General features: G+C 45.5%; 48 protein-coding genes and 1 tRNA gene (1 of these 49 cut by a window edge). 27 read left to right on the top strand and 22 right to left on the bottom strand.

What is annotated here, in order from left to right; genetic code table 11:
* Positions 1–276: 276 nt before the first annotated feature.
* Genes F8R13_RS10975 through F8R13_RS10965 form a run of 3 tightly spaced genes read right to left on the bottom strand, consistent with a single transcriptional unit; the run spans position 277 to position 5,936 of the window.
* Entirely contained in the window at positions 277–1,728 is a 1,452-nt protein-coding gene (locus F8R13_RS10975; RefSeq protein ID WP_152834508.1) for an efflux transporter outer membrane subunit, read from the bottom strand.
* Positions 1,725–4,871, bottom strand: a complete 3,147-nt coding sequence (locus tag F8R13_RS10970) for an efflux RND transporter permease subunit (protein WP_152834506.1) — start codon at positions 4,869–4,871, stop codon at positions 1,725–1,727. The genes F8R13_RS10975 and F8R13_RS10970 overlap by 4 nt, the downstream gene beginning before the upstream one ends.
* 12 nt (positions 4,872–4,883) lie before the next feature.
* Positions 4,884–5,936 (bottom strand): efflux RND transporter periplasmic adaptor subunit, encoded by a 1,053-nt coding sequence (locus tag F8R13_RS10965; protein ID WP_172967756.1) that lies wholly within the window; start codon positions 5,934–5,936, stop codon positions 4,884–4,886.
* A 234-nt stretch (positions 5,937–6,170) separates the two neighbouring features.
* Between F8R13_RS10965 and F8R13_RS10960 the strand changes: the two genes are divergently transcribed.
* Positions 6,171–6,857, top strand: coding sequence for a TetR/AcrR family transcriptional regulator (locus F8R13_RS10960; RefSeq protein WP_172967755.1), 687 nt, complete (start codon positions 6,171–6,173; stop codon positions 6,855–6,857).
* A 70-nt stretch (positions 6,858–6,927) separates the two neighbouring features.
* Here F8R13_RS10960 and F8R13_RS10955 read toward each other — a convergent pair whose 3' ends face one another.
* The 7 genes from F8R13_RS10955 to rpsU form a co-directional block, all read right to left on the bottom strand.
* A complete protein-coding gene (locus F8R13_RS10955) occupies positions 6,928–7,878 on the bottom strand; it encodes a retron St85 family RNA-directed DNA polymerase (RefSeq protein ID WP_152834500.1) in 951 nt (316 codons plus the stop codon).
* Positions 7,875–8,852: a retron St85 family effector protein gene (locus F8R13_RS10950; protein ID WP_152834498.1), complete on the bottom strand. Its 978-nt coding sequence runs from the start codon at positions 8,850–8,852 to the stop codon at positions 7,875–7,877. The genes F8R13_RS10955 and F8R13_RS10950 overlap by 4 nt, the downstream gene beginning before the upstream one ends.
* A gap of 376 nt (positions 8,853–9,228) precedes the next feature.
* Positions 9,229–9,305 (bottom strand) — tRNA-Ile (locus F8R13_RS10945).
* 80 nt (positions 9,306–9,385) lie between these two features.
* Complete coding sequence (gene rpoD, locus F8R13_RS10940) at positions 9,386–11,170, bottom strand: RNA polymerase sigma factor RpoD (RefSeq protein WP_152834496.1); 1,785 nt, start codon at positions 11,168–11,170, stop codon at positions 9,386–9,388.
* A gap of 180 nt (positions 11,171–11,350) precedes the next feature.
* On the bottom strand, positions 11,351–13,129 hold the full coding sequence (gene dnaG, locus F8R13_RS10935) for a DNA primase (protein WP_152834494.1): 1,779 nt from the start codon (positions 13,127–13,129) through the stop codon (positions 11,351–11,353).
* Positions 13,130–13,509: 380 nt separating this feature from the next.
* Positions 13,510–13,962 (bottom strand): GatB/YqeY domain-containing protein, encoded by a 453-nt coding sequence (locus F8R13_RS10930; protein WP_152834491.1) that lies wholly within the window; start codon positions 13,960–13,962, stop codon positions 13,510–13,512.
* Positions 13,963–13,996: 34 nt separating this feature from the next.
* Complete coding sequence (gene rpsU / locus F8R13_RS10925) at positions 13,997–14,212, bottom strand: 30S ribosomal protein S21 (protein ID WP_152834489.1); 216 nt, start codon at positions 14,210–14,212, stop codon at positions 13,997–13,999.
* Between the two features lie 312 nt (positions 14,213–14,524).
* On the opposite strand from rpsU, the gene tsaD reads away from it, so the two are divergent.
* Positions 14,525–15,559, top strand: coding sequence for a tRNA (adenosine(37)-N6)-threonylcarbamoyltransferase complex transferase subunit TsaD (gene tsaD / locus F8R13_RS10920; RefSeq protein ID WP_152834487.1), 1,035 nt, complete (start codon positions 14,525–14,527; stop codon positions 15,557–15,559).
* Positions 15,560–15,629: 70 nt separating this feature from the next.
* Here the strand turns inward: tsaD and plsY are convergent, their stop codons facing one another.
* Positions 15,630–16,217, bottom strand: coding sequence for a glycerol-3-phosphate 1-O-acyltransferase PlsY (gene plsY, locus F8R13_RS10915; protein WP_152834485.1), 588 nt, complete (start codon positions 16,215–16,217; stop codon positions 15,630–15,632).
* A gap of 120 nt (positions 16,218–16,337) precedes the next feature.
* On the opposite strand from plsY, the gene folB reads away from it, so the two are divergent.
* Positions 16,338–16,706 carry a dihydroneopterin aldolase gene (folB, locus tag F8R13_RS10910; RefSeq protein WP_152834483.1) on the top strand — a complete coding sequence of 123 codons (369 nt, stop codon included), beginning with the start codon at positions 16,338–16,340 and terminating at the stop codon, positions 16,704–16,706.
* Here folB and F8R13_RS10905 read toward each other — a convergent pair.
* Together F8R13_RS10905 and F8R13_RS10900 are read right to left on the bottom strand one after the other, a co-directional pair.
* Positions 16,703–17,155, bottom strand: a complete 453-nt coding sequence (locus F8R13_RS10905) for a FliG C-terminal domain-containing protein (RefSeq protein WP_371414951.1) — start codon at positions 17,153–17,155, stop codon at positions 16,703–16,705. The genes folB and F8R13_RS10905 overlap by 4 nt on opposite strands.
* A gap of 34 nt (positions 17,156–17,189) precedes the next feature.
* Positions 17,190–17,654: a FliG C-terminal domain-containing protein gene (locus F8R13_RS10900; RefSeq protein ID WP_152834481.1), complete on the bottom strand. Its 465-nt coding sequence runs from the start codon at positions 17,652–17,654 to the stop codon at positions 17,190–17,192.
* A gap of 195 nt (positions 17,655–17,849) precedes the next feature.
* Between F8R13_RS10900 and F8R13_RS10895 the strand changes: the two genes are divergently transcribed.
* From F8R13_RS10895 to F8R13_RS10885, 3 genes are read left to right on the top strand one after another with little or no spacing between them, the layout of a single operon-like run.
* Positions 17,850–19,034: a class I SAM-dependent methyltransferase gene (locus F8R13_RS10895; protein ID WP_152834479.1), complete on the top strand. Its 1,185-nt coding sequence runs from the start codon at positions 17,850–17,852 to the stop codon at positions 19,032–19,034.
* Positions 19,035–19,057: 23 nt separating this feature from the next.
* Positions 19,058–19,825: an undecaprenyl-diphosphate phosphatase gene (locus tag F8R13_RS10890; RefSeq protein WP_152834477.1), complete on the top strand. Its 768-nt coding sequence runs from the start codon at positions 19,058–19,060 to the stop codon at positions 19,823–19,825.
* Positions 19,826–19,867: 42 nt separating this feature from the next.
* Positions 19,868–21,334 (top strand): NAD(P)H-hydrate dehydratase, encoded by a 1,467-nt coding sequence (locus tag F8R13_RS10885; protein WP_152834475.1) that lies wholly within the window; start codon positions 19,868–19,870, stop codon positions 21,332–21,334.
* Positions 21,335–21,350: 16 nt separating this feature from the next.
* Here F8R13_RS10885 and F8R13_RS10880 read toward each other — a convergent pair whose 3' ends face one another.
* From F8R13_RS10880 to F8R13_RS10870, 3 genes are all read right to left on the bottom strand, one after another.
* A complete protein-coding gene (locus F8R13_RS10880; protein ID WP_152834473.1) occupies positions 21,351–22,460 on the bottom strand; it encodes a 5-(carboxyamino)imidazole ribonucleotide synthase in 1,110 nt (369 codons plus the stop codon).
* A 160-nt stretch (positions 22,461–22,620) separates the two neighbouring features.
* Positions 22,621–23,148, bottom strand: coding sequence for a 5-(carboxyamino)imidazole ribonucleotide mutase (purE, locus tag F8R13_RS10875; RefSeq protein WP_152834471.1), 528 nt, complete (start codon positions 23,146–23,148; stop codon positions 22,621–22,623).
* 183 nt (positions 23,149–23,331) lie between these two features.
* Positions 23,332–25,119, bottom strand: coding sequence for a bifunctional diguanylate cyclase/phosphodiesterase (locus tag F8R13_RS10870; RefSeq protein WP_152834469.1), 1,788 nt, complete (start codon positions 25,117–25,119; stop codon positions 23,332–23,334).
* A gap of 340 nt (positions 25,120–25,459) precedes the next feature.
* On the opposite strand from F8R13_RS10870, the gene metK reads away from it, so the two are divergent.
* The 11 genes from metK to F8R13_RS10815 all read left to right on the top strand — a co-directional run bounded on the left by metK (position 25,460) and on the right by F8R13_RS10815 (position 35,857).
* Entirely contained in the window at positions 25,460–26,617 is a 1,158-nt protein-coding gene (metK, locus tag F8R13_RS10865; RefSeq protein WP_152834467.1) for a methionine adenosyltransferase, read from the top strand.
* A gap of 81 nt (positions 26,618–26,698) precedes the next feature.
* Positions 26,699–27,556 (top strand): methylenetetrahydrofolate reductase [NAD(P)H], encoded by an 858-nt coding sequence (metF, locus tag F8R13_RS10860; protein WP_152834465.1) that lies wholly within the window; start codon positions 26,699–26,701, stop codon positions 27,554–27,556.
* 22 nt (positions 27,557–27,578) lie between these two features.
* A complete protein-coding gene (locus F8R13_RS10855; protein ID WP_152834463.1) occupies positions 27,579–28,304 on the top strand; it encodes a 16S rRNA (uracil(1498)-N(3))-methyltransferase in 726 nt (241 codons plus the stop codon).
* A 101-nt stretch (positions 28,305–28,405) separates the two neighbouring features.
* Positions 28,406–29,728 carry a glutamate--cysteine ligase gene (gene gshA / locus F8R13_RS10850; protein WP_152834461.1) on the top strand — a complete coding sequence of 441 codons (1,323 nt, stop codon included), beginning with the start codon at positions 28,406–28,408 and terminating at the stop codon, positions 29,726–29,728.
* A gap of 14 nt (positions 29,729–29,742) precedes the next feature.
* Positions 29,743–30,705, top strand: coding sequence for a glutathione synthase (gene gshB, locus F8R13_RS10845; RefSeq protein ID WP_152834459.1), 963 nt, complete (start codon positions 29,743–29,745; stop codon positions 30,703–30,705).
* 1 nt (position 30,706) lies between these two features.
* Positions 30,707–31,735: an FAD:protein FMN transferase gene (locus F8R13_RS10840; protein ID WP_152834457.1), complete on the top strand. Its 1,029-nt coding sequence runs from the start codon at positions 30,707–30,709 to the stop codon at positions 31,733–31,735.
* 63 nt (positions 31,736–31,798) lie between these two features.
* The gene (locus tag F8R13_RS10835) at positions 31,799–32,365 is read left to right on the top strand and encodes a YqgE/AlgH family protein (protein WP_152834455.1); all 567 of its coding nucleotides are present in this window, start codon (positions 31,799–31,801) and stop codon (positions 32,363–32,365) included.
* A 1-nt stretch (position 32,366) separates the two neighbouring features.
* A complete protein-coding gene (gene ruvX / locus F8R13_RS10830) occupies positions 32,367–32,807 on the top strand; it encodes a Holliday junction resolvase RuvX (RefSeq protein ID WP_152834453.1) in 441 nt (146 codons plus the stop codon).
* Between the two features lie 73 nt (positions 32,808–32,880).
* Complete coding sequence (locus tag F8R13_RS10825; RefSeq protein WP_152834451.1) at positions 32,881–33,906, top strand: aspartate carbamoyltransferase catalytic subunit; 1,026 nt, start codon at positions 32,881–32,883, stop codon at positions 33,904–33,906.
* Positions 33,903–35,189 carry a dihydroorotase gene (locus F8R13_RS10820; protein ID WP_152834449.1) on the top strand — a complete coding sequence of 429 codons (1,287 nt, stop codon included), beginning with the start codon at positions 33,903–33,905 and terminating at the stop codon, positions 35,187–35,189. Before F8R13_RS10825 ends, F8R13_RS10820 begins: the two co-directional genes overlap by 4 nt.
* 50 nt (positions 35,190–35,239) lie before the next feature.
* A complete protein-coding gene (locus F8R13_RS10815; RefSeq protein WP_152834447.1) occupies positions 35,240–35,857 on the top strand; it encodes a hypothetical protein in 618 nt (205 codons plus the stop codon).
* 212 nt (positions 35,858–36,069) lie between these two features.
* On the opposite strand, the gene F8R13_RS10810 is transcribed toward F8R13_RS10815, so the two are convergent.
* Positions 36,070–36,336 carry a hypothetical protein gene (locus F8R13_RS10810; protein WP_152834445.1) on the bottom strand — a complete coding sequence of 89 codons (267 nt, stop codon included), beginning with the start codon at positions 36,334–36,336 and terminating at the stop codon, positions 36,070–36,072.
* A 40-nt stretch (positions 36,337–36,376) separates the two neighbouring features.
* A complete protein-coding gene (gene ppk2, locus F8R13_RS10805; RefSeq protein WP_152834532.1) occupies positions 36,377–37,171 on the bottom strand; it encodes a polyphosphate kinase 2 in 795 nt (264 codons plus the stop codon).
* A 101-nt stretch (positions 37,172–37,272) separates the two neighbouring features.
* Here ppk2 and F8R13_RS10800 point away from each other — a divergent pair, with 101 nt between their 5' ends.
* A complete protein-coding gene (locus tag F8R13_RS10800) occupies positions 37,273–37,959 on the top strand; it encodes a YggS family pyridoxal phosphate-dependent enzyme (RefSeq protein ID WP_152834443.1) in 687 nt (228 codons plus the stop codon).
* A 12-nt stretch (positions 37,960–37,971) separates the two neighbouring features.
* Here the strand turns inward: F8R13_RS10800 and F8R13_RS10795 are convergent, their stop codons facing one another.
* A complete protein-coding gene (locus F8R13_RS10795; protein WP_152834441.1) occupies positions 37,972–39,597 on the bottom strand; it encodes an FMN-binding glutamate synthase family protein in 1,626 nt (541 codons plus the stop codon).
* 181 nt (positions 39,598–39,778) lie between these two features.
* Complete coding sequence (locus F8R13_RS10790; RefSeq protein WP_152834439.1) at positions 39,779–40,807, bottom strand: hypothetical protein; 1,029 nt, start codon at positions 40,805–40,807, stop codon at positions 39,779–39,781.
* 320 nt (positions 40,808–41,127) lie between these two features.
* Between F8R13_RS10790 and F8R13_RS10785 the strand changes: the two genes are divergently transcribed.
* The 7 genes from F8R13_RS10785 (at position 41,128) to F8R13_RS10755 (ending at position 48,708) form a co-directional block, all read left to right on the top strand.
* Positions 41,128–43,917 (top strand): methyl-accepting chemotaxis protein, encoded by a 2,790-nt coding sequence (locus tag F8R13_RS10785; RefSeq protein WP_152834437.1) that lies wholly within the window; start codon positions 41,128–41,130, stop codon positions 43,915–43,917.
* Positions 43,918–43,973: 56 nt separating this feature from the next.
* A complete protein-coding gene (proC, locus tag F8R13_RS10780) occupies positions 43,974–44,831 on the top strand; it encodes a pyrroline-5-carboxylate reductase (RefSeq protein WP_152834435.1) in 858 nt (285 codons plus the stop codon).
* Between the two features lie 42 nt (positions 44,832–44,873).
* Positions 44,874–45,443 (top strand): YggT family protein, encoded by a 570-nt coding sequence (locus F8R13_RS10775; RefSeq protein WP_152834433.1) that lies wholly within the window; start codon positions 44,874–44,876, stop codon positions 45,441–45,443.
* Between the two features lie 30 nt (positions 45,444–45,473).
* On the top strand, positions 45,474–46,628 hold the full coding sequence (locus tag F8R13_RS10770; RefSeq protein ID WP_152834431.1) for a homoserine O-acetyltransferase: 1,155 nt from the start codon (positions 45,474–45,476) through the stop codon (positions 46,626–46,628).
* Complete coding sequence (metW, locus tag F8R13_RS10765; RefSeq protein ID WP_152834429.1) at positions 46,621–47,235, top strand: methionine biosynthesis protein MetW; 615 nt, start codon at positions 46,621–46,623, stop codon at positions 47,233–47,235. The genes F8R13_RS10770 and metW overlap by 8 nt, the downstream gene beginning before the upstream one ends.
* Positions 47,236–47,312: 77 nt before the next feature.
* Positions 47,313–48,254, top strand: coding sequence for a PilZ domain-containing protein (locus tag F8R13_RS10760; protein WP_152834427.1), 942 nt, complete (start codon positions 47,313–47,315; stop codon positions 48,252–48,254).
* Between the two features lie 10 nt (positions 48,255–48,264).
* Positions 48,265–48,708, top strand: coding sequence for a hypothetical protein (locus tag F8R13_RS10755; protein ID WP_216642630.1), 444 nt, complete (start codon positions 48,265–48,267; stop codon positions 48,706–48,708).
* An 8-nt stretch (positions 48,709–48,716) separates the two neighbouring features.
* On the opposite strand, the gene F8R13_RS10750 is transcribed toward F8R13_RS10755, so the two are convergent.
* On the bottom strand, positions 48,717–49,649 hold the full coding sequence (locus F8R13_RS10750; RefSeq protein ID WP_152834426.1) for a hypothetical protein: 933 nt from the start codon (positions 49,647–49,649) through the stop codon (positions 48,717–48,719).
* A 139-nt stretch (positions 49,650–49,788) separates the two neighbouring features.
* Complete coding sequence (locus F8R13_RS10745; RefSeq protein ID WP_152834424.1) at positions 49,789–50,484, bottom strand: alpha/beta hydrolase; 696 nt, start codon at positions 50,482–50,484, stop codon at positions 49,789–49,791.
* 92 nt (positions 50,485–50,576) lie between these two features.
* Between F8R13_RS10745 and F8R13_RS11575 the strand changes: the two genes are divergently transcribed.
* Both F8R13_RS11575 and lysA read left to right on the top strand, forming a co-directional pair.
* Positions 50,577–50,810, top strand: a complete 234-nt coding sequence (locus F8R13_RS11575) for a lipoprotein (protein ID WP_152834422.1) — start codon at positions 50,577–50,579, stop codon at positions 50,808–50,810.
* A gap of 10 nt (positions 50,811–50,820) precedes the next feature.
* Positions 50,821–51,531, top strand: partial view of a diaminopimelate decarboxylase gene (gene lysA / locus F8R13_RS10735; RefSeq protein WP_152834420.1) — the 5' portion only. It continues 543 nt past the right edge of the window; only the first 711 of its 1,254 coding nucleotides appear in the window; its start codon is at positions 50,821–50,823; its stop codon lies off the right edge, out of view.

Raw genomic sequence — 51,531 nt, 5'->3', positions numbered from 1 at the left:
TTTTTCGTTTTTTGAAAAATTTTTAACTCGAACTTTTCAAAAAACTTCCGATTCAAACTTCTAAAATCTCAATCGGTTTTTAACTTCTCTCACAGAGCCTGTGAAAGAGATGCGTATTCTAATCACTCTGAAAATCTTTGCAAGCCCTATTCCTAACTTTTTTACACTTTTTTTACACTTTTCATCCCAATAACCAAACTTTCAACAACTTACATTTCTTGGATACGAAAAAACGCCCAAAAGGGCGTTTTTAATAGAGACCCAACCTGGTAGATTTTAACTCTTCAAGATCCAGTTTCCGCCAATAGCTTTATAGATACTGACTAAAGATGAGTAGTGCTCCAACTTGGTATTCACATATGAAAGCTGTGCGTTAAACAAGCTTCTTTGTGCATCAAGAACTTCTAGATAACTGGAGTATCCGGCATCAAAACGTTTTTTTGCCAGATCCAACGAGTTTGCCAAAGCGGTCACTTGTCTTTGTTGCGCTTCCAACTGTAACTGACTTGCATGATATTGCGTCAAGGCATCTAGTGTTTCAGCAAAGCCTTTGCGGACAGTATCTTGATATTGAATCAACATCTCTTTCTCTTCGGCTTGGCTAATTTCAACATCCGCTCTTCTCTTACCATAATCAAATATCGGCGCCGTTAAGCTAGCACCTACATTCCAATTAAACGCATCATCTTTAAACAGGTTAGATAAGGATTCACTTTGAACCCCTAACAAGCCTGTCAGACTGATACTTGGGAATAGTGAAGCACGTGCAACCCCTATATTGGCATTCGCAGCAATCAGGTTCTGCTCTGCAGCGACTACATCAGGTCTTCTTAAAAGAAGGTCCGAAGGTACCCCCATTGGTACAGACAAAACTTGATGATCTTTGAACTTTTTACCATCAGGTTTTTCGCTATCTTGCAAAATCTTCTCTGGCGATTCACCCAATAACAAAGACAATGCATGGCGCTGCAAATCTCTTTGCTCTCTTAATTTATATAGAGACACTTGAACCGAAGCCAATTCAGCTTCTGCCTGTTGAACAGATAAAGGCGTAATACTTCCAAGCTGCAACTGTTTCTTTCTTAAATCAAGCGCTTCTTTACGAGAAGTCACCGTATCTTCTGCAAGAATGACAGAGTGATCAAGTGCTCGTAAATTAAGATATGCATTGGCGATTGCTGCCGTGACACTCAAGTCGACAGCATCTTTGTTGGCTTCAGTTGCTTTTAGGCTTGCCTCAGCTGAAGCTTTCATGGAAGAGACTCTCCCCCAAATATCAACTTCATAGCTCAACAACCCACCTAAAGAATAACTATTGTATTCCGCGCCTTGGCCAACAGGATAAGTTTGATCACTAGACTTAGTACGAGAGGCTCCAGCCGTGGCATCAAGTTCTGGATAACTTCCAGCCTGGGCTTGAGTCAGGTAAGACCTTTCCTGCTTGAGACGTAGAACAGCAATTTGAATATCTTTGTTCTGCGCTCGCCCTTTTTCAATCAATTGATACAAAACTTTGTCACCGGACAAACTATCCCACCACTGTTCTTCTGTCATCTGAGCTTTTTGCACAGATGTTGGCAATGACTCTGCCCAAACTTTTGGCATATCTACTTTAGGCTTTTCATAAACAGGCATTTGACTACATGCCGCCAACAGCAATGGAGTCATCACCATTAAGTGCTTGGGTGAAAATATTTTCATGGTTTTTTTAAACTTGAAATTACTCATAATGACTCTTCTTTAGGTAAATGTTTTTCCGAAATCTTTTCTTTGGATACGTATTCTGAGAAAGCCGCAACCCATCTAAAGAACATCGGTATAAACAAAGGCGCCAAGAAAGTTGCAGCAACCATACCACCAACAACCCCTGTCCCTACAGCATGACGCGCTGCAGCACCGGCACCTTCACTCAACATAAGTGGCACCGCACCAATGGTGAATGCCAAAGACGTCATAACAATCGGTCTAAATCTTAATTTAGCTGCTTCAGTTGCTGCTTGAGCCAGATCCATACCCGCCTTACGCTTCTGCATCGCAAACTCGACAATCAAGATGGCATTCTTAGCAGAAAGCCCTATCAGCGTCAGCAAACCAAGCTCGAAATAAATATCGTTACTCAGCCCTGCCAAATGCACTGCGACCGATGCGCCAAGTACTGCGAACGGTACCGCCACAATAACGGCTACAGGAATCGTCCAACGCTCATATTGCGCAGCAAGAATCAGGAATACAAACAATAACCCGAACATAAAGGCTTGCGCACCAGCACCAGAAGCTTGCTTCTCTTGGAAAGCTTCACCAACCCAACCAAGCGTATAACCTTCAGGTAAAACCTGATTAGCCACTTCTTCAAATGCTTTTAACGCTTGACCGGAAGTATAACCCGGTGCTGGCTCACCCATCAGCTTAGCCGCAGGGAACAAGTTGAATCGATCAACAATGTCCGCACCCGTTACACGCTTAAATGAGACCAGCGAACTTAACGGTACCATCTTCCCTGTGGTAGAGCGCACAAACACCTGCGACATATCTCTAGGTCCTTCACGATATTTCGCTTCTGACTGAAGATTTACCTTATAAGTACGTCCATAAAGGTTGAAGTCGTTGACATACAAGCTACCAAAAGTCGCCTGCATCGCCGCAAACACTTGGTTAACAGGCACCTGCATGGCATTGGCTTTTTCACGGTCTAGCACTGCGCGATACTGCGGTACTTTTGTCGAGAAAGTCGTTCTTACCTGTTTCAACTCAGGTCGCTGACTTGCTTTTTTCACCAACTCATCGGTAATCTTACTCAATTCAAGCGATCCAGTACCATTACGGTTCTGCAGGTAAACTTCAAAACCACCCGTCATACTCAAGCCCATAATGGTAGGCATACCGATTGGGATTGAGAACGCATCCGGCACACGCATCAACTGCCCGAACAAAGAACCGACAATAGCCTGCTCTGATAGATTTGGGGCTTTACGCTCGTCCCAAGGTTTCAGTTTCACAAAAGAAACCCCTGAATCCGTTTTTTCCGCAAATGTCTGTAAATCAAACCCTGCAAAACTGATCGCATGCTCAACACCTGGGTGCTTACGTACCATTTCCGAAACTTGATCTCTTACCTTTTCGGTTCTCGACAAAGAACTGGCTGGGGGCAAGTATGACAAAACAAACATCGTTCCTTTATCTTCCTGCGGAATCAAACTTTTTGGAATTGTTGTTAATTGCTGATACGTTAAAGCACCCAAACCAATAAACAAAATAAGACTCAACAAGCTATAACGCATGATCTTGCTTACACCCGCGCCAAACTTATCGGTTAACCACCCAAAACCAGCATTGAATTTATCGAAAAACTTACCTGTAACCTGATGTTCCGGTTTAATTAGGTTCGCACAAAGTGCCGGCGTCAGTGTCAATGCCACAATCCCGGAAATCGTCACCGATACCACAATGGTGATCGCAAACTGCTTATACATCTCCCCCGTCAAACCTTGAATAAAGGCAACCGGGATAAATACCGCGGAAAGCACCAGCACGATTGCGATAACCGGCGCGGTTACTTCATGCATCGCCTTTATCGTCGCCTCTCTAGGGCTCAACCCTTCGGAAGACATGATCCTCTCTACGTTTTCAATAACGATAATGGCGTCATCCACCACGATACCTATCGCAAGAATCATCCCGAACAGCGTCAGCTGGTTTATCGAAAAGCCTAATAAATAAAGCCCGGCAAAAGTACCGACAATCGACACCGGAATCGCCAACACCGGAATAATCGTCGCACGCCAGTTCTGCAAGAACAAAAACACCACCAGTACCACCAGCAACAAGGCTTCAAACAGTGTTTGCACAACTTTTTCAATGGAGATTTTCACAAACTCTGTCGTATCGTATGGAATGGCATACTTCAAACCGACAGGAAATTTCTCTGACATACGATGCATTTCCTGGTCAACCAATTTGGACACTTCCAAGGCGTTTGCACCCGGCTGCAAGAAAATCCCCAGAGGAACCGTTGGCTTGCCATCATAAGTCGCATTAAAGTTATAGGCTTGCGCCCCCAACTCCACACGCGCCACATCTTTTAGTCTTAAGCGGCTACCATCCTTATTTGCTCTAAGAATAATATTCTGAAACTCTTTTACATCACTGAAACGACCTTCCGTCGTGACCGTATAAGTAAACGCCTGAGGCTTATCCATCGGCTCTTGACCAAAACGACCCGCTGCAAACTGAGAGTTTTGCCCACGAATAGCCGTCGCGATATCGCTTGGCGTTAAACCGTATTTCGCCATTTTGTTCGGGTTAAGCCAAATTCGCATCGAGTAGTTCTTACTACCGAATTGGCGAACTTCTCCGACACCCGGAATACGCTTCAAGTCATCTAAAACGTTAATCAAACCATAGTTGGCAATAAAGACTGTATCCAAACTAGAGTCTGGTGAATACAACGCAATAACCTTAAGAATACTGTTTGAACGCTTGTTCACCTGCACCCCTAAGCGCTGAACCTCTTCCGGCAACTGACTCAAGGCACTCTGCACCTTATTGTTAACATCAATCGTTGCCTTGTCCGCATCCGTGCCAATCTTAAAGGTAACGGTTAAGTTCAATGTCCCTGCCGACGACGTGGTACTGTTAATATAAATCATATTATCAACACCGTTAATCGCCTGCTCTAAAGGCGCCGCAACCGTACTAGAAATGGTTTCAGCATTAGCTCCCGGATAGCTTGCCGTTACATTTACCTGCGGCGGAACAATCTGAGGATACTCAGCAATCGGCAGTGCTTTCATACCGATATAACCGGCAATCACAATAATTGCAGAAAAAACCGTCGCCATAACCGGACGGTCAATGAAAAACTTTGAAATCATGAAGACGTCCTTTTATTTATTCGCTTGTGCTTTTGGTACTGCGCCTGGAACAATAGGGGAAACCGGCGTATTCGGACGCAACTTAATCAGGTTTGCTGTAACCACCTGATCACCTTCTTTAAGCCCGCCATTCACCAAGAACTTATCGCCACTTGTTGTCGCAATCTGTATCGGCATCAAATTCGCCACGCCATTTTTCACAACATAAACAAACGCCTGCTGTCCAACTTGCAACACCGCTTTTTGAGGAATCGTAAACACACCTAGTCGCTTCGCTCCTGACAAACGTATCCGAACAAATTCACCCGGTAGCAAAACGTGATTAGCATTCGCGAAAGTTGCTCTTGCCATCACACTCCCCGTGCTCGTATCGATTTTACTGTCTGTAAAATCCAACACACCTTTGCCAATGACCTTTTGATCCTGTCCGATCATCTCAGCATCAAACTTTCTATCTGCAGGCATTACCAGTTGACCTGACGCAACCAAACTACGTTGCTCACTCATGTCATTATCTGGAATCGAAAAGTTCGCATAAATCGTGTCTAAATTCGTAATAGTCGTCAGCGTGCTATTAGCAGCAGACGTGCCTACCAAACTACCAACATCTTGTTGTTTCTGACTTGTAAAACCTGAAATCTCAGCTTTCACTTTCGTATAACCCAAATCAATTTGTGCATCACTCAAAGAAGCTTTTGCACCTTCAAGACCGGCTTGAGCCAACTCAAAACTGGACAATGCATTGTCCACTTCCTGCTCACTTACCGCCTTGTTCTTATACAAACCTTTAACACGCTTATATTCACGCTCGGCTTGCTTCACCTTCGCTTCTTCAACATCCACTTGCGCTTTTGCTTGAGTTACTTTTGCTTGATAACGTCTTGGATCAATCAAGTACAAATCCTGCCCTGCCTTGACCTTATCACCGTCCTGGTAATACTTCTTCTCCAAAATACCCGACACCTGAGCAACTACTTGTACCTGTTGCGCAGCTTCCGTTCTAGCAGGATATTCATAAATTACAGGTACATCCGTTTTTTTCACAACAACAACCGGGGCAGGCATTGGAGGTCTCTTTTGTTCAGCAACAGCCGATGCACTAAATAGAGCAGCAACCAATGAAACGACAGTCATTTTTCTTGTCACAACAAAGTTAAAGCCATACATATATCAACATCCCATTAAATAAAAAAATTAAATTTGAACAATAGTGTAGCATACATTACACTTCGTTTGTCTATAGGGAATAATGATTATTTTCTAAAATGAATGATAAAATACCACGCCATGGAAGATATATTGAAAACTCAAAACACAGATTGCCAGCAAACAGACAACTCGGAAGCCTCATTTACCAAAGGCGTTGATTGTATTTGCACCACCAAACGAGGCATTGCTCGACACCAAAAACTTCTCGAAGTTGCCACCGCCGCATTCCTTAAAAATGGATACGATGGTGCGAGTGTCAACGAAATTGTAAAAGAAGCAGGCGGCTCTCTAGGCACACTCTATAGACTATTCGGCAATAAACTTGGTTTATTTGAAGCCGTGCTAAAAATCAAAACCAGTGAACTCTTTGATGACTTTGAATCAGAAGACGTCTGGACAGACGACATCAAAACAAGTCTCCTGAACTTTGGTCGACGACTCCAAAGTCTCGCACACAAACCAGACGGACTTTCCCTGTATAAAATCGTTGTTGCCGAAAACAGCATCGACAAACAAGAAATTCAAAGAATCTTCTATACACACGGCCCACAAAGAGCCAATCGCATCCTTTCTTCCTACCTGAAAAAACAAGTCAACTGCAACAAAATGCGCATTCAGAACTGCGACATGGCTGCCAATCAATTACTTGAAATGATCAAAGCCCCTCTAATGAAATGCTTACTCGGCATTGTCACCACACAAGAAGAACTTGATACAGCCCTCTACCAAGGTGTAGACATTTTCTTAAGAGGCACGCTCGTTAATAGAGAAGACTAAAAGTTTCCTTTAACTTAGGATTCCATCAATAACTGTACTTAGAACTCTGCTGACTCATATTCAAGCGGATTCATAATTCAGGTGTATTTTCGAAATTAAACCTTAATAGAGATTCAACAACATCGCGTCCATATTTTCTAATTAGAAAAGCTTTAAAAGAAGGCTCAATAAAAATTGCAAAACTAATTTCACCTGATAACTTTGCCGCCAATTCTGCCTCTAATTGATTTAAAGAATATCTATGCACTTTTGATGATAACAAACGCTTTTTATCCCTTCCAATTGATAGCTTATTATCATTTGTTATAGTGACCCCGGTTATATGTCGATTATGTGCTTTAGAGGAGAATACTGTTTTATCTTTATTTATGCGAATTAAGCCAAAATAATCTTTATCCAAAACTCCTTCAACTAACTTTGGTAGATCAAACAAAGCTCCGTCTATTTTAGAGGAAAAGACAAGATCATCCGCATAACGACTATAGGTTATATTTCTTTTCTGACACAACTCATCAATCTGTTTATCAAACTCAAACATCACAGCATTTGATATTAAAGGAGAACTAGGAGCTCCAATACTTAATATAAATGGAGATTTCCTTGTTTTTTTCATAAAAAATACTTTTTGAAGCAAAGCGTAATCTTGCTTAGAAAAATGAATATCTTGCTTTAATAGTGCATCAAAAAAGAGTTCTGGAACTATACTCGGGAAAAAATCTTTAAAATCCATTTTCAGAAGATATGGATTAGCTTTATGTAGCAGCGCGTTATCTTTGATACTAAGCCCTTTACGATAGGCTAAAGCCTTATGATGAATGATTACTACTTCTTCTAAATGCTCGACTAAGATTTTTTGGATAAACTTTAACTCTTTAGAAGGCTGTGAAATAATCCTAAACCCATTTCCAGATCTTTTTGGAATTGGATAATGTTTATACCGATGGGGTGCTGTTGAAATAAACTTTTTCAACTCAGAAGAATGAAACATAAGGTTGTCACTTAAAAATGCAAGCAAGCTCATTGCTCATCGCTCTTTTGTAAATCATGAATCATTTTAGCAACAGTTTTTCTTTTTCTCGCTTGTGAACTCTTGTCTTCAATTAAAATCTTCATCATTTTAAGTTTGAGCTTAGTGGTTTCTATACGCTGCTCTCCAAGCTTATAACCAAGCTTAACCATCTGCACACTTGGTTTTTGCGGGTAATAGTAAACATTTCCACCATATTCGTATTTTTCGATAAGACGTAATTTTTGGAGCAGATATAAATGACGCTTTAAACCTAACTCAATTTCTTGAAAATTCATTCCCAAACCTAACGTGAGAACGTGCTCAATATCATTTATTAGCATAGGGTATGACATTCTTATAATTTCATAGACCAGAAGTGCCATGTCCCCAGAATTATTTTGATAGAATTTTTTAGATTTTATCTGTGATGTAATTTTCTCATTTAGCTGCTCGCAAAGGTCTATTAAATTGTCTTTAGAAAAACTTGTGGCTTCTCCTTTAGGCCATGGATAAATAAGAACGGAATCATTTTCTTTTGATCTTATAAATTCAAGAGGACCTAAGTAAATAAAGGAATCGGCATCCTTAGTTTCCTCACGAGGAGCAACAATAACCAATTTTTCAAACACACTGGGTTTGCTACAAAAAATTCCAAGTTCAACCAATGAACCAGGGCTTTCGAGAAAGATAAGTACTAATGATGAAATATTGGCTATTTCATCTTCAAAAACAAGAAGATCGGTGTAAGTATTTTGATGAAAGTAATCTTTAAAATCTTCAGCTTGAACAATTGCATCATGAATTACAGGATAATCTGAAGCTGTATACCCAACAAATTGATCTCTGAAACTTTTATAGGGTGGTGACTGAATATCCACAACTCCACCACAAGTAAAAATATGATGTTCAGATCTTTCAATAGCAACCTTCTGCAGATCAACTTTATTGAATTCCCTTTCTAAAAGTTCTTCTATTGATTTACACACTAAGAAAAATCACATCTGTATTACATAAGAAATTAGATGGCTCTTTACACTAATGGGGCGAAAAATTAATTTCTTGAGTGACTTTAGGCACGAAAGAAATTAATTCTTTCGCCCACCAAAAACACTCAATAAGTTAGGGTCCGTCGAATCGACAGACATAGCAAAATTAAGTAAGCTACAACGCTAAAGAGCCATTTTTTGATTTTACATGAAAACGATGCATGTAGTCTACAACGCACTCAAGTTACATAACAAACAACACGATATGATCAGGTTAAACTTGCTAGAGATACGCCACCAAAATATAAAGTTAAATGAAAACCGCAAAAGCTAAACAGACAAATTCCTTTATGGAAATGATTTATATGAAAATAAATGGTGCCTCCTCTGTGACTTGAACACAGGACCTACCGATTATGAGTCGGGTGCTCTAACCAACTGAGCTAAGGAGGCGAGATAAGAAGTGAACCCTAGAACGGGTTTTGAACGGTGCCTATTATATTCATATATAAAGACACCGTAAGACTTTTTGGTTAGTCTAAGAAGCTTTTCAAACGTTCCGCGCGGCTTGGGTGACGAAGTTTACGCAAAGCTTTTGCTTCAATCTGACGAATACGCTCACGTGTTACATCAAACTGCTTACCAACCTCTTCCAACGTGTGATCTGTATTCATACCTAACCCGAAACGCATTCTCAAAACTTTCGCTTCGCGAGGCGTTAAGGTACTTAACATTTCACGAACGGTTTCACCCATACCTTCCAAGTCTGCAGAATCTTGTGGAGAAAGGATGTTTGAATCCTCGATAAAGTCTCCCAAAGAAGAATCTTCATCATCCCCAACAGGCGTTTCCATAGAGATAGGTTCTTTAGCGATTTTCATCACTTTGCGAACCTTATCTTCTGGCATTTCCATTTCTTCTGCCAGCTCTTCTGGCGTAGGCTCTCTACCCATTTTTTGCAATAACTGTCTTTGAATACGGTTCAACTTGTTGATTGTTTCAATCATGTGAACCGGAATACGGATAGTTCTTGCTTGGTCAGCGATAGAACGCGTGATTGCCTGACGAATCCACCAAGTCGCATAAGTCGAGAACTTGTAACCACGACGGTATTCAAACTTCTCAACCGCTTTCATCAAACCGATATTCCCTTCCTGAATCAAATCCAGGAACTGCAAACCACGGTTGGTGTATTTTTTCGCGATAGAGATTACCAAACGAAGGTTAGCTTCAATCATCTCACGTTTTGCAACGCGAGCCTGGCTTTCAAATTTACTTAGATTTTTGTATGTTTCTTTGAACAGGTTGACTGGCATCTTTTCAGATTTTTCAATCATCGCCAGTCTTTTTTGTGCACGCTTAATGTCTGCACGAGAAGCTTCAAGCTTTTCTGCTTTTTCTGGGAAAGCTTCGATCAAACGATCAACAATCGTATAGTCAGTTTCCGAACCAACAAAGACTTCCAAGAATTTAGGGCGAGGCACACCGATTTCGCGCATAACCAAGTTAACGATATTGCGCTCTTGCTCACGAATAGAGGAAATACGGGATTTAATGGATTTAATAATACGGTTTACGAAAACTGGAGACAGCTTAACAGATGCCATCATATCAACCAGCTCGGCACGCTTGGCAACAGATTTCTTGTCGTTGTAGCCGTTTTTCTCTTCAAGCTTCAAGACTTCTTCATTCAGCTTGCCAAGATTCGCCAAAAACGCATCCAACTCTTCTTGGTCGATCCCGTCTTCTTTTGGCTCACCGGAATCATTGTCCGGAGACAGCTCTTCAACAGGAATATCAACCAAATCCGCAGGACGGACAAACCCTTGAATCAAGTCGGCGATTTTACCTTCACCATCGTCGATCTTACCGAAAGAATCTAGCAGGTCTGTTGCCATTGCTGGGTAAAGCGCCATAGATGCCAACATATCACGAATACCGTTTTCGATACGTTTAGCAATCTCAACTTCGCCTTGGCGAGTCAGCAACTCAACTGATCCCATTTCACGCATATACATACGAACCGGGTCAGTGGTACGGCCAAACTCGGCATCTACTTCCGCCAATGCCAAAATCGCTGCCTCAGCCGCTGCATCGTCGAAGGTTTCACCTTCTTTTGTTAACAACTCATCAGCATCTGGCGCAGAATCGAATAATTGGATCCCGAAATCACGCAGGATGGTTAGGACTTGACCTAATTGGTCTTCTTCAATATCATCAGGCAAAACATCGTTTACATCAGAAAAGGTCAAGTACCCTAATTCTTTTGCTCTTTCAATCAGATCGATTAATTGCTGCTTTCTTTCTACTCTAGTCATGTTTGCCCCAATTTATTGCGCCAAAGCCCCGCTATCCGGAAACTACCCGAAAAAAACAAGACCGCAAATTATACTAAAATTTTTTAGATAAATTTAAACTTTTGTACCAATAAGACCTTAATTTTTATAGATTTGTCGTCTCCTTATGTAGGGACGACAAACGCATTATTCAAGTTAAACTTATTTTTTTATGGATTTTTGCAACTCAAACCATGTACTCAAAGCATCCATATCCCCGGCATTTTCGGGCGTGGTTTTTTTCAGAGCACTCTCGGTTGTTAGCTCGTTGGTGATTTGCATTGCTATCTGCTCATACAGAGAGCTTAAAAACTCATCATCGTCATTCAGCGGTATTGCTCTAATCTGCTCTAGAACTTTGACTCGCTTAGCGTCTGAAAACCACTGCTCCCAAGACTCCAGCAAATACCCATTTTCCTTCAGCACGGACAAGGCTCGTGCAAAAAAACGAAACTCGGCGTTTTCCGACCCTGTTAACAATGCCATAAAGTCATCATCAAACACCTTGCCCCAGCTTGGTCTCTTGAATAGCACAGCAAACATTTGTAGCACAATGCTCTTGGCCTTTAGCTTTGTGATTTCAACCGGTTTTTTGTCTCGATGTTTTTGGGTAGAAGCTATACGCAACCCCATGATTTGCCCCAAGCGCCACACAGGCAAATCCACCCGTTCTGACAACACTTTGGTCAGTAAATCTGGCATGGCCGCCTGCGCTTGTGCTATATAGGGTTTTGACAGTGAAATCAGTTGCTGCTGTCCTTCAATAGTGGATATCGGCATGGAAAGCTTCGCCTCAAGCCCATTAAATAAGAAGGTAGAAATCGACATGGCCTGAGCAACGCGTTTTTGAAAACCTTCAACCCCCTCTTTCCTAACGGTTGAATCAGGATCTTCTCCCTGATCCAAAAACAGGAACTTCACGGTTCGGGTTTCCGTCAGCAGTGGTAATGCAAGCTCCAATGCTTTCCAAGCAGCTTTTTTACCGGCTTCATCACCATCAAAACAGAAGACAACATCGTCCACTTGACGGAAAAGAATATCCAAATGCTCAGCGGTGATTGCCGTACCTAATGTTGCCACCGCATTACGAATACCAAACTGTGCCAAGGCAACCACATCCATATACCCTTCAACCACCAAAACATGATTAAACGCCTGGCGTGACTGACGCATTTCATATAAACCGTAAAGCGTATAGGTTTTGTGGAAAATCGAGGTTTCAGGAGAGTTTAAGTATTTAGGTTGATCTTCAGGGTTAATGATCCTGCCACCAAAGGCAATCACGCGACCGCGCCCATCACGAATCGGAAACATGATTCGGTTACGAAAGCGATCATACGCACGGCCATTATCTTTTTTGACCAGCATACCCGTCTCAACCAATTGTGCTTTCATGGCTTCATCGGCGTGCAGCCCGGAAACCAAGTTGTCCCATCCGTCTGGTGCGTAGCCAATGACAAATTCTTTCGCGATTTCGGAAGTCAGCCCGCGAGACTTAAGATAAGCCTTTGCCTGATCGGACATAGAATGCGAACGAAGTTGAGCGCGATAATATTTGGCAACCGCAAAGGTCACATCGTACAAATCTTTGGTTTTTTGCTGCTGCTCTTGTTGCTTAGGGGTAAGCTTTTCTCTCGGCACTTCCATCCCAGTCATTGCCGCAAGCTGCTCAACCGCCTCAACAAAGCTGAGGCCATCATACTCCATCAAAAATTTCAGGGAATCACCGCTCGCACCGCAACCGAAGCAATGGTAAAACTGTTTTTGTGGATTAACGTTAAATGACGGCGTTTTTTCGCTATGAAATGGACAACAGGCCTTATAGGTCGTTCCTGCCTTTTTTAAAGGCACACGCTGATTGATCACCTGCACAATATCACTGCGCGCAAGCAAATCTTCGATAAACGAACGTGGGATACTTCCTTTATTTGATTGAGCCATCAGCCATCTCGTTCACACCTTATCCACAGAAAAATACACACGGTCATATCAATTAACTCTTAGTGAGATTCTGCGGAACTTAAAGACCACTTTTTCTAGGCGTGGCTCGCGGTCCTCAGTCTTTCTAAGGTCAAGAGGCACAACAACGAAAAAGAGGCCTTTAAGCTCCGCCCGAAGGGGCTTAGCTAAATTCGCCAACTCTGCGTTATGAAGCCTTGCAAGGTCTAGACATTACATTAGCTTCACGCCTTGATTTGACAAATTTAGCGTTGCCAGAATCCACTAGGGGTTAATCGATATGACCCACCTAAAACGCAAAAAACCCGACAGTTTTCACTATCGGGTTTTTCGAGATGAAATCAATTTCAGTCTGTCAGCGATTAGGCGAGTTTTGCTTTAATCAACTTACTCACTTCTGCCATGTCTGCACGGCCTTGCATCTTAGGTTTCAACAACCCCATGACTTTACCCATGTCCTGCATCGAAGCGGCACCGGTTTGTGCTACTGCTTCGTCAATCAACCCTGAAATTTCATCTTCAGTCAAAGGGCTCGGCAGGAAGGATTGAATAACAGTCATCTCAAAAGCTTCTTGCTCTGCAAGCTCAGGACGTCCAGCGTCCACATATTGCTGTTGAGAATCACGACGTTGCTTAAGCATTTTGTCTAGGATCGGCAAAATTTCCGCATCATCGTCTACTGTAGTCTGATTATCTACTTCAACCTGCTTGATTGCAGCAAGCATGGAACGGATAACCGTAAGACGCTCTTTTTCTTTAGCCTTCATCGCTGCCTTCATTTCTGAAGTCAGATTGGCTTTGATTTCACTCGACATTAATTAACTTACCAAATCTACTGGGCAAATCAAATTAATATAAACGTGTTGTACGACGGTTTTCGCGAGACAAACGTTTTGCTAGACGCTTAACTGCAGCCGCTTTCATACGCTTACGAGCCCAAGTTGGCTTTTCGTAGAATTCGCGTTTACGTGACTCAGTCAAAACACCTGCTTTTTCGCAAGCACGCTTAAAACGACGTAGTGCAACGTCAAATGGTTCTGTATCTCTAACTTTTACGCTTGGCATAATAATCTCTTGCTTAAAAAATTCTTTGTTGGACTTCTCGTTGGGCTTAATTTATCTAATTTAAACAATAGATAACCCAGCCGAAAGTCGGGGAAACGCGAATTATAAAATTATGAAACACTTTTTGCAAATGAATTTCATGAAAAAACTTTTATAGAAACCAAAGGAATTTCAAGCAAATATCTAAATTCGCGCCTTGTCGGATTCGCATTTGGTAAAATTCGTTTTTATTTTAATGGTGTAGCGGGTTCGATTGCTACCTAAAATCGCTTAATTACCACTTAATTTCAGTTAATTTTCTATCGGCAGACTATGCAAACTTCTCTTACTCTTGGCATCGAAAGCTCGTGCGACGAAACAGGTGTCGCTCTATATCATTCCGAAAAAGGTTTACTGGCGCATACACTCTATAGCCAAGTCAAACTTCACGCTGAATATGGCGGAGTCGTCCCCGAGTTGGCTTCTCGCGACCATATTCGTAAACTTCTGCCGTTAATTCACCAAACCATCGAAGCTGCACAAATCGACGCCAAAGAAATTACCGGCATCGGCTATACCGCTGGCCCTGGCTTGATGGGCGCCCTTCTATCCGGTGCCGCGGTAGCGCGCAGCTTGGCTTATGCATGGAAAATTCCTGCGGTTGGCGTTCACCATATGGAAGGCCATTTGCTCGCGCCTATGCTGGAAGAAAACAAACCTGAATTTCCTTTTATCTGCCTGTTGATTTCCGGCGGCCACAGTATGATTATCCGCGTGGACGGCATAGGACAATACAAACTACTTGGCGACACCTTGGATGATGCCGCAGGGGAAGCTTTTGACAAAACGGCAAAAATGCTTGGCTTAGGCTATCCCGGTGGACCGGAAGTATCCAAACTTGCCACACAAGGGGAAACGGGGCGTTATATTTTCCCCAGACCCATGGTGGACAGACCTGGGTTGGACATGAGTTTCAGTGGCTTGAAAACCTTCACTTTGAATACTTGGCTTGCCGCGCAAAAGCAAGGCGATGATAGCGACCAAACCAAAGCGGATATTTGCCGGGCGTTTGAAATCTCCGTAGCGGAAACCCTGGCGATAAAATGTAAGCGCGCTCTTGAACAGGAAGGTTTGAACCGTTTGGTGGTTTCCGGTGGCGTGAGCGCCAACCGTGAGATTCGTGCAAAGTTGGATGTGCTAATGGCGAAACGCAAAGGGGAAATATTCTATCCTCGACTGGAGTTTTGTACCGACAACGGCGCGATGATTGCCTATGCCGCCGCCAAACGACTGGATGTAGGAGAACACAATGACTTGAACTTTGCCTGTCGTCCGCGATGGCATTTGGAAGAGTTGTCTGCGATCTAAATCTCTCGCCCCCCCCAACCTGGCAGATTTAACGCTTAAAATCTGCCAGGTTGGGGTATAACGAATAATATTACTTCTCTTCGCCGCGAACCAACCGCATGATATTGGAGCGATGGCGCCAATACAGAATCAACGTCATAATCATGGTGACAGCAACCCACGAAGGTTCACCGGAAATAAAGTGAATATAAAGCGGAGCCAATAACGTTGCCACCAACGCCGAAATAGAAGAAATCTTCAACACCTTGGCAACAAACAGCCACGTTCCGGCAACGGCCAGACCAATCAATGGTGACAACCCGAACATCACGCCCAACATGGTTGCGACACCTTTCCCACCTTTAAAACCGAAAAACACCGGATAAAGATGTCCGATAAATGCTGCAAACCCAACGGTCACAACCAATGCCGGCGGCATCCCCATCATGTTGACAACCGCAACCGGAATCAGACCCTTCAACAGATCGCCCGCTAGCGTAATGGCAGCAGGCTTGGTGCCGTAAAGGCGCTTGACGTTGGTCGCCCCCGGATTACCGGAACCGCTCTTTCGAGGATCTTCCAACCCCATCAGTCGACAAACGATAATCGCCGATGACAACGAACCGATCAGATACGCGCCGGTCAAAATAGCGATATTTAAAAGTGATAACTCATTCATAATACTGTCCGTCATTAGATTGGCGAACATTTTAATCGGTTTATAAAGCAATTGTTAGCGTTATAATTATCGGCACTTATAGTTATATCTTACAAACAACCAATATTGAGAGTCGGCAACATGCATCATGACACTATCTTTATTAAAGGGCTTGCCGTTGATGCGGTGATCGGAGTTTTCGATTGGGAAAAGGAAATCAAACAGCCTTTGGTGTTTGATATCGAGCTTTACACAGACTTGAAAAAAGCCAGCTTGTCGGATGATCTGCAAGATACGGTTTGCTATAAGACGGTCAGTGACGAGGTAATTGCACTTACCGAAGCTTCGCGTTTTGATTTGATTGAGTCACTTGCCGAGCAAATTTGTGAGCACATACTAAAAAGCCAACCGGCCGTTTCGGCGGTAAAACTTACACTGCACAAGCCGGACGCCGTGCCTGCGGCTCAATCGGTTGGCTTAAGCATTTATAGACAAAGAATCGCGTCTTAAGAAATCGATTTTTGTTGTTGTGCCGCCTTACGAATGAGTGGCACGACCTTTTCCATATTGACGCAAGCCTGTTGCTCGGTAATTTTCGTCAACTCTTGATAGTCTTCTTGAAACTGTTTGCCGTTTTGACGAGACATATTACGCATGATCTTATGAAACAAACGCTCTCCTTCCGCAAGCTTTGCCACCGTCACCAACTGCTCCGGCGACATTTGCAACGCCACCTGCTGGATAATACGATCATCGGTAGACACCAACTTGTTCGCCAAATCGCGATAGACCTTCAGTTTTTTCTGCAACGCTTGCTGATCGACATCTGAACCTTGCCCCAAGCGTTTGCTGATAATCTGCTGCAATCCGGAAACCGCTTCTCGCGGCAGCTCAATCGTGACATATCCGATCTCCAACAGATATTCACCCGTTTCCGTTCTTTTTGCTGAAATCTCCACGATCTTTCCTCTAAATCCCTAAGGCACCAGACGGTTAAATATAGCGTTCTTCGCCGGCTTGAACTTGAATAATACCATCACCGTCAAACTCGTACATTTTCTCAATCACTCTGCGGATCGCAGCTTTGGCAATGTCATGATTTGGCATAGGCGTTCTCTCTAAATCCGCTTGTAATTGCTTGGCTAGAATACCGCCCGTGTTCGACAGTATTTTTTCGTTCAAATTCGGGTTATTTGCCGTCAGCAGTAAAATCAGTACATCTTCGTTGGCAATCGCTCGCAGCAAAGTTTGCATATCCGACGGGCTTAACATCATCAAATGATCCGCCAAATGCACATAGCTTTTCAGCACGGAATGCACTTGCCCCGACTCCAAAGCCTGCAAATGCTCTAATGCGATATTCAACAGCTCCAACGAAAAACGATCCATACGAATCATGGCATGGCCAATATGCACCTGCCATTCGTTTTCATGAAGCTTTTTTATCCCTAATTTCATGCTATGCCTTTAAACACTAAATTATCTGGTTACATTTTTTACGAACGACTGTCTATACAACCACTTTGCAGCATCCGAAACCAACTCTATATTTCAAAGCAAATTGACTGCCAAAAAACGTCTTTTCACGCCAAGATGGCACTATAATAAGCCAAAATTCCATTTTTTTACCATCTAAGCACAAAGATTTTACCTATGAAGCCAAAACATTCGCTCCCCACTCCCAGTACCGATGCGCAGCTTCATAGTGAAAAACTCACCCAGCGCATCAAACAGCAACTCAACCGGCAAGGTCATTTATCTTTCGCGCAATTCATGCAAATGGCACTTTATACGCCAGGACTCGGCTATTACGCCAACAGCCTGCCAAAAATCGGCGCGCAGGGAGATTTCATCACCGCACCAGAAGTCTCGCCGTTGTTTTCACAGTGCATTGCCAGACAAGCCGCACAAGTACTGAAAACCTTGGAACACCCCAACCTGGTAGAATTTGGCGCTGGCCGCGGCACCATGGCAAAAAACATCCTGCTGGAACTGGATGCGCAAGAACAGCCTATAGAACACTACTACATCCTTGAACTGAGTGCGGATTTAAGACTCGTGCAACAGGAAACCCTGCAAGCTTTGCCGGCTCACCTGTTTGAAAAGGTGATTTGGTTGAATTCTTTGCCGGAAACACCGATTGAAGGCGTGTTTGTTGCCAATGAGGTGTTGGACGCCATGCCGATTGAACGCCTCAAGCTTGAACCACACCAAACCTCACAGGCGATGGTGGTTTTCAACGAGACCAAACAACAGTTCGAGTGGGATTACCTACCGATTACCGACCGTTTATTGCAACGTTTCAGCAACGGCATTTTGCATTTTATAGGCGACCCGAGCCCGGATGGTTATGAAACCGAAATCAACCTCAACATCCGTCCTTGGTTAAAATCCGTCTTTGAAGCCATGGAAAAAGGGTTATTACTGTTGATCGACTACGGCTATACCCGCCGGGAATATTACCAACCTGCTAGAGTGATGGGAACACTTCGCTGCCACTACCAGCATTTGGCGCACAACAATCCGTTTTTCTATCCTGGCTTACAGGACATCACCGCGCACGTTGATTTCACCGCAGTGGCAGAGTCAGCGTTTGACGTTGGCTTTAAAATCGCTGGCTTCTCGACCCAAGCACACTTCCTGATGAGTAGCGGCCTACTTGAATTGTCCGCAACGTCTACGGATGACATTACCGAATCGTTGAAAATCGCCCAACAAATCAAAACCCTGACCTTACCGGATGAAATGGGAGAAACCTTCAAGGTCATCGCCCTCACTAAAAAAACGGATATGTCATTAATGGGCTTCCAACTTCGAGATTTAAGACACCAACTCTAACTTACAAGCGAAAAGGATAACGTATGGATCTACTTCAAGCTGCCATACTCGGTATTATCGAAGGATTAACCGAGTTCTTGCCGATTTCCTCCACCGGACACCTGATTGTCGTCAGTGACTGGCTAGGACTGCAACAGACAGACCAAAACAAAGCCTTTGAAGTCATTATCCAATTTGCCGCCATTTTAGCCGTCATCTCGCATTACAAAGAGAAGTTTACTGCCGGACATTCAAGACTCTGGGGCAATGTCATTATCGCCTTTATTCCCATAGGCATCATCGGCCTGCTGTTCCACCACCAAATCAAAGAAATTTTTACGATTCAGATCGTGGCTTGGATGTTCATTATCGGTGGGATAATCTTCTTGATTCTGGAACGTCTTTACACTGAAGGCACGCACCGCACCAAAGATATTGAAGACCTATCGATCCGCCAGGCTTTTTGGATTGGTATCGCACAGGTTTTCGCGCTGATTCCCGGCACCAGCCGCGCCGGCGCATCGATTGTCGGGGGAATGATTGTCGGACTTGACCGCAAGGCATCGGCAGAGTTTTCATTCCTGCTGGCATTGCCGGTACTTGCCGCCGCTTCGGGGTTGGATTTTGTCAGACACTATTCCGAATTTGCCAATACCAGTTGGATGCCGCTGATTGTCGGTTTTGTGGTGGCCTATGTTGTCGCCTACCTCACTATGACCGTTTTCATCCGTTTCTTGGAACGCTTCACCTTTAATGCCTTTGGTATTTACCGTATCCTATTTGGTATCATTCTATTGATTGCTTTCTCATAATGTAGCAACACCCTACATAGACATGCACCCAAGGAGTACGCCATGAAGCTTTTCAGTGCCGAACAGTGCCAGCAACTTGATCGCACGGCAATTGAGTCCTGGAAGACTCCGGGGCTACTCCTGATGAAACGCGCCGCTTTCGGCGCATTCCACACACTTCAAGCCCACTGGCCGAATGCGCAAAAAGTCACCCTTCTCTGCGGCACAGGCAACAATGGTGGCGATGGTTTGGCGCTGGCACAATATGCCTTGCTTGCAGGCATGGATGTGACCGTCACAATCATCGGTAATCCCCAAAACTTCAAACCCGATGCACGACAAGTCTACGAGGAACTGATTCAACTCGGTGTCACACCGGTTGATTTTTCTAAAGAGGTTCTCGACACAAACGTAATTGTCGACGCGCTGCTGGGTATCGGCATCAATAAACCCATCTCCGGAGAATTGGCGGACATCATCCAAGCGGTCAATCAAAGCGAAGCGCCCGTTTTGGCATTAGACATTCCAACCGGTGTAGATGCCACCACCGGAAGCATGCATGGTTGCGCCATCCAAGCGGATGTCACCATCAGTTTTATTGCCCACAAGTTGGGGCTTTATACCGGTGTGGGCGCTGACCATATCGGCGAGATTGTCATTGATGACCTGAAACTGCCGGTGGCACTTTTTGACACCACCCCCAACCTGGCAGATTTTCATGATCTGACTTTCTGGAAAGAACGCTTGCCTGCTCGTGCAACATCCGCTCACAAAGGGTCTTCGGGCACGGCCTTGTTGATTGGCGGCAACTACGCCATGGCAGGCGCTATCCAACTATCGGCAACGGCTGCGCTACGGGCAGGTGCTGGCTTGGTAAAGGTCGTCACCCAAAATGAACACACCGGCATGCTCACCGAGCAACAACCTGAGTTGATGTGTTACCCAACAACACAACTGGATGAGCTACTACCGCAAGCCAATGCCATCGCTATTGGTCCGGGATTGGGCTTGGATGACTGGGCGCATGATCTCTTACAACAATCCCTGCTTTACCTGCAGCAACATCAAACACCTGCCGTGTTGGATGCAGACGCCCTAAAACTATTGGCAAAAAATCCAACGTTCCACCTCCAAAACCCTCATTGGGTGCTAACCCCGCACCCCGGTGAAGCCGCCGACATGCTAGGGTGCAGCACGCAAGATATCCAAAATGACCGCATCAGCGCCATCTACAAACTCCACGAGTTATATGGTGGGGTGGTGTTACTGAAAGGTAATGGCACGCTGATTTTTGATGGGAAACATTTGGAACTTTGTCCATTAGGCAACCCCGGTATGGCGGTTGGCGGTATGGGAGATGTTTTGACGGGAATGATTACCAGCTATCTGGCACAGGGCTCAAGGCAAGGTTTGTCATTGATGGATGCGGCTTGTCTTGGCGCTTACCAACATGCTGCCATAGCCGATCAGGTGGTGGAGACGCGTAATCTCACGAGTTTGATTCCGTCCGACATTATTGCCGGACTCTAATCTTTTCGCCTGTGCCTTACTTAGGCATAAACCCGGACAAGGCTTTCAAATCTTCAAACAAGGCTTCCGGTGAATCTGACACCAGATTGATATGCCCAAGCTTACGCCCGGCTCTCTCAGCCTTATCATAAAGATGTAAATAGGCATTCGGCATCTTCAACACGGTTTCGACAGGCCCTGTTTCACCGATGATATTCACCATGGCGGCAATCGGCTGACGCGGAGCGGTACTCCCCAATGGCAATCCGGTAATGGCTCGCACATGGTTTTCAAACTGGCTGGTTTCCGCGCCTTCAATGGTCCAGTGCCCTGAGTTATGAACGCGAGGCGCCATTTCATTTGCCACCAAACCGTCCAAGGTTTCAAACAATTCAAGCGTCAATACACCAACGTGATCCAACTCATCCAATAACTTTTGCATGTAGCTTTCTGCTTGTTGTTGAATCGTTTCGGAAATCTGCTGAGCAGGTGCGATGGTGTAACGTAAAATGCCGTCTTGGTGAATATTCTGTACCAACGGATAGTAAACATGCTCATTGGCAGCGTTGCGCACCGCGATAATCGACAACTCACGACTGAACTCGATAAACCCTTCCAGAATCAACTCGCGGTTACCGATAGCTTGCCACGCCTGCTCGATTTGATCGGCCTCTTTAATGACAAATTGACCTTTACCATCATAGCCTTCAGTAGTGGTTTTCAGCACCGCCGGCAAACCGATTTCTTCAACGGCGATTCTCAGATTTTCCAGCGAATCTATTACTTGATAAGGCGCACAAGGAATACCAAGCTGATCGAACATCCCCTTTTCACGACCGCGATGTTGTGAAACGAACAGTGACTTTTCACCGGGGTACACCGGCGTATGTTTAGCGATTTCACGCACTTGCTCAACTGAGGTGTTTTCACTTTCGTAGGTAATGACATCGGCAAATTTCGCCAGCGCATCAACAGAAGTAACATCATCTGAAGAATGGAAAAACATATGACCCAAAAGCGCAGAAGGTTCTTCACCATTCATGCCATAAAAACCGAATTTCTGCCCGAGCGGATAACCGGCGATTGCCAACATTCTGCCAAGCTGACCAGCTCCTAACACTCCGATTTTCTTTGTAATGGGGGTCATTGCGTCTCCTTAAACAACACCTTAAACACCAAAAGGCATAACAACGTTATAAAAACAAAAAAGCCACTTAATAAGAGCGGTATTTTACTCTATAAAGTGGCTTTTTGCGCTATTTTGCGACCAGATACGATCGATGAAAATCGAGACAGTTCCGTCGATTCTAGTGATCAATTCTTGGGTCGGGGTTATCCAAAACGGTTTGTGTTTGCGTGTTACGGAAAGTACGGATGGCTTCACGAACCGCAGGCAATTCATTGGCAACGATTTGGGATGCCAAAATACCTGCGTTTTTCGCACCGGCCTCACCAATCGCCAAGGTGCCTACTGGAACACCGCCCGGCATTTGCACGATAGACAACAAAGAGTCTTGCCCACTCAACGCACGTGATTGAACCGGAACCCCCAAGACAGGCACTAAGGTTTTCGCCGCAACCATTCCAGGCAAATGTGCCGCACCGCCCGCACCCGCGATAATTGCTTTCAATCCGCGCGCTTCGGCTTGCTCGGCGTAATCAAACATCAAGTCAGGCGTACGATGTGCAGAAACGACTTTCACTTCATAAGGCACACCGAAAGATTCCAACATTTCAACAGCGTGCTGCATGGTCGGCCAGTCTGACTTTGACCCCATGATAACGCCGACCAATGGGCTGGCTGATGCATTTTTTTCAATTTGATTGGACGACATTTCTCGACCCTTCCTAAAATGATTTTCGGAAAAAGGGAGCTATTCTACAGACCTAAAACAAAAATGCAAGCACATCGAACTTAAGTCATTGACTCTATTCAAAAATACGGCATTTCCATTCGAAATTGGGCTATGGATTTTCATCACTTCCTGCGCCAGTTTTGCACTGAAAAATGGCGCGCGCTACGCGTCGATATGATCCCGTGAGTCGATAACAAAGAACTGATTCCCCCCCGCGGACTTCGCACCTTTTTTCGCTTTGGTTGCGACCGAAGACAACTTTTGTGTATGCACGAAAATATCGGGATACGCCAACAACACCCCTACCGACAAAGTCATCATTGGAAAAAATTGCGGTTTGCCATCACGGCTGTAAGACTGTATCCCACCTCTGTCGCGGTCTTCTTCCGTGTAAAAGCTTTGAGAGACCAAGCGAAAGTCGCTTAAAACGCTATTGGAGATGGCTTCATAATCTTCTTCGGTAACGATCACAAAGTCGTCTCCCCCGATATGCCCCACGAAACCTTCCTTACCAGCCATGACGGACTCCAATACATTGGCGATGGCAGCAATCACCTGATCTCCCTGCTCAAAGCTGTAGCAATCGTTATAAGCTTTGAAATGATCGACATCGACATAAATCACGCTAAACGGCATGTTGCTATCAAGATATTGCTGAATCTTATTTTGGATTGGCACATTCCCCGGTAACCCCGACAAAGGGTTGGCGTATTTCGCACTGCGCACTTTCAGATCCGTCATCACTTTCAAAAGATCCATGAAACTGCCGCAACCGACATATTTTCCGTGCTCGGTGATGATAAATGCCGATTTCTCCTGCGCGCCCATTTCGGTGATGTCGTTACTCACGTCAACTAAAGGCGTTTTGATATTGTAGACAAGCGGTTCATCCATAAACTTTTTGATTGACTTGCGCGAATGAAGATTACGACCATACTGCGTCGCCAACACATTCATCAACGCATGGCGCCAAACCATGCCGGTTGGAATCCCTTTATCCACCACAGGTACAAACACCACATCAGGGTTATTCAATAAATATTCTGCCACTTCAAACACGGTTTCATTCGGATTGACCCACTTATAATGCTTATTGACGACTTTAACGGTTTCATTATCGGTCACGGTAATTTGTCGTCTGTCCGGCCATTTGAATGACAAGGACAACGCAGGTACAGCGGAAGGTCTTTTCAATAAAAAGCCTTGAACCAAATCAACGCCCAACTTCTCTAGAATGTACAATTCCTGCTCAGTTTCCACCCCTTCGGCAATGATTTTCGTCCCCAGTCCTTTCGCCAAAATAACAATCGTTTCCATGAAACGGTATTTGTCGGCTTGCGAGTCGATATTAGAAATAAAATGCTTGTCGATTTTGACATAGTCAGGCTTAACCGCTGACCAAAGCTTCAGGCCGTTGTAGCCGGAACCCAAATCATCAATCGCCACTTTAAAGCCCATTGAACGATAATGATTCAGCGCCTTCAAAAAGATATCGCAATCTTCGATAGGTTGTAATTCGGTGATTTCAATCACAACCTGACTCAGGTCCAACTGACTCTGCGCCAAAAGCTGTAGCGTTTTGCCGGAACGATGATTTTTGTCCAGCAACGAACTAACGGTGACGTTAATGAATAACTTGGCTTGATTTTGATGAAAGCTGCTTGCAGATACAAAATTACGGATCGCAACGTTCCGAGCCAGGACATCCATCTGCAACAGGCACCCCATATCGTCCGCCAAACCAAACAAATTAATAGGAGAGTAAAGTGGCGTATTTTCCGGGCCGCGAGTTAGGCATTCGAATGCATAGATACTACGCTTTTTCAAATTAACAATCGGCTGAAAAAGAGTCGTTATATTTTCATGTTGAAAAATCGCCAAAAGCTCTCTTCCCAGAGAAGTATCGGCCAACCTAGCCCGCGTTTCTTTACACAATAACGAATCCGGCATTTAGCGCTCCGTAGCCTTTTTATCCACAAGCGAGGTATCTTAATATTTCAAAAATATCGTCTATATGACGAACACATGAAAGTTTTGTTTCTCGGTAAGTATCTCTACGCAAAATATTGACAATCCCCTACCCAAACACAATTCAATATTTCCAAATACACTTTTAAAAAAATTTGCATAATCATTTCATTTTCAAGACAATACGCACCATAGCGCCGATTTGACTAATCAGCTTGCGGGCGCATAAAAAGTACGGCTAAAGCGAGGAAACCTCTTTTATTCCTTCCGCCTTGATTTCCGTACCTCACTTTTTGTATTCATAGAATGAGGAACATTTATCATGACAACAACAGTATTTACTTCCGAATCCGTATCCGAAGGCCACCCAGACAAAATCGCCGACCAAATTTCCGATGCGATGCTGGACGCCATCCTGAAACAAGATCCACGTGCACGTGTTGCCTGCGAAACGTTTGTTAAAACCGGCATGGTGATCTTGGGGGGTGAAATCACTACCGAAGCCTGGGTTGACCAGGAAGAATTGGTGCGTAAAGTCGTCAACGACATCGGTTACAATCACGGCGATCTTGGTTTCGACGGCTCGACTTGTGCGGTATTGAGCTCTATCGGCAAACAATCCCCTGAAATTGCAATGGGGGTTGACGAATCATCGGAACACGAACAAGGCGCGGGCGACCAAGGCTTGATGTTCGGTTATGCATCAAACGAAACGGATGTGTTGATGCCTGCGCCGATTTTCTACGCACACCGCTTGATGGAAAAACAAGCTGAGCTGAGAAAGAACGGCGTATTGAGCTGGCTGCGTCCAGATGCAAAAAGCCAAGTCACTTTGCGTTATGAAAACGGTCAACCGGTTGCGATTGATGCCGTTGTCTTATCTACTCAACACAGCCCAGACATCACAAACAAAGACTTGCACGAAGCGGTGATGGAAGAAATCATCAAGCCGGTATTGCCATCAGAATGGCTTCACTCAGGCACGCAATACCACATCAACCCAACTGGCCGTTTCGTTATCGGTGGCCCAGTCGGTGATGCTGGTTTGACAGGCCGTAAAATCATCGTTGATACTTATGGCGGCATGGCGCGTCACGGTGGCGGTGCTTTCTCAGGAAAAGATCCATCAAAAGTAGACCGTTCTGCGGCTTATGCAGGCCGCTATGTTGCTAAAAACATTGTTGCAGCTGGTCTGGCTGATAAGTGTGAAATTCAGGTTTCCTATGCCATCGGTGTTGCAGAACCGACGTCTATCAGTATCGAAACATTTGGAACGGAAAAAGTTGCGGTTTCACTGATTGAGAAACTGGTGCGCGAACACTTCGATTTAAGACCAAAAGGCTTAATCTCCATGTTGGATCTTTATCGTCCGATCTATCAAAAAACCGCCAGCTATGGTCACTTTGGTCGCGAACTTCCTGAATTTACTTGGGAAAAAACCGATAAAGCTGAAGCACTAAGAGCCGATGCTGGCCTATAATTTAAAACGTCGAATCCACTAAAAATCTGCCAGGTTGGGGTGATACAGCCCCAACCTGGTAGATTTTTGGGAGAAAAAGAAATGAATTCACAAAAGAAATATCCGCAAAAACTGAGTCTGGAATTTTTTCCACCACGCACGCCAGCGGGCGTAGACAAACTAAAAACGGTCATCACTGAATTGGGTGGTATGGCACCGGAATATATGTCTGTCACTTATGGCGCGGGTGGTACCACTCAAGAAAAAACGTTGGAGACTGTGAGTTACATTCAGCAACACACGCCTTTCGACGCGGCGCCACATCTTACCTGCATCGGCGCCACTCACGAAAGCGTGTTGGAACTGCTGAACACCTATGAAGCCCTGGGGATTAAACGCATTGTCGCATTACGAGGCGATTTGCCTTCAGGCATGATGGACCCGGGCGAGTTCAAGTACGCAAGTGACTTGATTGCTTTCATCAAACAGGAAAAAGGCGATACTTTCCATCTTGAAGTGGCCGCTTATCCCGAGACCCACCCACAGGCACGCAACTGTGAAGTCGGTATCAAATGGTTCAAGCATAAAGTCGAGCAAGGTGCGGACTCCGCCATCACCCAATACTTCTACAACGTGGACAGCTATCTTTACTTTATTGATAACTGCGAGCGCCATGGCATAGATCTCCCGATTATTCCTGGTGTCATGCCGATTACCAACTATGAAAACCTAGTACGCTTTTCGGCAGGTTGCGGTGCGGAGGTACCTCGCTGGCTGAAATGTCGCCTGGAAAGCTTTGAAGATGATAAAGAAAGCCTATTGGCCTTCGGTCAGGATGTCGTCACCGAAATGTGTCAACGCCTGTTGGATGCCGGCGCACCGGGGATCCACTTCTACAGCATGAACCAATCACAGCCGACTTTGGACATCGCCAAGTCGCTGACATTCAAAAACGCTTAATCAACGCAAAGCGGACGTCTCCATGAGAATTTCACGGTTTTATTTTCCCGCCGAATTTCAAACTGGAGACACCCTCACGCTCACCAAAGAGCAAGCACACTACGCTTTGACGGTGCTTCGCCTCAAACATGAGCGTCCCGTTGAACTGTTTGACGGCAAAGGCAAGCAAGCCCTCGCCACCCTGATTCACACCAGTCGTCGTACTGCCGATGTCGTGATTAACAGTGTTTCCACCCCGGAAAATGAATCGCCAATCCAGACGATTTTACTGCAAGGTATCTCCAAAGGTGACCGCATGGACTTCACCATCCAAAAATGTGTGGAGTTGGGTATTACTGCGATACAACCTTTATGGACAGCACATTGTGATGTCAAAAACGACAAAATCGATAAAAAATTGCAGCACTGGCAGGAAATCGCCATCAATGCCTGCGAGCAATCCAATCGCAATGTCGTACCAGACATTCTGTCCCCCGTCGAGATTGGCGAATGGTTTGCCCTGCAAACCTCGGTAAAAGGCTTAGTGCTTGACCCTTATGCCTCACAAAACCTAAAAACCATAGAAAACTTTGACGAGGGCGCCATTCACCTGTTGGTCGGCCCCGAAGGCGGGTTAACCGAAACAGAAGTCTCGCTGGCACAAACCAAAGGCATGACCCCCGTTACACTTGGCCCCCGCATTCTCCGTACCGAAACGGCAGGCATGGCTGTACTGGCTATTCTGCAAGCTAAATTCGGAGATTTCTGACAATCCTCCATGGTTTGTTCGAGGTTTATCCTCCCTGCCCTCTATCTGTCTTCTCGCCGATTGCTTATAATAACCTCCTAATTTCACACGCAGAGAAACGAATGAACTCACAAGTCCCTCATTTACAGACTGCTCTAAGCGGTCCACTACACAAGTTGGAATCCCTTTTATTGAGTCACCAAGCGGATATTGAATGTTGGTTCAGAAAGCAGTTCAAAAAAACGCCTGCGCCTTTCTATGCATCTGTCGATTTACGAAATGCTGGCTACAAGCTTGCGCCAGTGGACACCAATCTGTTTCCTGCCGGATTTAATAACCTGCACCCTGACTTGAAACCTTTGGCGATTCAAGCCGCACAAAGTGCTGTGACTCAAGCCTGCCCAATTACCGATGGTGTACTCATCATTCCGGAAAATCATACGCGTAACACTTTCTATCTGGAAAACCTTTGCACCTTGCAGGAGATTGTGACGCTAGCCGGTTATGAAGTGCACATCGGCACTATCAATCCGGAAATCACCGAAACCACGAAAATCGAATTACCTTCCGGTAAAGTGCTGACGATCAAGCCTATCAAACGCCAAGGTGAACGTGTGGGTGTGGATGACTTCTTCCCGTGTGCGGTGTTGCTGAACAATGATTTGTCCGCAGGTCGCCCTGAAATTTTGGAAAACATCGACCAAACCTTGTTACCACCACTGGATTTGGGCTGGGCAAATCGTTACAAAACGCACCACTTCACCCATTATCAAAACGTGGCGGAAGAGTTTGCCGAATTGATTGAGATTGACCCTTGGTTGATTAGCCCACTTTCTTTGCAATGTGGTCCTATCAACTTCAAAGAGCGTACTGGCTTGGAAAATCTTGCCCAAGCCGTCAACAACGTGCTTGAGACCACTCAAAAACACTACGAACAGCATGATATCAGCTGTAAACCGTTTGCCATCGTCAAGTCCGATAGTGGTACTTACGGCATGGCGATTATGTCGGTAAAAGACCCGGAAGACATCCTCAACCTCAACCGCAAGCAACGCAACAAAATGGCGTCTGCTAAAGAAGGCTTGGTATCGGAACAAATGCTGGTTCAAGAAGGCGTCTACACCCATGAGACCTGGGAAGGCGCAGTCGCCGAGCCGGTGGTTTACATGATTCACAACCAAGTGGTCGGCGGGTTCTATCGCGTTCACACCGGTAAAACTGCAACCGATAACCTGAATTCTCCAGGCATGCATTTCGAGCCACTTTCATTTGAAGGGTCTCTGGTGTCACCAGACCAATCGAAAGATTGTGATGCCACCCCGAATCGCTTCTATGCCTACGGCGTGGTCGCACGATTGGCATTGATTGCGGCAGCTAGAGAGATTGCCGACGCTAAACAGAATAGCGGACAAACCCGTATTGAAGACACTTCTCTAGAAGCGTAAGAAAGGAACGCCTCATGCAAATCAAACTCGGCATTGTCATGGATCCTATCGATGGGATCAAACCCTATAAAGACAGCTCGTTTGCCATGTTACTTGAAGCGCAGCGTCGAGGCTATGCTCTGTTTTATATGGAACCGCAGGATATTTATCTGAAAAACGGCAAACCTTTCGCCACCACTTCCGAGTTGAAAGTTTGGGACAGGCCTAAGTCCGACACAACATCACAGTATTTTGGCTTCGGCGCTTCTGCTGAAACTGCCTTGAGTGATTTGAACATCATCCTGATTCGCCAAGACCCGCCGTTCAACAATGACTATCTTTATAGCACCCACATGCTAGAGCTCGCGGAGGCCGAAGGGGTATTGGTCGTCAATAAGCCGCAATCACTGCGTGATGCCAATGAAAAACTCTTCGCCAGCTGGTTCCCGGAATGTATTCCACCAACCATTGTTTCTGCCAATGCGGACAAAATTAAAGCTTTCATCCAAGACCATCAGGACACCATCCTAAAACCTTTGGATGCCATGGGCGGCGCCTCCATTTTCCGTGTCAAAAAAGATGATCCGAACATCAACGTCATTATCGAAAACATGACCGGACACGGCAAACACCATATTATGGCGCAAATTTATTTGCCCGAAATTTCCGAGGGCGACAAGCGCATTCTGCTCGTCAATGGCGAACCCGTGCCTTATGCGCTTGCACGCATCCCAGCACAAGGCGAAACCCGAGGCAATATTGCTGCTGGCGGCACAGGAGTAGGCATTGCGCTTTCCGAACGCGACTATTGGTTGTGTGAACAAATTCGCCCGACCCTGCAAGCCAAAGAGCTTCACTTTGTCGGTCTAGATGTGATTGGTGATTACATTACCGAAATCAACGTCACCAGCCCGACTTGCATCCGTGAACTCGATGAACAATATCGTCTCAATATCGCCGGCACGCTATTCGATCACCTAGAAGGCTTACTCAACTAAGATGTTTCGCCTTTTTCGCTTACCACTGCTGTTGCTGCTGACGTTCTGGCTAACCGCCTGTGGCACGTCTTCAGTACAGGATGTGGTGCGCCAGACATTCTATGTGTTCGGCACTGCCGTGCATATCGAAATCGTCAACACCCCAAAAGATAAAGCCATGGCGGCGATCCATGCCATTGAAGTCGATTTCAATCACTTCAACCGCGAATGGCATGCTTGGGAAAAAGGCGGTCTGCTCAGTAAGGTCAATGATGCCATTGCCAACCATCAATCCATTGTTGTACCGGAAAGTGTCAAAGCTTTCATCGTCAAATCCCAACGCCTCTCCAAAGAATCCGACTATTTGTTTGATCCGGGCATTGGCAACCTGTTGAAACTCTGGGGATTTGAATCCGAAGACTGGCATGGGCCGCCACCGCCACAAGACAAAATCAACGCCTGGCTGAAAAGCCGCCCTTCGATTGCCGATATTCATTTCGATGGCGACAAACTGTCCAGCACCAACGCAAATGTCAAACTCGATTTTGGTGGTAACGCCAAAGGCCTAGCACTCGATAGAGCCATCAACACCCTGAAATCGGCAGGCATTGAAAACGCCATTGTCAACATAGGCGGTGACATGCGCATTATCGGTACTAAAGACGGTCATGCCTGGAGAATCGGCGTGCAAGACCCTAAAAATCCGAAAAACGTTATGGGTATGGTCAAACTTTCGGGTGATGAAAGCATAGTGACCTCCGGCACCTATGAACGTTACTTCACATGGAAGGGCAAAACCTATGCGCATATTCTTGACCCGACTACCGGTTATCCTGAAGAACACTTTTTGTCTGTCACGGTCATCGACAAGGACGCCACCACGGCTGACACAGCTTCAACAGCCTTAATGGTTGCCGGCCCTAAACGTTGGGAAAAAATCGCCAAACAAATGGGCATTACCAAAGCCTATCTGGTCGACGACAAGGGGAATGAAATTATCACAGATGCCATGAAACCCTATCTGACCTTGATGGAAAACAAGGCGCAATAGCAGAGCTTAACCTCGGAATCGCTTTTCCGAGGAGAATGAAAACAAAATTGTTATAATGCCGTTATGACTTCTCTCACTTCTTTCCAACACCAAATTCTCATAGCCATGCCTTCTTTGGAGAACACCTGGTTCGAGAGAACGGTCATTTACATGGTCGAAGATAACCAGCATGGTTCGATGGGACTGGTTATCAACCTACCGCATAAGCTGACCACCGCCCAGCTGTTGGAACACTTCAAACTGGAAATCCAAAAAGACTCACCGATGCTTGAAGAGCCGGTTTTAATCGGTGGTCCTGTGGATGTTGAGCATGGTTTTATCCTTCACAAGAGCGAAGACTGCTGGCAAAAATCCATGGCATTGCAAGATGGGTTGTCCATGACCGTTTCCGAAGATCTCTTAAAAGCCATTGCCGACGGAACCGGCCCGGAAAAATTTCTGACATGCCTCGGGTTTGCCGGTTGGGAAAAAGGCCAGTTGCAACAGGAAATTCAAGACAATAGCTGGCTGACCATTCCCTACAACGAATCCTTGTTATTCGATGTTCCGGTTGAATCCCGCTGGGAAGTCGCGATGGGAACACTTGGCGTTTCACCGGAAAACCTCAGCAGCGACGCGGGGCACGACTGACATGACCTCACCTGCCTCCAAACCTATCGAAGGACAGGTTCTCGGGTTCGACTTCGGTCTTAGACGCATTGGCGTTGCTGTCGGACAAACCATTACCGCCACTGCCAGCCCGCTCACTATCGTCAACAGCCAAGATGGTAAACCGGACTGGGAGGCGATTACCCAAATTTTTGAGCAATGGAAACCCGTTGCCATCGTCGTCGGATTACCGATGCGCTTGAATGGCGAAGAGCAAGCCTTGACACAGCCCGCGCGCAAGTTCGGTCAACGCTTAAGCGGACGTTATAACACCCCGGTATTTTTTATCGAAGAGCAACTCAGCTCTGTCGAAGCGGAAAAACGTCGCAAACATGCCAAACAGAATATCGACGACCATGCCGCACAAATTATTTTGGAAAATTGGCTGGAGTCAGTCAAAAATCACGCTGACCTCAGCGAATAAAAGACGTACAATAAGCACAATTTTACACCCCAACCTGGCAGATTTTTGGTAGACATCGTTTAGAGGAGCTTCCATGAGACTTTCTACGCCCAACATTCAGCTTAATGAAAAAGGGAAACTGCGTCATTTCCTGACGCTGGAAGGACTTAAACATCATCATCTAACCGAAATCCTCGATGTTGCCGAAAGCTTCATTGACCCGCTGACCGGCGAAATCAACAAGCTCGACACGCTTCATGGTAAAGCAATCATGAACCTGTTTTTCGAGCCAAGCACCCGCACCCTGACCACTTTCGAAATTGCCGAAAAACGTCTGTCTGCCGATGTCGTCAACCTCAACATCGAAACCTCGTCCACCAAAAAAGGCGAAACACTGCTGGATACCTTATGGAATCTGGAAGCCATGTTGGCGGATATGTTCGTAGTCAGACACAGCGAGAGCGGTGCCGCGCACTTTATTGCCAAGCATGTCGCCCCTCATGTGCATGTTGTGAACGCCGGCGACGGACAACACGCTCACCCGACCCAAGCGATGTTGGATGTCTTTACCATCCGCAAACACAAAGGCGACATTTTCGACCTGAAAGTGGCGATTATCGGCGATGTACAGCACTCTCGCGTGGTACGCTCACAAATCCAGGCGCTCAGTATTCTTGAGGCACGTGAAATACGTGTAATCGGACCAAAAACCCTGCTGCCGTCTCACCCAGAAGCGCTTGGCATCCATGTTTATGACAATGTCGAAGAAGGACTGGAAGGGGTTGATGTCGTCATCAACGTTCGCCTGCAAAATGAGCGCATGAAAAGCGCCTTACTGCCAAGTGAAAAAGAATTCTTCAACCTCTATGGCCTTACCAAAGAACGCTTGGCCTACGCCAAACCTGATGCCATCGTCATGCACCCGGGGCCAATCAACCGTGGTGTAGAAATAGACTCGGAAGTTGCCGACGGCGAACAGTCCGTTATCCTTGAACAAGTCACCTACGGTATTGCGGTACGAATGGCGGTGATGTCCATCATCTTCCGCAATGCACAGGAACTTCAAGAAGAAAAGCGACAAGCCCTGTTAGACCTCAACATGATGGAGACTTCAGAATGAGATTGATGGTTGAAAATATTCGAATCTTAGACCCACAACAGGATATCGACCAAGTCACCAATCTATATGTGGCGAGAGGTCGCATCCTTGGCATTGGTAAAGACGCGCCTGAAGGCTTTGAAGCTGATCGCATTATCAACGGTACCGGAAAATGGCTTTTCCCCGGTTTGGTGGATTTACAAGCACGTCTTGCAGAGCCGGGCAGTCACTACGAAGGCACCATCGCTTCTGAAACAAAAGCGGCGGTTTCCGGTGGTATCACCACTATCTGCTGCCCGCCAGACACCATGCCGGTCAACGACTCGCAAGCTGTCACCGAACTTATTCAACGCCGTGCACGCCAAGCAGCAACCGCATTTGTCTTACCTATCGGTGCCATCACCAAAGAACTTGGCGGACAGTATCTATCAAACATGGCGGCGCTGAAAAATGCCGGCTGTATTGCCTTAAGCCAAGCCAACTCACCGATTCAAAACTCGCTGACGCTGAAAAATGCCATGGCTTATGCCGCCAGTAACGACATCTTACTGATGCTGCGTTCGGAAAATAAAAACCTGAAAAATAACGGGGTTGCGCATAGTGGTGTTGTCAGCTCGCGTTTAGGCCTGACCGAAATCCCTGCTTCAGCAGAAACCGCAGCGCTGGCTAGAGACTTGATTTTGGTTGAAGAAACTGGCGTTCGTGCGCACTTCTCACTTATCTCTACCGCTCGCTCTGTCGAGATGATTGCCGATGCAAAGAAACGTGGCTTGCCGGTAACCTGTGATGTCGCCGCCCACCAACTGCATTTGACTGAATATGATGTCATGGACTTTGACTCGCTGTTCCACGTCACCCCTCCACTACGGAGCCATGACGACAAAGCGGCACTGCGTGTCGGTCTAAAGATGGGTGTCATCGATGCCATCGTCAGTGATCATACGCCGCTGGATCGTGATGACAAGCTACTGCCTTTCGGCGAAAGTGCACCCGGTATCAGCAGCTTGGAAACCCTGCTTGCCTTGACCTTAAAACTGGTTGATGAAGGCGTATTGGATTTGAATCAAGCTTTGGCGAAAGTCACCAATCACCCTGCCAATATCATAGGGTTGCATCACGGTAGCTTGGAAACCGGAAACTCGGCTGACTTCTGCATCTTTGACCCGGAAGCCAACTGGACGCTGGATCGCAAAGAAATGATCAGTAGAGGGGATAATTCACCTTTCCAAGGCTGGGAATTCAACGGGCAAATTGAAGCGACCTACTTCCAAGGCCGCCCGGTTTATCAGAATAACCCGGTGTAAACGCTTTCAAGCGTTTCACCGGTTTTAAGTCTAAGAGCTCCGATAAGGTCATGCGTTTTCTTAACCAAACCGAACAAACTGGCGGCTATTGGCTTACCCGCGTCGGGTTGGATGATGCAACGCCGCTTCCCTTCGGGTTTCAACTCAATATTAACGGCAATACTCTGGCACTTTTTCGCCAACAAGGTAGTGAAGCGCAATTTCTGTCGACATCTGCCATTGATATTGAAAGTAACGGCACGATTCAATCCAACATCGACACCCCAACCTGGCAGATTTTTCAGGAATGCTTGGCAACCGAGCCAACGCAAGACCCAACGCTTTTATTAGCATCTGATATTAATATTGCCAACCTGCTGCACTTTGCGCAAACCGCCACGCCGGACAATAAGTTTATTGCGCTACTGGAAGCGACTGAAAGTTTTCCATTCACCGTCAAACCCGCCAAGTTTTTATTTGAAGATTTCCCGCCGGAAGCGATTGGCGCTTGCCCTCTGTTAGAGGATTGGAAAATTCCCAACCGACTTTGTTCTGAAAATGGATTACCGGGATGTTTTGACGGCAAAATCGACACAGCATTATCGGAATGGCAAACAACGATTTCATGGCAAGAGCGTTGGCAGATTATTGACTTCAGAACCCTTAACGAATCCATAACGAATTCTTGATAAACCCTGACAATACGGGGTTTTCGGCTATATTCGGCTTTTGGTACTGCGAAATGCTAAACACTTGTCGCTGTTGGATAAGAACTCACTAATATAATTGCGTTATGATAAACCCATGACAAGGTTGAGGCTTTGTCTAAACATGTATTTTCATGTTTACACCTCCTTAGTTTAGCCCTCCCGCATATTGAGGGCTTTTTTTTGCCTGTTTTTCAGTCGTCCTTCAGAATACCGGTCAAATCCATATCCTCAAGATAATGGGTATCGACATGTTCGGCTTCATGCTTCAAACCTTTTGCCAGCAACGCGACCTTTTGCGCAATCTCATGCTTGCATTGAGAATCCACTACGCCGAGGGCTGCGGCAATTAAGGTTTCCAGTTCTTCGAAATGTTCTTCCGAAATACTGTCAACCTGTTCCGGCTCCAACATTCTTTTAAAGCGTCCGACGACTTCTTTCGCATGTCTTTTGTAATGCATCTCTACACCTCATTCCTTTGTAAGCGTGTTGCAATCCACCTCAATCATCGGTAAAAATTGCTTCGCCGCTGGTGACGATAAGGGGATCTACTTCACCGACAACTTTTGAATCTTTCTCAGCATAATCAAAATGATTCAACACATAACGCATGGCTTCCAGGCGTGCGCGTTTCTTATCATTTGATTTGATGACGGTCCAAGGGGCATCGGCGGTATTGGTATGAAAAAACATGTCTTCTTTCGCTTGGGTGTAATCATCCCATCTGTCCAAAGACGCCAAATCAATCGGGCTTAGCTTCCACTGTTTCAAAGGATCGTGTTTACGCTCCTTGAAACGTTTCAACTGTTCTTTCTGCCCGACCGAAAACCAAAGTTTGATGAGCACAATGCCATCTTCGACAAGCAAGCGCTCAAATTCAGGCGCTTGATGCATGAAACGGGTGAATTCCAATGGCGTACAAAAACCCATCACGCGTTCTACACCAGCACGGTTGTACCAGGAGCGGTCAAAAAACACCATCTCACCGGCGGTTGGAAAATGTTCAATGTATCGCTGAAAATACCACTGACCTTCTTCGGTCTCCGTTGGTTTTTCCAATGCCACAACTCGGGCGCCACGAGGATTCAAATGCTCCATAAAGCGCTTGATGGTTCCCCCTTTCCCGGCGGCATCTCGACCTTCAAACAACACAATGAGACGTTTACCTTCTTGTCTCATCCAGTGCTGCAACTTCAAAAGCTCTATTTGAAGGCTTTGTTTGATCTTCTCGTACTCCTCACGCTCAATCTTTTCTTCGTAAGGGTAACTAATATCACTCGACTGTATTTTTTTCATATGCATATGCTCTCGCCATCTTGATTTTCATCTGTGACACCCTCATTCTAACCCTTGTATAATGTCCAAATAATGAATTTTAATGTTAAAGAGTCGTTTCCATGTCGAACCCTGAACTGATACAACGTTATCAACAAGTACTGGATAGAATCCGTCAGCATGACCCGGATCACCATGTTTCGTTGCTGACCGTAAGCAAAACCAAACCGATAGAAGACATCATCACTCTAGCGGCAGCCGGACAAACTTGCTTTGGTGAAAACTACCTTCAGGAAGCATTGGAAAAAATCGAGGTTCGTCCAGATTTGGAGTGGCACTTTATTGGCCCGATTCAATCCAACAAGACGCGCCCTATTGCTGAGAACTTCAGCATGGTACACAGTGTGGATCGTTTAAAAATCGCACAACGTCTCAGTGCACAGAGACCAGCGGATTTACCACCGTTAAAGCTTCTGCTTGAAGTCAATATTGATGATGAAGCAACCAAATCCGGCTTCTCGCCGACAGAACTACTGACAGTCGCAAAAGAAGTTGCCCAATTGCCGAACATTGCGTTACGTGGTTTGATGGCGATTCCGTCTCCCCGAACTGGGTTGGAAGAACAGCGCAAGCCCTTTAAGAAAATGAAAGAACTGCTAGAAACCCTACAGCAACAATTACCAGATCAAACGCTGGATACTTTATCCATGGGTATGTCCGGCGACTTGGAAGCCGCAATCCTTGAAGGCGCCACCATAGTGCGCATCGGTACTGATATATTTGGTGCTCGAGACTACAAACCCCAGTAGAACACCACCAACTCACTCCGCCATTTCTTCTTCAACGACTTGGCTATGGTAATCTGACCAGAAATGAGGATTGGCTTTATCCCAAAAACCTTTCCAGTCTTCTGGAATGGTTTCGACATCCAGCAATGCGCCCGCAGGCATCACCGGGTAAATTTCCGCCAAGGTCTTCACTTGTGTTTCACTGACGCGACGGTAAATATCACTTGCGCTGATTTCTGCTGTAGACTTCAAACCAGCCGCCGCCAGCATTTGCTTAAAATGGTGAATAACGGAACTTTGATAGTTGGCAACCCGTTGCGCTTTGCTCGGCACATCAAGTGCCTTAGAGCGTCTAGGGTTTTGAGTGGCAATCCCGGTTGGACACTTGTCTGTATTGCAATGCAATGACTGAACACAACCGAGCGCAAACAACATTCCTCTCGCGGAATTCACCGTATCCGCTCCCATCGCCAACGCACGAAACAAATGGAACGCCGACAATATCTTACCGGATGCGATAATACGAATCTGATCCCGCAAACCACAACCGACCAAACCGTTATGCACAATATGCAACGCTTCTTTTAGCGGTGTACCCATTGAGTTGGAAAATTCAATAGGAGCCGCGCCTGTTCCACCTTCACCACCGTCAACCGTAATAAAATCCGGTACGATTTTAGTCACCAGCATCGCCTTACACAGTGCAAGAAATTCCTCAGTACGCCCCACTGCCAACTTGAAGCCTACCGGCTTTCCTGAAATCTCCCTCAATTCTTCGATAAACTTCAATAGCCCCGTTGGTGAATCAAATGCGCTGTGCATCGGCGGTGAAACCACATCTTTCCCGATTTCAACGCCTCTTATCTCGGCAATTTCTTCCGTCACCTTTGCTCCCGGTAACAGACCACCATGCCCTGGCTTGGCACCTTGAGACAGCTTGATTTCAATCATTTTGACTTGCTCATGCTTTGCTGCCTGTGTGAATTTATGGCGGTCAAATTGCCCTTCACGCGTCCGGTAACCAAAATACCCGGTACCGATTTGCATAATCAAATCACCGCCATTCGCCAGATGATAAGGGCTGAGTCCACCTTCACCCGTGTTGTGCGCAAAGTTACCGAACTTGGCACCTAGATTCAGCGCACGAATCGCATTTTGACTCAGCGCACCATAGCTCATGGCGGAAACATTGATCAGCGCAGCACAATAAGGATGTCGACAGCGTCCTTCACCGAAAACCACTCTTGGATCTTCTACCATGGTTTCAACGGGAAAAAGCGAGTGATTCGTCCACTCGTAACCTACTCTGGTTACATCAAACTGGGTGCCAAACGGAATGGTATCCCTTTCACCTTTTGCGCGTTGATAAACCAAGGAACGGAACTCACGGCTGATAGGCTTACCATTGGTATCATCCTCAACGAAATACTGCTGTATCTCAGGACGAATAGATTCGAATAAATAACGGATATGTCCCAAAACTGGGTAGAGCCTGAGAATGGTGTGATGGGTTTGCAGGATGTCATACACCCCCAATAATAATAACGGTAGCCATATGACGAATGTCCACCAGATTGGGTGCCAGAAAAACCCTAAAACCGTGATTAAGAGTGTAAAAACAACCGAAAAAATGACAAATGCATCCTGCATCGTTCTCATAAGCGCGTCACCATTTATTATTTTTTATCACTCATAGTAAATGGGCTAAGCAAAATAGACTAGTTTTTTTACCGAAAAAATCTGGCTAGCCGCTTTAAAGAAATGCGGGAAAGGTTGTGGCTGGGAGCAGTGCACCCCCAACCTGGCAGTTTTTTGATTGCTTAGAGGACATATCGACCTATCAGGCGACAGAAGAATCCTGATGGTTTGTCGGCGTTGTGTTTGCGGCATCCGTTGTAGGCGTCACACTCTCTTGTGCAGCTTCCTTATCAGGGTTGACAACCACTCCGCTTGGCTTCAAGGTGGTTTCACTCAAGGGCACCCTGTTGATAAGCGCATCATGCAAACTTTGCAGTCTTTGCAAAATGATGGACTGCGTTCCTTCTTCCGGGAAACGTGATGCAACCACATCGGAAAGCATTTTTTCAGCGACTTGACGTGCATTGTCAAACTGCTGACTCAAGGTATCGACCACGTTTTGCATTTTTTGCAAATACGCAGGCAATGCAGCAATAGAAGCACCAGGAGTAGCGCCGTTCGCACTGGTAGCATCACTGTTGCCTTGTTGCTGATAGGCTGCTGCTTGTTGGTAACTCGCCGCATAGGTTTGTGTTTGCTGTAAATTGACACTTACACTTTGCAACTGACCGAAATCAACATTCAAGTCTACCGCTTTTTGGAAGGCTTTCTCAATATCGCCTTTAAAGAAGTGGTTTGCCAAATTATCTACTTGCTGAAAGACATCGAAAATCGCTTTCATTTCATCGTCATTCAAATCACCTTTTACCGAAAATCCGAAACGTTCTTCAAAGGCAGTAGATTCCAATGCCTGCGTGCTTTCAAAATAACGGGCGCCGCTTGGTCCTGATTCAACACTTTGCTGTGATTGATAGGATTTGTATTCGGCATAAAGCTGACGAAAATCAATGCTGACCTGATCCCCTTCTTTCGTGGTGAGGTTTAAGGTCATGGTATTGCTGTAAGCATATTGTGTTTGTGCGCTGGAAGCGTATGATGCTTGCTGCAATGCCTTGGAAGGCGAAAAGCTATCCAATAATGGTGAAACCGGAGAACCGGGCTTATTTTTATTGCTGGTGTCTTCGTGATCCTGACGGTTTTTCAATAATTCTGACAAAACCGTAGCGGCCCGACCACTTTGGCCGAGTAAATCTGAAACACTTTCGCTTGATGGCATAATTAAATTTGACACTGGTCTACACCTCACTTTTAACCTTAAGCACTGCCCATTCATGGCCAAATCGAGTTATCGACCGCCTGAACGTCACATCCTATTGAGTGCTTAAACATCCGTGTGAGCGGATTTTATTATTCTGTTTAACTCTTTATCGACCGTTTTTTTAGAACTTTAATAAAATTCAATAAGTTAAGTTCATAGCCCCCAAAAAAGTTTTATCAACTTCTAAGCAAAAACGCTAAAAAAAGTAGGTTTATTACTTTAATATGACATCGTTATATAAATAAATAATTATTTTTTAATACAACCATTTCAACTACGCGAAGTACGAGCATATGAGAAACAATCAACCTGTAATCAACGAAGAATACCTGGTTCCAAAAAACATTCATCTCGTCTCAAAAACCGATTTAGTAGGAAACATTATCGAATGCAACGATGCATTTGAAGCTGCAAGTGGATTTACTCGTAGCGAACTAATCGGACAACCCCACAATATCATTCGACACCCAGATGTTCCCCCTGTGGTATTTGAAGATATGTGGAAAACGCTGAAACAAGGACTTACTTGGTGCCAGCTTGTTAAAAATCGTCGAAAAAACGGGGAGTTCTACTGGGTTCTGGCGCAAGCCACCCCGATTTTTGCCAATGGCAAACCCATTGGGTACATATCGGTTAGATCATCCATTGATGAAGAGCAGAAAAAAGCTGCAACCCAAGCCTATCAAGATATCGCTTCTGGCAAAGCTCGTATTTACTATGGGCAAATTTATTACGGATTCAACTGGCAAAAGTTCAATATTTTCGCGGGCACAAAACTGACCATTCTCCTCCCCATCATTGCTTTTATTGGCCTACTGCCAATCATTGCATCCAAATTCTTAGGCGCCCATGTTGCCCTCGAATATGTGGGATTGGCACTTTTATTTTTCTCGCTGGTTTGGGTAGGACTGAAACAAGAGCGAAACTATGCAAAGTTCACAAAGCAACTGTTGCATCTTGCTAATGGCGACATTCTAAATTCTAAAAACGTTAACCCAAGATCGTCATCTGGCAAACTCATCAAAAGCATGGAATCCATTTCATTGGCTTACTTGGCCAGCTGCGAAGAGACTGCATCACAGTTGGATAAAGCTCATCAAATACAGACTGTTCTCGACAAAACCAACAGTAATGTGATGATGGCAGACAAAAACTATAACATCACCTATATGAATGAACGGCTAAAGGAGCTTTTCGAAAAAAATGCCGAGCAGTTCAAATCAGAGTTTCCTGGTTTTGACACCAGAACACTGGTTGGCTCGAACCTAGACATTTTCCATAAAAATCCTGCACATGATCGTGCCTTGTTTGACCAAGTGTCTGATGAAATGAAAACAAATATATCCGTCAGCGACTTACAATTCGAATTGAATGTTATGGCGGTGAAAGACCGTACAGGCTCTCGTATAGGCACTATTGTAGAGTGGATTGACCATACACAAGACCTCACCATTCTTAAAGAAGTCAAACACACCATAGATTTGATTAAGTTCGGCATATTGGATCAACGCATAGACACCTCGAAAATCAGCGGCGTGACTTTTGAGGTAAGCCAATCCATCAACGAATTGCTTGACACCTTGGAAGCACCGATTAATGAAGCCATTCAACTTGCCATGTCTATGTCCGAAGGCAACCTGACACAGCATATTCACAGCAAGGCGCATGGTCGATTCGCTTTACTACAAGACGCCCTGAACGTTGCAGTGGACAACCTTGGTTCTTTGATTGGCCAAACCAAAAATGCTATCCACAGTGTAAAAGGAAGTTCTCAGGAAATCAGCCAATCCAGCATGGAGCTCAATGACCGCACACAAGAACAAGCCGCATCCATTGAAGAAACGGCTGCCAGCATGGAGCAAATGACATCTACAGTAAAACAGAACGCCGACAATGCCATCGAAGCCAGCAACGTTACTAAACAAAGCGCCCAACAGGCAGCTAATGGCGTTACCGTCATGGAAAATGCCATTGCTTCCATGGAACAAATCCATGAATCCAGCCAAAAAATTAACGACATCATCAGCTTGATTGACAACATCGCCTTCCAGACAAATCTGCTAGCACTCAACGCAGCAGTCGAAGCGGCCCGTGCCGGAGAACATGGTCGCGGCTTTGCCGTGGTTGCCGGAGAGGTTAGAAATCTCGCCGGGAAATCGGCGGATGCGGCGAAAGATATTCGCAAACTGATTGAAGACACGGTACAAAAAGTTTCCGAAGGAACACAGCATGTCAAAAACTCTGGTGACGCGTTGAATGGTATCGCTGACTCCATCAACAAGGTTAATCACATTATTGAAGAAATCGCGGCTTCCAGCCATGAGCAATCAGAAGGTGTTGGACAGGTTAACTTAGCCATCACCAGCATTGACGGCGCCGTGCAACAAAACGCCGCTTTAGTGGAAGAATCGACTGCGACCGCAGAGCAGCTTGGCAATATGGCTGAGGCAATGGATCACACGGTATCTGCTTTCACAATCAATGAATTCATGTCTCATATCTATACCCCTGCGGAGACAATGGGATTCGACTTCTCTAGCGCACGTCGTGCACACAGACAGTGGCGCGTCAAGGTTAGGGCCTATATCAACCATGTCGAGATTGATTTTGACCGAAACACGGCTTCCGATGGCTCCCAATGCGCTCTTGGGAAGTGGATTTACGGCCCAGGTAAGGTGGTTAGTCATCTATCCACTTATGCTGTACTTGAGCAAGCTCATGCGAACTTGCATGCTTTTATCGGTTCGGTACTAGATTTAGTAGATGTCGGTGACATCGAAAAGGCCACGGAGGAAACGGATAAACTGGAAGCCATGAGCCTAGATGTCATTGATAAAATCACCGCGCTTGAAAAAGACATTGCCATGGGCGGTGCGGAAACCAGCCACACTTCTCAACCAAAACCTGTTACAAAGACTGTTTCAGCGACGTCAAATTCGGTAAAATCATCCACTGACAAGCCAAAAATAGCGGCAGCACGTGAACTGGCTTCTGATAGCAATCTTCATAGCGATGCGGACACGCAAACACCGCCACCTTCCACACCAAAAATGGAAAGCGGCGATGAATGGGGAGAGTTTTAGAAGCCACTCAGTTGCATTGTGTTAGCCGCTAATACCAACAGGGAGTGGTTAACACAATGAACTCTAACATCAAAATCAGTTTTATCGGTTCGGGCAATATGGCGATTAGCTTGATCAAAGGGCTTTTAGCGAGCGGTTTTCCCGCAGCCAATATCATTGCCACCGATCCAACCGAATCCAAAAGACAATCCATTTCCCAGACTCTAGGCATCGCCTGCCTGGAAGATAATGCTTCTGCGGTAGCCCAATCCGACATCATCGTTTTAGCCATAAAACCTCAAGTTTTGCAGAACGTTTGCACCGAAGTCTGTGATGCCACCCAACAGAAAAACCCTCTTATTATTTCTGTCGCTGCGGGTGTTCGCGCTACCGATATTGTGCGCTGGCTTGGCGGCAAGATTGCCGTTGTGCGCTGCATGCCAAACACACCGGCAATGATTCAAAGTGGCGCCACCGGACTTTACGCAAACGAGTTCGTTTCCGAAGAACAAAAAAGTCAGGCTGAAAACATTCTTAGAGCGGTTGGCATCACCGTATGGGTCAATACTGAAGCAGACTTGGATACCGTTACCGCTGTATCCGGTTCTGGGCCTGCATACTATTTTCTATTTATGGAGGCCATGCAAAAAGCCGCTCAAGGTATGGGGCTAAGCGAACAAGCCGCTAGAATCCTCACCATTCAAACCGCATTTGGTGCTGCAAAAATGGCACTAGAGAGTTCCGATGACTGTTCACAATTACGCAAAAACGTAACCTCACCGAACGGCACCACTGAAAAGGCAATTCAATCTTTTGAAAACAATCGCCTAGAGGACATTGTTGCAGAAGCAATGATGTGTGCTAAACTTCGTGCGGAAACGCTGGCAGATGAACTTTCCGACTGCCCGCCACCGAAAAAATTGGAACAGCATTAAACACTTGATCAGTCGTATCAAAACACACAAACGGAGAAGATTATGTCACCAGTAGGTCAAGGCGGATTGTTCTTAATCCAGTTTATTGCCGGATTAATCGTATTCTCGCTGATTCTAAGATTCTTACTTAGAGCAGCTTATGTTGATTGGCGCCACCCCATTGTCACTTTTATCGCAAAAATCACCAATCCACTTTGCGTGCCGTTCAATAAAGTACTTGCGCTAAGAGGACGTTGGGACTGGAGTGCCCTACTCACTGCATTGGTAATTGAAGGTATTTCCGCCTACCTGATTGGCTGGTTAGGGGGTCGTGACTACAGTATCCTGCTGATTGTCATCTATTCCATTACCGAACTGTTAAATCAAATATTGGACATGATGTTCTGGATTATCATCATTCAAGCCATTTTGAGCTGGGTGGTTCAGGGCTATAACCCGAATGTGGCGATCTTCTATCAACTTGCAGAACCGATATTGCGTCCATTTCAGCGTGTCGTTCCTACGATTAGCGGATTGGATTTATCGCCTCTGGTTGCGATTCTTGTCATCAAACTTATTCAAATCGTTGTAGTCGGTTCCATTGCACAAATCGGCCAAGGATTAGTTTCTTAATCCCCTATAGAATCGAGTAAAATAACGCCCATGAAATCGGTCGGTATCGTCAGTTCCCAAACATTGCATGTCTCCACACCTTTAAACATGGTGTGCGGTTCCGTATTGTCTGAATACGACATTGCTTATGAAACTTATGGCTCCCTTAACGCGGAGAAATCAAATGCTATTCTGATATGCCATGCCTTGAGCGGTCATCAGCATGTCGCGGGCTTTCATGAAGGGGATAAAAACCCTGGTTGGTGGGATGACTATATCGGCCCAGGAAAGGTCATTGATACTGACCAATTCTTTGTCGTTTGCTCCAACAATCTAGGGGGCTGTCATGGCTCTTCTGGCCCTGCTAGCACTAACCCTGCAACCGGTCGTGTCTATGGTCCTGATTTCCCGATTGTGACCTGTAAGGATTGGGTGAACAGCCAGAACGAATTACGCCAGCACTTGGGAATTGATGCATGGTCAGCAGTGATTGGTGGATCGATGGGCGGTATGCAGGTCATGCAATGGGCAATCGATTTCCCGGATAAAATCAAACATGCCATTGTCATTGCATCGGCACCAAAACTTTCGGCACAGAATATCGCTTTTAACGAGGTAGCTCGCCGCGCAATCATGACTGACCCTGAGTTTCATGATGGACGCTTCATTGAAGCCGGAACCACGCCAAAACGTGGCTTGGCTCTGGCTCGAATGCTCGGTCACCTAACCTATTTATCCGATGATTTGATGGGAACAAAATTCGGTCGTGAATTGCGTGAAGGCAAACTGAACTACAACTTTGAAGTCGAGTTCCAAGTAGAAAGTTACCTACGCTACCAAGGGGAAAAGTTCGCCACCAAACAGAATTTTGATGCCAACACCTATTTGTTGATGACAAAAGCACTAGACTATTTCGACCCGGCTTCGGAGTATGGCGACGACTTAACGAAAGCTTTATCCCATACGACAGCAAAATTTCTGGTCATCGCCTTCACCACCGACTGGCGCTTTTCACCGGAACGCTCACATGAAATCGTCAAAGCACTACTCGACAATGATGCGGATGTCAGTTATGCCGAAATCGAGTCCCGCCATGGCCATGATGCCTTCTTATTGCCAAATGAGCATTATGAAGAGGTCTTCCGTACCTATTTGACTCAAATTGCGCAAAAAGATTTAACGGCAAAAGGAGAGCAAGATGTCTGAAACAACGCTTTCTCCAGAGTTTAAACTGATTTCAAAATGGATTCGAGACGAGTCGCGTGTATTGGATCTTGGCTGCGGTGACGGTCAATTGCTGAGCTATCTGAAAACAACTCGCAACACCACCGGCTATGGTATGGAAATCGATCCGAAAAAGAATATCCAAGCCATCGCAGCCGGAATCAATGTCATCCAAAGCAATTTGAACAGCCATGACATCTATGACTATTTCGATGAAGACTCTTTTGACTATGTCATTATGACTCAAGCACTGCAAGTGGTCAGACGCCCTGATATTCTGCTCGATCAAATGCTGACGATCGGCAAGGAAAGCATTATCACTTTCCCTAATTTCGGGCATTGGCGCAACCGTGCGCAACTGTTATTGGACGGACGTATGCCTCAAAATGATGCATTACCGGACACTTGGTACGACACAGCAAACATTCACCTCTGTACTTTCAAGGACTTTGAAGACCTGTGTGCTGAAAAACACATCCAAGTCGTTGATAGAGCGGTGGTCAATCGTTATCATGAATCCAGTATTTTGATGAAATTGATCCCAAACCTACTGGGTGAAGTCGCTATTTACCGCGTAAAAAGAAAATAAAGCAGGTAAAAAACCCTAATTTGCACGGTTATTGCTTTAGTTAAGCAATCGTTTATATTTAAGAGTCAATTTATCGCATGAAAACCTGGTTTCTAAAACAGAACTCCCGTCGATATTTCCGTATCGACATGCCTGTCAGGGTTTTTATTGCGCCAAGTTCTCCTATCAAAGACCGTGAAATCTTCGCAACGGGAATCGACTATTTCCCACCGACAATCAAAAACCTGATTGCACAACAAAAACGTGACACCCTATATTGGCTGGATCGCGTTCAAGACCAAAAAGTTCTGATCACCGAACTCTTTACCGAAGTCATTGCCTGCATTGAGTTTTTTGGACAAGGTGCCGAGAAAATTTCTCGAGGCATCAACCCTCGTCTAGACCCTGCCTATTGGCTTTCGGTGAATCAACAAAAGCAAGGCTTCACTAAGGTTAATGCCCTGAAGGACTCATCCCCTAAAACCTATACTTACTTCAAGCATATAGAAGAAAAGTATCTGAGATTTTTGAGCGCGATGGTCAACAGTATCGACAAGTCGTCCGATCAACATTTCGAAGCTGACCCGAACTTGCCTTATGCGTTTAAAATTGACGAAATACTGGATCACTTCCAGAAAGAACAGTTTGAAAAAATCCCGCTGGTCCAAGCGATTGTTGCGCTATGTGGTTTGATGGACACCTATATGGAAGCTTACCGCCAAATCAACGACGACAACATCATGCGGCTTTTCCCAGATCAATGGCGAGCCGTGAAAGGCAATGTCAGTGCTTGCGGGTTAGCCATGTTGTTCACCAAACGTTTCAAGGAGTTTGAACGCGTCGATATCTTTTTCTTTTTCCCTGAAGAAAAACGTGTTTTGCAGTTTGATGGAACAGTCGTCGACATTCGCAGTATCAACGACCAATTCAAAGAACGAATCGCGGTGAATTTTGATTTTCCGAACGGTCGTGACCAAGATTTTTTACAGCATAAGATTCAAGAGTTTGAACTTGATGAATGCCTTAATTACGAGTTTTAGAGGACGCTAGATGCCGGGTACGAATCATAGTATGGAAACAGGGTTTCTCGACCCGTTACCGAATCTGCTCAGACCAGCAGCGGCGGACCTGCTTCAGTACTATCGCCTGAAGCAACTGATCGAGATGCGTAAAGAAGGCCCATACCCAGAGTTGACCAAACGTTTCCAACTCACCACAGCACAATGGTTCCGTGCGCTGGATGCTGTGATTTTGACCAAAGTAACTTATTTCGATTTGTTCCCGGAAATGAAAACGGAGCACATCAAACTTCTGCTCAAAGCCATTGGCCTAGCAATGAATGAACCGGGCATCACCATCAGTGAACTGTTGAAACGTTCTGAAAACCGCTATCTTTATTTTGAAGAGTGGTTAAGAAAACTGGTGGAAATCAACCGCGTCAAGATTGCTTTGGCACAACAAAGCCGCGCGGCGCAAAAGAATCAGGTCAGCTAGGCCAACGCCTACTTCATCAACACAAAATCCATTTCCATCGCGTGTTGGAGCTCTGTGTGCTGAATGAAGTAAGTGATTTTTCTGGCGTTCTCCAAGCTTAGAAAATCAAACTCCACCAATAGATCATTTTTTGGCTCGCCCTCTTTCGCGTTCTTGGCGGGCTTACTGGCAACCAGTTTGCCTCGGCAGATGAGAATATCCTCATTCAAACGCATAAAGACATTCAACATCGTGAACTTAGGAAACAGGTCATCTGTTTTCGCCCGAAAACCACCCGCCGATAAATTCACCTGCCTTAACGGCCAGTTATCCGGGTCTGAAATCAACTCGCGGCTTTCCTTCAGGCGAATAAAAACATTTTCCCAAAGGTTCAGTTTTTCAATGATCAACACAAACACTTTTGCCGCTGCCACGCCTTGACCGCTCAATGAATCCAAATTGGTTACAAACAAGGTTGGGTCAAATACAGGCTGCTTTTTACGCGGGAATAGGAAAATCTTGCCTTCGATATTGTTTTGAACCGATTCAATCAACTCCGCCAGATGACCTGAGATACAGGCATCCATCCCCTCAATCAGAGACTTCACTTTCGAGTTATCTTTTATCGAAGGGAAATGCATGCGATTGTTTTCACGAATGCGGAACTTGTAGTCATGCTTGGCAGAAGGGTCTTGGCTAGAGATTAAACAATCCAACAACCAAGCCATAAAATCAATGCGGTGATTCAGTACATGAAAGATATGCATCATATTGGAGTCGACGGTAAACACCTTTTCCAAATAACTGTTGATTTGATCACTCAAATCCGCCAAATGCACTTCTTCCCGCTGAGACATCAACTGCGTTCTGGACACCGGATTCAAAATATCCAGCTCTTCTACCTTCTCGAAGTAGATGGGAATTTCGACATCGTAACGGAAAAATCGTCTGACATTTGGCATACAAAACCTAGTGCTAATCCTTGTTGTTTTTGGTTATCTTTTTACTGTGCTTTCTGACTTCTATTTAACCTGTATCGACCCCAAACTGCAATATCTGAACGCTATCGAATAAAAATCTACCAGGTTGGGGTGCCCTGTCCTAATCTTGTAGCAAGCAGGATTGCAAAAACTGGCTAATATGCCTAACTTCATCGTAGCAAACTTGGTGCGCCATCGGATAAACATGCCACTCAATCTCTAACCCCAACTTTTCCAGCGTGGTTTTAGAAGCTTCAGCCGCCGCTAAAGGACAAATAGGATCCGCATTACCATGCCCGTAGAACACCGGAAGATTCATTTGTTCAGCCTTGGGCTGTAAAAATTCCGGCGCCTGCTCTGGATCAGGAAAATAAGTGGACAATGCCATGGTACCGGCCAGTGGCTGCGCATAAGTTAATCCCGCGTACAATGCAATCAGCCCACCTTGCGAGAACCCCGCCAGTAAAATATTTTGACTATCGATTCCGGCATCCAACTGCTGCTGAATCAAGGCGTGAATATACTCAACGCTTTGGGCAATGCCTTGCCAATCCGTTTCCGTCAACAAGTTCAAACTGCTGATGTCATACCAAGCCGTCATCGGATCCCCCAGATTCACCGTCACCGGTTGAATGGGAGCTGTTGGGAAAACAAAGCGAATCGCCGCTTCCTGCGGCAAGTCCAATTGAGGCAAAATACCCTCAAAATCATGACCATCCGCTCCTAAGCCATGCAACCAGATAACACAGTTTTCGGCTTGAGATTGTTTCGGCTCGATCACAATTGGCGGTTTGGATGGACTAAAGGTATTTGACATAAAAAACTCTCTGATATGTTTTGCAGCTAATTTGCTAAAATACTAAAATAAGTCCCATTTTAAAACAGTTGGCAGCGTAAAGAGACAGCACTATGAACCATTTTTCACAAATCGGTCGTTTTCTTCTGCTATCGGCATTAATGACATTGCTGCTCGCAGGGTGCGGACGCAAAGCACCGCTTTACATTCCAACGGATGCTCAAAAAGCCCAAATGGAAAAAGACCAGGCAGAAAGAGACGCCGTACTGAAGGCTCGAGAAGAACGTGCTCAAAAAGCATCTGAGGCAAAAACAGCAACCGACGCCCAGCCAACCACCGAACAATAACAGGATTACTATGAGCTTTGATGCATTTCAATATCGCAACAACACCCTTCATGCTGAAAATGTTGCCCTGACGGAGCTGGCAAACAGCTATGGCACGCCGCTTTACGTTTACTCTCGTAAAGCACTGGAAACATTCTGGAAAGCGTTTGACCAAGCTTTCGGTACTCAACCTCACCTAGTTTGTTATTCGGTGAAAACCAACTCGAACTTGGCGGTATTGAACCTACTGGCAAAACTGGGCTCCGGCTTTGATATCGTTTCACAAGGGGAATTGGAGCGGGTTCTAAAAGCCGGTGGCGATCCGAAAAAAGTTATTTTCTCCGGCGTTGCCAAAAAATCTTCGGAAATCCAGCGTGCCTTGGAAGTCGACATTCGTTGTTTCAACATCGAATCCCATGCCGAGCTAGATCGTATTCAGGAAGTTGCAGAATCCATGGGCAAAGTCGCGCCAATTTCCGTGCGCGTCAATCCAGATGTCGATGCCAAAACTCACCCTTATATCTCTACGGGTTTGAAAGACAACAAATTCGGTGTCGATATTAACACCGCACCAGCGCTGTACGCCAAAGCACAATCGTTACCGAACATTTCCATTCAGGGGATTGATTGCCACATCGGTTCTCAGCTGACAGAAATCGCACCTTTTGTTGATGCACTGGAACGTGTGCTGAAGCTGAAATCCGACTTGGCTGAACAAGGTATCGAAATCCATCACTTGGAT

The organism is Hydrogenovibrio sp. JE_KL2, assembly GCF_009296185.1.
Classification (GTDB): domain Bacteria; phylum Pseudomonadota; class Gammaproteobacteria; order Thiomicrospirales; family Thiomicrospiraceae; genus Hydrogenovibrio.
Note: the sequence above shows the minus strand (reverse complement) of the source record. Positions and strands in the feature narration are given on the sequence as shown.

Excerpts from the sequence above, each read along its gene's own strand:
- metK (WP_152834467.1), top strand. The coding sequence starts at position 25,460 with ATGACAACAACAGTATTTACTTCCGAATCCGTATCCGAAGGCCACCCA.
- tsaD (WP_152834487.1), top strand. The coding sequence starts at position 14,525 with ATGCAAACTTCTCTTACTCTTGGCATCGAAAGCTCGTGCGACGAAACA.
- gshA (WP_152834461.1), top strand. The coding sequence starts at position 28,406 with ATGAACTCACAAGTCCCTCATTTACAGACTGCTCTAAGCGGTCCACTA.
- plsY (WP_152834485.1), bottom strand. The coding sequence starts at position 16,217 with ATGAATGAGTTATCACTTTTAAATATCGCTATTTTGACCGGCGCGTAT.
- F8R13_RS10895 (WP_152834479.1), top strand. The coding sequence starts at position 17,850 with ATGAAGCCAAAACATTCGCTCCCCACTCCCAGTACCGATGCGCAGCTT.
- F8R13_RS10870 (WP_152834469.1), bottom strand. The coding sequence starts at position 25,119 with ATGCCGGATTCGTTATTGTGTAAAGAAACGCGGGCTAGGTTGGCCGAT.
- F8R13_RS10785 (WP_152834437.1), top strand. The coding sequence starts at position 41,128 with ATGAGAAACAATCAACCTGTAATCAACGAAGAATACCTGGTTCCAAAA.
- proC (WP_152834435.1), top strand. The coding sequence starts at position 43,974 with ATGAACTCTAACATCAAAATCAGTTTTATCGGTTCGGGCAATATGGCG.
- F8R13_RS10885 (WP_152834475.1), top strand. The coding sequence starts at position 19,868 with ATGAAGCTTTTCAGTGCCGAACAGTGCCAGCAACTTGATCGCACGGCA.
- F8R13_RS10810 (WP_152834445.1), bottom strand. The coding sequence starts at position 36,336 with ATGCATTACAAAAGACATGCGAAAGAAGTCGTCGGACGCTTTAAAAGA.
- F8R13_RS10815 (WP_152834447.1), top strand. The coding sequence starts at position 35,240 with ATGCGTTTTCTTAACCAAACCGAACAAACTGGCGGCTATTGGCTTACC.
- F8R13_RS10975 (WP_152834508.1), bottom strand. The coding sequence starts at position 1,728 with ATGAGTAATTTCAAGTTTAAAAAAACCATGAAAATATTTTCACCCAAG.
- F8R13_RS10855 (WP_152834463.1), top strand. The coding sequence starts at position 27,579 with ATGAGAATTTCACGGTTTTATTTTCCCGCCGAATTTCAAACTGGAGAC.
- F8R13_RS10880 (WP_152834473.1), bottom strand. The coding sequence starts at position 22,460 with ATGACCCCCATTACAAAGAAAATCGGAGTGTTAGGAGCTGGTCAGCTT.
- rpsU (WP_152834489.1), bottom strand. The coding sequence starts at position 14,212 with ATGCCAAGCGTAAAAGTTAGAGATACAGAACCATTTGACGTTGCACTA.
- folB (WP_152834483.1), top strand. The coding sequence starts at position 16,338 with ATGCATCATGACACTATCTTTATTAAAGGGCTTGCCGTTGATGCGGTG.
- dnaG (WP_152834494.1), bottom strand. The coding sequence starts at position 13,129 with ATGGCTCAATCAAATAAAGGAAGTATCCCACGTTCGTTTATCGAAGAT.
- F8R13_RS10795 (WP_152834441.1), bottom strand. The coding sequence starts at position 39,597 with ATGAGAACGATGCAGGATGCATTTGTCATTTTTTCGGTTGTTTTTACA.
- F8R13_RS10890 (WP_152834477.1), top strand. The coding sequence starts at position 19,058 with ATGGATCTACTTCAAGCTGCCATACTCGGTATTATCGAAGGATTAACC.
- ppk2 (WP_152834532.1), bottom strand. The coding sequence starts at position 37,171 with ATGAAAAAAATACAGTCGAGTGATATTAGTTACCCTTACGAAGAAAAG.
- F8R13_RS10800 (WP_152834443.1), top strand. The coding sequence starts at position 37,273 with ATGTCGAACCCTGAACTGATACAACGTTATCAACAAGTACTGGATAGA.
- metW (WP_152834429.1), top strand. The coding sequence starts at position 46,621 with ATGTCTGAAACAACGCTTTCTCCAGAGTTTAAACTGATTTCAAAATGG.
- ruvX (WP_152834453.1), top strand. The coding sequence starts at position 32,367 with ATGACCTCACCTGCCTCCAAACCTATCGAAGGACAGGTTCTCGGGTTC.
- F8R13_RS10900 (WP_152834481.1), bottom strand. The coding sequence starts at position 17,654 with ATGAAATTAGGGATAAAAAAGCTTCATGAAAACGAATGGCAGGTGCAT.
- metF (WP_152834465.1), top strand. The coding sequence starts at position 26,699 with ATGAATTCACAAAAGAAATATCCGCAAAAACTGAGTCTGGAATTTTTT.
- F8R13_RS10930 (WP_152834491.1), bottom strand. The coding sequence starts at position 13,962 with ATGTCGAGTGAAATCAAAGCCAATCTGACTTCAGAAATGAAGGCAGCG.
- F8R13_RS10760 (WP_152834427.1), top strand. The coding sequence starts at position 47,313 with ATGAAAACCTGGTTTCTAAAACAGAACTCCCGTCGATATTTCCGTATC.
- F8R13_RS10745 (WP_152834424.1), bottom strand. The coding sequence starts at position 50,484 with ATGTCAAATACCTTTAGTCCATCCAAACCGCCAATTGTGATCGAGCCG.
- F8R13_RS10750 (WP_152834426.1), bottom strand. The coding sequence starts at position 49,649 with ATGCCAAATGTCAGACGATTTTTCCGTTACGATGTCGAAATTCCCATC.
- F8R13_RS10965 (WP_172967756.1), bottom strand. The coding sequence starts at position 5,936 with ATGCCTGCCCCGGTTGTTGTTGTGAAAAAAACGGATGTACCTGTAATT.
- F8R13_RS10955 (WP_152834500.1), bottom strand. The coding sequence starts at position 7,878 with ATGAGCTTGCTTGCATTTTTAAGTGACAACCTTATGTTTCATTCTTCT.
- gshB (WP_152834459.1), top strand. The coding sequence starts at position 29,743 with ATGCAAATCAAACTCGGCATTGTCATGGATCCTATCGATGGGATCAAA.
- F8R13_RS10835 (WP_152834455.1), top strand. The coding sequence starts at position 31,799 with ATGACTTCTCTCACTTCTTTCCAACACCAAATTCTCATAGCCATGCCT.
- F8R13_RS10775 (WP_152834433.1), top strand. The coding sequence starts at position 44,874 with ATGTCACCAGTAGGTCAAGGCGGATTGTTCTTAATCCAGTTTATTGCC.
- rpoD (WP_152834496.1), bottom strand. The coding sequence starts at position 11,170 with ATGACTAGAGTAGAAAGAAAGCAGCAATTAATCGATCTGATTGAAAGA.
- F8R13_RS10755 (WP_216642630.1), top strand. The coding sequence starts at position 48,265 with ATGCCGGGTACGAATCATAGTATGGAAACAGGGTTTCTCGACCCGTTA.
- F8R13_RS10825 (WP_152834451.1), top strand. The coding sequence starts at position 32,881 with ATGAGACTTTCTACGCCCAACATTCAGCTTAATGAAAAAGGGAAACTG.
- F8R13_RS10970 (WP_152834506.1), bottom strand. The coding sequence starts at position 4,871 with ATGATTTCAAAGTTTTTCATTGACCGTCCGGTTATGGCGACGGTTTTT.
- F8R13_RS10770 (WP_152834431.1), top strand. The coding sequence starts at position 45,474 with ATGAAATCGGTCGGTATCGTCAGTTCCCAAACATTGCATGTCTCCACA.
- purE (WP_152834471.1), bottom strand. The coding sequence starts at position 23,148 with ATGTCGTCCAATCAAATTGAAAAAAATGCATCAGCCAGCCCATTGGTC.
- F8R13_RS10820 (WP_152834449.1), top strand. The coding sequence starts at position 33,903 with ATGAGATTGATGGTTGAAAATATTCGAATCTTAGACCCACAACAGGAT.
- F8R13_RS10840 (WP_152834457.1), top strand. The coding sequence starts at position 30,707 with ATGTTTCGCCTTTTTCGCTTACCACTGCTGTTGCTGCTGACGTTCTGG.
- F8R13_RS11575 (WP_152834422.1), top strand. The coding sequence starts at position 50,577 with ATGAACCATTTTTCACAAATCGGTCGTTTTCTTCTGCTATCGGCATTA.